The organism is Flavobacterium sp., from assembly GCF_004295795.1.
Classification (GTDB): domain Bacteria; phylum Bacteroidota; class Bacteroidia; order Flavobacteriales; family Flavobacteriaceae; genus Flavobacterium.
The window spans coordinates 57,672-115,342 of the sequence record NZ_SEBR01000007.1 but is presented as its reverse complement, the minus strand read 5'-3'; the positions used below and the strand labels follow the sequence as shown (position 1 = coordinate 115,342).

Here is a 57,671-nt window from a genome sequence, read left to right as displayed (position 1 = left end):
AAGAAAATCCACAGTGACGCATCGAAAATCTTCTCTTTAGGCGTTTTTAGCGATTGAAGCGAAATGAGTCGCCTCAAGGCCAAAAGCACGAAAAAATTCGAGACCATGAGGTTGAAATTGTCGTAAGCCTGCGGAAAAAACAGCGTAAAAAGAAAGTAAAACAGGATCGCATAAGAATTGTCGCGGCTCATTCCGTTTTTCTTTACGATGAAATTCAGGATGAACAACGAGCTGAAAATCAGTCCGAAAAGAAAAACCTTTTCCAAAAGCCCGGCCACGTCGTTCGCTTTTTCGGAAGCCGAAAACTGGAACAACAAGTAGAAAACCGCCACGAGCACGATCAAAACCGTATAGTTAAATGGCGTAGATTTTCTAAAAAGGCTTGCTATCATGCGTAGTTTTTATACTTTTGTGGAAGTAAAATTAATACTTGTTCAGAGATGAAATCATTTTTCGAAGCAATCCAATGGCTTTTCGTTGACGTTTTGTACGTGCCGCTTGACTGGTTGAGAGCCTTGGAGCTTAAAACTTGGTTCGGCGCCAACCTATTGAACGCGGTTTTTATGGTAATCTGTGCTTACTACTTGATTTATTGGATCAAGCAAATCGGATTGACCAAGGAAGACGACGTTCAGGACACGACCGCTCACTCTTTCTTAAGCTAAGTCAAAACCGATATCTTTTCGATAATACATCGTATCAAAATGTAGCTTGTCTATGTTTTGATACGATTTTTTTATGGCTTCTTCGTAGTCGTTTCCGTAAGATGTGACCGCCAAAACGCGTCCGCCGTTCGAGACGACATTTCCCGCGGCATCCAATTTCGTTCCGGCGTGAAAGACGATCGAATCTGAGATTTCATCGAAACCTGTGATCAGTTTTCCTTTTTCATACTCTTCCGGATATCCGCCAGAAACGATCATTACAGTTGTAGCCGCGCGGTGATCGATCTCCAAAGCGACTTCGTCCAGTCTTTCGTTTGCCACGGCAAAGAACAATTGCACCAAATCTGATTTCAATCTCGGCATCACGACCTCGGTTTCCGGATCGCCCATTCTCACGTTGTATTCAATCACGAAAGGATCGTTTCCGACTTTGATCAACCCGATGAAAATGAAGCCTTTGTACTCGATTCCGTCCTTGCGCAGCCCTTCGACGGTCGGCATGACGATTCGCGTCTCGATTTTCTCCATGAACACGTGATCGGCAAACGGAACCGGTGAAACCGCGCCCATTCCGCCTGTATTCAAACCAGTGTCGCCTTCTCCGATTCGCTTGTAATCTTTGGCTGTCGGAAGGATTTTGTAGCTGATTCCATCGGTCAGGACGAAGCACGAAAGCTCGATTCCGTCGAGGAATTCCTCGATGACGACTTTGGCAGATGCGGCTCCGAACTTTTGTCCGACGAGCATATTGCGCAATTCCGTTTTTGCTTCCTCGAGATCGTTCAGGATCAAAACGCCTTTTCCGGCGGCCAATCCATCGGCTTTCAGAACGTATGGCGCGTTTAAGGTTTCGAGGAATTTGCAGCCTTTTTCTACGGTTTCGGCCGTGAAACTGTCGTATGCCGCGGTCGGAATTTGGTGTTTTATCAGAAATTCCTTCGCGAATTCCTTGCTGCCTTCGAGTTTGGCGCCAAGTTTCGACGGTCCGATCAGCGGAATTTCAGCAAGTTGCTCATCGGCTTTGAAAAAATCGTAAATGCCTTCCACGAGCGGATCTTCTGGCCCGACGACGACCATTTCAATATTTTCTTCAAGCACCAATGCTTTTACTGCGGCAAAATCTGTTGGAGAAATGTCCACGTTTGTGGCAATTTGAGCCGTTCCCGCGTTTCCGGGCGCGACCAAAAGTTTTGTGCAAAGTGGTGATTTTAGGAGTTTCCAGGCCAACGCATGTTCGCGTCCGCCTGATCCGAGAAGAAGAATCGTCATGGTAGTCGTGTGTTTAGAGTGCCAAAAATACTCGGTTTTGGCGGGAAAGACAATATTTGTGAGCGTTTAAATTATTGGTCGGATTCGCGTATTTTTACGAAAATTTGACGCCGTGCCAGGAATTTTCGACTTATCGCTCCAACTCAACGGATATCCGTTAAAATGGGCGAAGCTTGAACTCAGGAAAATCCTCGCCGTTCCCGATTCGCATTACGCCGATTTTCTCGAACAGCGCAAAAAAGACATCGTCGATTATCACTTCAAACACAACGCTTTTTACCGCGAAATTTCTCAAAATTCGAGTTTCGAAAAATGGGAAGATTTGCCCGTAATGCAAAAACGCGATTTTCAGCGTCCGCTTGGTGAACGTTTGTCGAAGGCTTTTCGCGAGTCGATGGTTTTCGTCAACAAGACTTCGGGATCGAGCGGAAATCCCATGACTTTTGCCAAGGACAAAGCTTGTCACGCGATGGTTTGGGCGAATATCCAGAGGCGTTTCGGTTGGTTCGGAATTGATTTCAACAACTCGTGGCAAGCCAGGTTTTATGGGCGTTCGCTTGATGTCGCCGCCTCGAGGAAACTTCAGGTGAAAGACTTTTTGAGCAAACGGCATCGCTTCGATATTTTCGATTTATCGGATGATGCGCTCGAGAAAATCACATCCAAATTCAGTAAGACCAAGTTCGGGTACATAAACGGTTACACGAGCAATATCGTGTTGTTGGCCAAATATCTGAAGAAGAAAAATATCGTTCTCAAGGACATTTGCCCGACTTTGAAGGTTTGCATCACGACTTCGGAAATGCTTTTTCCCGATGACCGAAAGTTGCTCGAAACCCAACTCGGAATCCCGATTGCCAATGAATACGGCGCATCGGAACTCGAAGTGATCGCGTTTGAAAATCCAGAAGGCGAATGGCTCGTGAATTCCGAAACGATTTTCGTGGAGATTTTGGACGATGAAGGAAAAGTGCTTCCTCACGGACAAGAAGGCCGAATCGTGGTGACGAGTCTTGACAACAAAGCGCATCCGTTTATTCGATACGACGTGGGCGACCGCGGCATTCTCGACGAAAAAAGCACTCCCAAAAAGCCTATTCTCAAGAAACTTGTTGGCCGAACCAGCGATTTTGCGCTACTTCCGAGTGGCAAAAAACCCGCGGGAATGACGTTTTACTCACTGACCAAAAAGATTTTCGAAGACGACGGAAACGTTGGCGAATTCGTGATCCGTCAGACGGAAATCGACAAATTCGAGATCGATTACACGTCAAGAAGGCAATTGACGGAAGGCGAAGAAAACCGAATTTCCAAAATCATGACCGATTATCTCGAGCCCGGACTGACTTTCGCCTACAACCGAAAACCGACTTTGGAACGTACATCGGCCGGAAAACTGAAGCAATTCACGAATTTGGTAAAATCCGGAAACCGATGAAAAAGTTTCTCGCCATTTTGTTGCTTCTGACAATTTACGCAAATGGACAATCTGCCAAAGTCGTGGCTTTTACAGCGACAAAAAGGACGATTCACGCACACATAGGAAGAATGCCCGTTGCGATTTTTCTCAAAGTTCACAAGCAATTTGCCGAGCACGACCAAACGTATTATTCGGTTCAGGGTTGGTACAGAAAAAAATCTTCCAGAACCAAAATCCCGATCGTTGGCGTTTACAATGGCAGTTTGACGCTTTTTCGTTTCGACGACAAAAATTCACGCAGTAAAATATTGGATTTCGAGTCGAAAAAACCCGATTTATTTTCGAAAGCGCAAGATTTGGAACACAGCGAAGGTTATGCCGAAAAGTTCTCGATTGCGAAATACGACCGTGAAATAAAGGCTTCATGGGAATCGGGAAACCAAAAAATGCCGTTGTATTTTGCGCCCGATGAGACGACAGAAATCCTCGAAAAACGCGAATTGTTGGTCATCACAGCTGCAAACGGCAAAACGCATCACGTAAATTTGCTTGGTTTGATTCCCGAGCGCAAGCGGTTTTCGTTCGTTGGAATTTGTGCGCTAAAATCCGGCTCGCGCGTGTTGCTGAATTACGAATACACGTATAACCAAAATTCCCAAGGACGTTGCGGCGCCGGGATAGAATCTGGATACGTAACTTTGCTGCTCGACAAAAATTACAAAGTGACATCGGCGAAAGATGTGCAAACCGAAAGTTGCAACGACGATTTGGAAGTGGAAAAAAATCCGAAAGATCCAAATTTACTGACAACCAACGACTTGCGAAACAACAAAGTCACGAAATGGCGAATAGACGCCAAAAAAGCCCAAATAATCAAAGTCAACTGACAGCCTAAATAACATCGAATGAAAATCACGATCGTCGCCGGCGCAAGGCCGAATTTCATCAAGATTGCCCCAATCATCAAAGCGATCGAAAGCCGTAAAAATGCTGGCGCTGACGTTTCTTTCCGACTCGTTCACACTGGCCAGCATTACGACAAAAATCTCTCTGATACGTTCTTCGAAGAATTGAAGATTCCGCATCCCGACGCGAATCTCGAGGTGAAAAGCGGTTCGCAAGCGGTTCAGACGGCGGCGATCATGGTGGCTTTCGAACAGGAATTGCTGCAAAATCCAACCGATTTGGTTTTGGTCGTGGGCGACGTGAATTCGACGATGGCTTGCGCGATCGTGGCCAAGAAACTCAACGTGAAAGTCACGCATGTCGAGGCTGGAATAAGATCTGGAGATTGGACGATGCCCGAGGAAATCAACCGGATCGTCACTGATTCGATTACCGATTATTTCTTTACGACCTCGACTTCGGCTTCGGAAAACCTGCTGAAATATGGCGCTAATCAAGACAATGTCCATTTTGTCGGAAACGTGATGATCGACACGCTTACACAGAATTTACCGCGCGTAAAGCAACCCGATTTCTGGCAGGAATTTGGGCTTGAAACCGGAAATTATATCGTGTTGACTTTGCACCGACCGAGCAATGTGGACGAGGAAAAATCGCTGCAAAATTTACTTCTCGGAATCGACAAATTGGCCGGCGACAAAAAAGTCGTTTTCCCCGTGCATCCGCGCACTAAAGCGATCTTGGGCGACGCGAAACTTGACTTCAAGAACATCTTGTACGCCGAACCTCAAGGCTATTTGGCATTTATGTATCTGATCAAGAACAGTTTTGCCGTGATCACCGATTCTGGTGGAATTTCGGAAGAAACGACCGTTCTGGGAATTCCGTGCTTTACGATGCGGGAGAATACTGAAAGACCTGAAACACAATCTATTGGAACAAATACTTTGGTGGGAATTTCAGTCGAAAATCTGACGAAACACTTTACGGAATTTCTCCAAAACGGATTGCGCGAACACGGAATTCCAGAACTTTGGGACGGAAAAGCATCCGAAAGAATCATCGACATTTTGCTCTCGGAATGGAAAAAATCCTGATCGTATCGAATTATTATCCGCCGGAAAAAGGCGCGGCGGCGAACCGGATCGAGCAAATGGCGCTCAAGTTGTCGCAACATTACCAAGTTGCCGTGATCTGTCCGCTTGGGAATTATCCCGAAGGCAAGCTCTTCCAGCAATATCGCGGCAAATTCTCGGTGTCGGAAAACCAGAAAAACGTGCTCGTGAAACGGCTTTGGATCTATCCGAGCAACAGCAAAAACATCGCCAAACGACTGCTTTCGATCTTGTCGTTCTCGTCGGTTTTGTTCCTGAAATTGCTGTTTGGGAAACTTCCGAAGAAAGTCATCGTGCAATCGCCGCCTTTGCTGCTCTCGTTTCTCGCGGTTTTGGCGCTGAGAATTCGCCGACGCAAGGTTATTTTGAACGTCTCCGATTTGTGGCCGATGGCGGCTTTGGAACTAAAAGTGATGCAACACGGATCGTTTTCGCACAAATTCGCGCTGTTTCTCGAGAAATTCATCTATAGGAACGCAAACGTGGTTTTGGGTCAATCGGAGGAAATCTTGGCGCACGTGCACAAAATCGTTCCGAGCAAGAACGCACATTTGTATCGCAATTTTCCTGATCATACCGAAGCGTTTTCCTTCCGCGAAAGCGACGAAAAAATCAAGTTGTTTTACGCCGGATTGCTTGGCGTGGCGCAAGGTGTACTCGAATCTTGCCAAAAGATGGACTTGGCCGGGACGAACGTCGAATTCCACATTTTTGGAGACGGAGCCGAAAAATCGGAAATCCAGAAATACATCGCGAATCATCCCGATAAAAACATCGTTTTCCACGGAATGGTCGACCGAAAAGTGTTGCACAAAAAACTCGAGGAATTCGATATCGCCTATGTTCCGCTGGCGACGCGAATTTACGGTTCGGTTCCATCAAAAATTTTCGAATACGGCGCTTTGGGAATGCCGATCCTGTATTTTGGCGGCGGCGAAGGCGAGGATATCGTGCGCGAAAATGACTTGGGTTGGGTTGCTTCGGTTGAGAATTTCGAAGCATTGAATGCTGTGCTGAAAGTGATTTCGGAAAATGGAAAACCAGCGTTAATCCCAATGAAAACAAGAATTCTTGAAACGGCGAAACGCAACTTCAACCTCGATTCCCAACTTCGGAACTTGATTTCGGAAGGCGTTTTCTAGTACGCTTTTTCTTCTCCCTTGAAAATATTGATCACCGTTTGCAGGATGATTTTGATGTCGAGCAGGAACGACCAATTCTCGATGTAAAACACGTCGAATTTGATTCGGTTGATCATGTCTTCGTCTGTCTCGATTTCACCTCTGAAGCCGCGAACTTGCGCCAATCCCGTTATTCCGGGTTTTACGTAATGGCGAACCATGTATTTTTTGATGCGCGTTCCGTAAGCTTTGTTTTGCGACCACAAGTGCGGACGCGGGCCAACGACAGACATATCGCCAACCAAGACATTGATGAACTGCGGCAGTTCGTCCATGGAAGTTTTTCTCAAAATGCGTCCGATTTTGGTTACGCGCGGATCGTTTTTGGACGCTTCTTTCTCTGTCGTCAGATTCATCCGCATCGATCTGAACTTGTAGCAAAAGAATTCGGTTTCGTCGATTCCGGGTCTTCCTTGCTTGAAAAAAACCGGGCCTTTCGACTCGATCTTGATGATGATGGCCAAAATCGGAATCATCCAGGAAAGCACGAAAACAATGATGAAAAGCGAGAAAAAAACGTCGAATCCGCGCTTGAAACCTTTTACGACAGGTTCGTGCAACATTGTTCTCTGGAGCGAAAGTACCGGGAAAAATCCGTAGTAATCGATCTTGAGGTTTTTGGAGAAAATGTCTTTCGTGTCGGGAATAAACTTGATCGAGCGCTTGTGTTCATCGGCGAATTCGACCAGATCCTTGAGCTGCTCGTTCGAAATCTCGTTGAGCGAGCAATAAATTTCGTCGATCTTGTTTGCAAGCACGAAATCCTTGAGTACGTCGAGCTTTCCCTTTATGTTCTCGTTCGATTTCTTGTCTGAGAAAAATCCGTAAAAGCGGTATCCGAAATCGTTTCTTTCCTCAAAAAGTTGCTTGAGGCGGATGGCTTCTGGCGTATAACCTATGATGACTGCATTCCGGAAATTGCTTCCTGTGATGATTCGGTACTTTTTCAGATAGTAAAATAGCGACCACTTAAAAACCGTGATGATCGCCATGGACGAACACATATACAACGCAATGGCTTTCCCGCTGAAGATCGTCTCTTTGGCGAACGGGAAAAACGCAATGACCAAAAGCAGGAACAACACGCCTTGCCTTACGAGTTTCGACAGAATATCTACCGGAGTCGTGAACCTGTAAACGCCGTAGAACTTGATCAGGAAAGCAATCCCGATCCAAACGATGTTTTGATATGGGATAAACCAGTGAAAATCAAGGTTGAGCTGCTTGAAAAAATAAAACGGCAAGATATTGATCACGGCCAAGTCGAGCAAAATGCTGATCGGTCTGATGTATTTGGAATACCTACCCGTTTTAGCTTCCGTCATATCAATGGATATATCCTGAAAAATCTTTGTGTTCTTCTTTCAAAAGTTCTTCGGATGAAAGCGACTTGAAATACTCGTAAGTGATTTTCATGCCTTCGGATCTCGAGACTTTCGGTTCCCAACCCAAAAGGGCTTTCGCTTTGGTGATATCCGGTTGACGCTGCAACGGATCGTTCACCGGCAGGTCTTTGTAGATGACTTTTTGTTGTGTTCCCGTGAGCTTGATGATTTCCTCGGCAAAATCGCTGATCGTGATCTCGTCCGGATTTCCGATGTTTACCGGAAGCACGTAATCGCTCAGCAACAAACGGTAAATGCCTTCGACCTGATCGTCTACGTAGCAAAACGAACGCGTTTGTGAACCGTTTCCGAAAACCGTCAAATCTTCGCCTCGAAGCGCTTGTCCGATGAAAGCTGGAATCACGCGGCCGTCGTTGAGTCGCATTCTCGGTCCGTAAGTGTTGAAAATCCTGACGATCCTGGTTTGCACTCCGTGAAAAGTGTGGTAAGCCATCGTGATCGATTCCTGGAAGCGTTTGGCTTCGTCATAAACGCCTCGCGGCCCGATCGTGTTCACGTTTCCGTAGTATTCTTCGGTTTGCGGATGCACAAGCGGATCGCCGTAAACTTCAGAAGTCGAAGCAATGAGAATCCTCGCTTTCTTGACGCGTGCCAATCCCAGCAGATTGTGCGTTCCCAACGATCCTACTTTCAAGGTCTGGATCGGGATTTTGAGATAATCTATCGGACTGGCCGGAGATGCAAAATGCAATATGTAGTCAAGTCGTCCCGGAATGTGCACGAACTTGGTAATGTCGTGATGGTAAAACTCGAAATTTTTATGGCTGAATAAGTGTTCGATATTTTTGAGGTCGCCGGTGATCAGGTTGTCCATTCCAATAACGTAATAACCCTCGGCAATGAACCGGTCGCAAAGGTGCGAACCCAAAAAGCCCGCCGCTCCGGTAATCAAAATTCTTTTCATAGACTTACGCTTTTTTTGCGGACAGGGAAATTTTGTTCCCCGCGTTGTACAGACAGTAGACAAGCACAAAAAATGTGACGCCTCTTTGCCTCCACAAAAATGACTCCGTCAAAAATAAACTTATCATAAGAACTGCAAAAGAAATATGGGTAAAATCTTTGGCGTTTACGGCATTTTTGAGGTTGATGAAAAGCATGGCCAAAATGAGCAAAAGCCCAAAAATTCCAAGTTCGGCGAAGTTTTGCACATATTGGTTGTGGAAGTTCTTGCCTTGGTAGCCTTTAACGGTTTCGTTTCCTTTGAAAAGTCCGTGCTCTTCTGTTTTTTGTCCGACTTTGGAATAGGATGCATTGAGCCCGTAGCCTTGCCAGAAAATGTTGTCCTCGCCAAGCATTTCGGTAAAAATGCGTACTTGATAGACTCGGAAAGCCGTTCCTGCGAAATAATCGTTCTGCGTGAATTTTTCCTGGTTCCAGGCTTGGGAAATACTGACGCTGTTGACGTTCTGCCCTGAAATCACGATGTCTTTCGGATCGACTTTTGCCGTATTGAATTCCGATTGGAAACGCTGCACGATTTTCGGGAAAAGGAAAAGACTCAAAATTCCGATGCAAATCAGCGCGAAGGCAGAAATCACGATCTGCTTTCTGTTGAATCTGGAGAATCCGACGAAATACACGATCGTCAAAAGCGCCCAAACCAAGGCGACGTTCTTGGACGAAAGCAGAATGATCAGCAAAGCCAGAAGCGCGCAACAAAGTTTGTCGAGGATCGATTTGGAGTATTTGGTCAGCAAGGCGAAAAATCCAACCGAAAAAAACACCGAGACGTAAATCGCGTTGGTTTCCTCGGTGACCAATTCGTGATAAAAAAACACGGCTTTGTTTCCGGTAAGGAAAAATCGGATGCAGGCTTTGAGTAAGTAAAACAGCGCGATTACACTCATTCCGTATCCGAAAAATTCCATTATTCTGATGCGCTGGTTTTTCGAGAACGCCGGAAACATCAAAAACAAAAGCGGAATCAGGAACAGATAGATCATCCGCGGAAGCGCTTTTACAGAACGCGGCAAATCAATTGACCAAAGCAACGAAAGCGCCATTAGTACGAAAAGCGCCATCGGAAGGTATAAAATCCAGTCTTTGCTGAAATGCCTGTGAAGTCGGAATTGCCAAATCACGGCCAATCCGAACAAGATCAACGCGATGTTTCCGATGCCCAATTTGACCGGAGCACAAACCAATAAAACGATTACAAAAAACGAAAGCGGATGGCCGTTACTGAGGTTTTCCCATAACCTGCTCAAAAAGTTCGAGGTATTTTCCGTTGATGGTTTCCCAGTTGAATTCATTGACGATAGCGGCGTAATTGTTTTCTATGAGCTGCAAGTTATCGCTTTTTCGAGCCGAAAGCAGAATATTTTTGACCTCGTCAGGATTCGAGAAATACACGGCATTCGTGCCCAAAATCCCTTTGTTGAACGCGTTGTTGTGAGATGCGATGAAAGCTTTTGATGCCATGGCCTCGAGAAGCGAAGGATTCGTCCCGCCGACCGTGTGCCCGTGAAAGTAAATGTTCGAGAAATAACGCAGGTTGTTCAGGTGCTCGAGGTTGTAAATTCCGCCGGTGAACCTGATATTCGGATATTTCGCGAACTTGTTCTTGAGATATTCCCCGTATTTGGTCTGATGTTTTCCGACGACCAAAATCGTTTTGTTTTCACCCGATTTCACAACGCCTTGCAACACCATATCGAGATTGTTCTCGGGTTCGAAACGCGCCATGATCATGTTGTAATTCGCGGCCTCGACGTTATATTGTTCAAGAATCGACGCGTCCGGTTTGTCAAACGGATGCGCTCCGTAAGCGATGTAAGTCGACTCTTTCTTGTATTGTTTTTTGAGGAAATCCTGAATTCCAATGGAATCCGAAACCAGATAATCGCTGCTCATCGCGGCCAATCTTTCGGCAAACTTGAGAAATTGTCGCACCGGACGGTTGTATTTGGTGCGTTTCCATTCGAGTCCGTCCATGTTCGTGATGATGATCGGCTTTTTCGGAAGCAGGAAAAACCAAACCGAATTACTCGTATAACCCAATTGCAGGATGATGTCGAAATTGCGTTTTCTGGCGTCCATGATACAATTGTAGTCGTAGATGAACTGGCCAAAAGTGCCCATTTTGTGTTCCGGATCGTTGATGTGCAAAAGCTGCACGCCATGGAAAGTTTTCTCCTGATACGGATGATTGTGCGAATTGTAGACGTAAACCTCGTGGCCCTTTTCGACGAGATAGACCGAGAAAAATTCGGCAAACTGTTCAAAACCTCCGTAATGATTGGGAATTCCTCGGGTTCCTAGGATTGCGATTTTCATATTCTGGCCTTGGTTCGGGCGCAAAAATAGCCTTTTTGCACAAGTAACAAAACCGCGAAAGATTATTTGCGTGAGAAACGCGAGAAAATTTCAAGAAAGGCGTCAGTGTAACTCTTTTGCGAAAAGTGTTCCGTAGCGATTTCGAAGCCTTTGTTTCCGAAGGTTTTGCGCAATTCCAAAGAGTCGGAAAGCGCGTCGAGACATTCGGCCAGTTCGCTTGCATTTCCCGGTGTGAACAGGTTTCCGGTTTCGCTTTCGCGGATGATTTCCACAAGACCGCCATGATTGGCGCCGACGACCGGCTTTTTGGCAAGCATCGCTTCGATGGCGACCAATCCGAAAGGTTCGGGCTCGGTCGACGGCACGACGGCAATGTCGATCGCGTCCCAAATGGACCAGATGTCATCTGTAAAAGCGACCATTTTTGTTTTGTCGGTCAAGCCGAAATGCGAAACGGTTTGTTGCAATTCGCGTTCAAAATGATCTTGTCCTGGCGGAGCCGATCCTACAAAAACCAATTTCGTAGCCGCCGACGATTTCATTTTCGAGAACGCTTCGGCCAGCAATTTCTGGCCTTTCCAACGACTGATTCTTCCTACGAGTGCGATCACGACCGAATCTTTATCGGCATCAAAAAACCTCGAACGCACTTCGTCGCGATTGTCTTTCGGCTCTGGACGATCGATCCCGTTGTGCACGACTTGCGAGATTTTGGACAAGGCCGGCAACTGCGAAAGCATGAAATCCTGGGTCGCGAAAGAGTTGAAAACGGCAACATTTGAAAAGCGTCTCACCAATTTCGGATACGATCTGGCGATGATTTTGGGATGCTCGATGATTTCGTGAACGTGCCACAAATGCGGCAACCGGAAACGTTTTGCATACAAAGCTCCGAACATCACGGCCAACGTATTGGAGTAAACCAGGTCGATCTTCGTTTTGCCCAATTGTTTTTTTACCGCCGCGAAGCCACGCCAAACCTGGGTTGGAAGCGAGAAGACGTTTCCGGGCGTAAACATTTTTCGGGAAATCTTGATTACGGGCGCGATGATGACTTTGGCTCCGCATTTCTCGAGTTCCGGCCTGAGCGGCCCGTCGAACGGAAGCACGATAATGAACGAGATTTCGGAACCTTGTAAGGCCGATACCAAATGCAGCAAAGTCTTGTCTGAGCCGTAAAGTTCTGCCGATTGATGGATTACGAGTATGGTCATTCTTCGACAGGTTTTGGGTTTCGCATCGCCATTTCGCGATAGCAGATAAGCGCACCGATCAGGATCGATTTGTTGTCGAGCAAATTGTAGACGCCCATGAAAACCCAGTTCGAGAAAATGAGGAAAACTCCGGTTCCGAAGAGCAAAAGGTTTAGCGATTTTACGATTGGAATGTCGGACTTCGGACGTCTGAACAACATAAAAATCGTGGTCAGGTAAAGGAAAACGCCAACGAGTCCGGCTTTGAGGAAAACTGTGAGATATCCGTTGTGCAGAATCGAAATATAGCGCAATCGCATGTCGCCAAGCCAAACTTCTTCCTTGAGATCGACTTTCGAGCCGATGCCTTTCCCGAAAATGATTGTCGCCCAACCGTCTTCTGTCATTTGGCGGATTCCGAGAATGTTTTCCCACGATCTGTAATTGTCGTTGAAATCTTTCCAGTCGTTTCGGTCGATTTTGGTTTTGAAAGGTTCGGTGGGCGCAATTTTGATCTTGTACAGCAATGCCTCGATCCCGTCGCCTTCTCGTTTGGGGTTGATCCAGAGAATGGCCGAATAAGAAACGACGGTAAAAACAAAAAGTGTCGTAAGCACGGTGACCGAAGTTTTGGTAAGCCTGAAATAACCTTTCATGGCCATGAACAAAATCACGAATTGGATCATGTTCGTCCTGGCGAAATAACTCAAGGCCGAAAGCCCGACGATCCAGGTAAAGATGATTCTTCGTCTTTTGCCCATTTCAAGACCGAACTTGTCGTGAAAAAGCAAAATCACGAATGCGTAGACCTCGAAATCACTGAAATATCCGCCGTAAAGACGCACGTCGTTCAGGTTGTAAGCGCTGTGCATCGGAACGGAAATCAGCAAAACCGTAAGGTGAATTGCGGCGATTACAAAACCTGTGTAAGCGATGGTTTTGATGAGATCAGGGAAATCGCGCTTGGCGAGTTGGTATCCGATCATAAGTCCTAACAAAGGCTTCAAAATATAGGTAATGTCGCGGATGATGTAATAAAGCAGGTAATCCTTAAACAAAAAGACTACGAACGCAATCAGGATTATCGATGCGAAACAGGCCATCTGCTTAAGGATTCCCAAAGAATATCGCCTGTGGATCGTGACCAATGCGGCAATTGTCCAAACGGCGAAAGTAAGTTCGTAAATGTTGAGCATGGGAATGCCGACGCAAAGTGCGAACAGAATCTGGCAGAATCTTTTGGTTAACCGAAATTCCATCAGCTGATCGTTTTGAGCACTTTGGCAGGAATGCCGCCAATTACCGAATTCGCCGGATAAATTCCGGTTACGACCGCTCCGGCCGCCACTACGGAATTGTCTCCGACCTCGCATCCGTCAAGGAAAGTGACTTTCGCGCCAACCCAGATGTTGTTTCCGAGCTTGATGCCTTTCGAGGTCACGCCTTGTTCGCGAATGGGCTTGGAAGTATCTTCGAAATTGTGGTTCTCAGAATGGAAACTGATGTAAGAACCCATGATGACGTCGTTGCCGATCTCGATTCCGCCTGCTGCGCCGAACTCAGTGAATTGCCCCACGGCGGAATTGTTTCCTATTTTCAGACCTTTTCCGTACTTTGAAAAATGGCTTGTGCAACTTACCCAGGAATAGGATCCTATCTTGACGCCATTGCCCAACTGTACGCCTTCTTTGGCATATCCGTCGATTTTTACGTGACTTTCTATCGTGACGCTTTTACCGAACTTTATCTTGCTTTTGTTCTGGAATGAGCAATCGCATCCGACGAAAACCTTTCTGCGCAAAAACAGCAGTCCGCGAAGTAACATGATGGTGCGTTTGGTCAATGTTCGGAAGATGAGACTGTCGGGCAAATCCGGGTCGATCTGGTAATCCTTTCCGGATTTTACGAGTAAGCGTTGAAACAGTCCTTTTAGCATTGAAATCAGGGAATGGCCCAACGCCAAAAATACGATTGTTTTTCTAACCCCGAAGAAAGAAGTTGCTTTTTACCGATGCGAAGAAAAGTGCCGAGGACAAAATCTCTGTGGCGATAAGCACGCAAAGCAATCCTTGAACGTGGAAAAAAGGTATCGCAAGCACGATCGCCAAAAGACTGACTATCGTGATTATCATGGTGTAACGCACATACTCTTTTTGTTTGTCCCAACCCAGCATAAGTTGCTTGAGCGGAACCGTGACGGCCTGAAGCAAAGGAATCGCGACTGCAATCCGCAAAAGGAAAACGATTTCCCCGATACCTTTCGGGTTGAAATAGGAAACGATCGGCGTGGCGAAAATGAAAATGGCTACCATGCTCAAGGCGATGAAAGCGAAGTTGGCGCCGTTGTAGCGTTTCCAGAACAAAAGGCCTTGATGTTTGTCTATTTCCAGCAAATAACAGATGCGCGGAAAGACGAAATTGAAGAACAACAAAATATAGGTCTTGAAAATCACGACGATCTGGTCGACGATCTTGAATTGTCCCGTCAACGCGTTTCCACCAAAGAAACTTATGAGCATCGTAGGCGCGTACATTTGCAGCGAGACGAAAATCTGGGAGGAAAAAATCGAGAAGTTCGAACGCAGCAAGGTTTTGACATCGTGCCGATTCGCGTCGGAAAAACGTATCGGATATTGGGTAAAAAGGTATCCGACCACAATCAAATGCGCCACGATCATCCCGATTCCCCAAACGAGGTTGTTGTAGATATAATCTTCCGGGTTCGAGATCATCAAAAATACTCCAACCACGTAAATCGTTTTGGAAATAATGGTCAGGATCGTGATCCATTTGAAGTTCTCGACACCTTGCAAAAACCAAGTCGGATTGACGCATTGTCCTAACAAAACCGGAAGTCCGAGAAAAAAAAGCCGCTTTTCGACGCTGAAAAACGGAATGAAGAGAAACATCAGGCTTGCCGCGATCAGCACGAGCGACAACGTGAAGAATTTGGCCAGGTAAGTCGTGGCGAAAATTTGGCTCAATTTCTTTGGGTCGTCTCTTGAAACCGAGACGCTTTTTACTCCGACAATGTCCGATCCGTAGTCTATGAAAACCATCAGGAAGAACGAAAGCGCCATTCCTACGGCGGTTTTCCCGTATCCGTCTTCTCCGCAAATCCCAACGATGTAAGGAATCACGAGCAATGGCGTAATCAGGTTGAAGGCTTGGCCTATTCCGTAGACGCCGAGGTTTAGGGTTTGTTTGTTGAGAAGCCTTTTGAGCATGGAACAATTTAAAAAAAAAGCTACAAACATGTTGACGTTTGTAGCTTTTGTATTCGTTAAGAAGAAATTATTCAGGCGCTTCTCCCGCAGTGATCTCGTTAATTTTGTCTGTTTGCGGTGAAAGTGGATAAAGAATAGGGCCTGTGGTCTGGTCTTTCTTTAGACGCTTAAGAACTGTAGTTCCAGGCGCAACGACAGTATAGCTTTCAAAGGGTTGAAAATATGTGAAGATATTTTGTCCTGCGGCAGTTACTTCTTTTCCTTTGTAGCTCATCGTAAACGTTTTAAGATCTACATCAGATTGCGCCTCGTTCTTTCCGAACCCGAAATCCACACGCATCAACGAAGGAATGACATCTTCTGGAAGGGTAAATGTGACTTGCTGAACTTTGTCGCTGCCTTTTACCGGCATCCAAACGGACATATCCTCTGTAAAGTTGGATGATCCGTCGAGCGAATAGTAAAGATGGAAATTGTCATCTTTCTGTACGATTAGATCGAAAGTCACACGAAAAAAATCATCTTTCTTTTCTTGCGTTTCAGGCGCGGCTGCTGGATCGGTAGTCGTCTTATCGTTCTTACAAGAAAACAACGTTATGGCGAGTACTAGTACCGCTGCGAGTCTTAATTTCATGATGGTGTACTTTTTTTTAAATTTTGGTCAAAATTAGCAATTTTTTATAGACTCCAATTTTTTTTTTATTTTTTGTCGAATGTTCTATTCGTAATGATAAGTCCCTCTTTTTTAGCGACTTTATTTACCAAATGGACTGCAATTTTGTAATTGCCCGGCGCAAGCCCCGAGACATCGAACGTAGAGGAGAATCCCGAGTTGTCTAGGTTGTGTTCACTTTTGAAATAGGACGTCACGTCTGGTCGGTTTACTTTTTGGGTATTGAATCTTTCGGCTTTGTCATCTTTCACAAACAAAATAGCTACAGTGGAGTTCGTCGCGTCTTGGTTTTCAAAATACGCCCAACCGTTTACTTTCACTATGTTGCCTGTTCGCTCCAGTGTTTCTATGCTGTTGGGGAAACCATCGCCGTTGTATTCCTGTAACTTTCCGAATTTTGAAATGTCGACTACTTTAGGCGCATCCTTTGCCAGAACAAAATGTTTCCCCCATGAGTCATAACCCTCAAAGTTGTTCTCAACATAAAAGTGAGTGCTTACGAATTGTTGCGCCGACTCTGAAAGTACGAAAGGACGGCCATGCGCATCTATATACCAAAATGCCTTTACCTTTGTCGAATCTTGCATCATTTGGCCTACCAATGCTTCCAAAGATTCTACTTCAAGCGTTGGTGACCGTTTTATTTTTTGTGCAGTCATGAAGTAGTCGAACCAATATTTGAGACTTGTGTATACCGGCTCACCTTTTTTGTCGTTGGTGATCACAAAGTCTGCGGCTTCGCGCCATTGTGTCTTACTTGGCACTTTATAGTATTTTTTTACCGCGACCAGATTTGCCAACATAAAAAACAGCACTACAGCCAAAGTGGAATATCGAACTATTGAATTCCTGACAAGCCCGAAAGCGGCTGCAAACACCAAAAAGAACACTGGAAGTATGCTGGTAAAGTATCTCGTTATAGTAACCGGAGTATCCGTATAAGACTTTATATAAATGATTGCAACGATAAAAGATACCCAGGGAAGAAAAAGCGTGAAGGCGAAAATCTTTTTATCGGATAGCAGCCCTTGACGAGTAAAGGAAATGTCCTTCGCCTTAAAAAGATCGAAAAGGAAGTAAAGAAACAGCGGCGTAAAAATGAACAACGTTATTTCTGATGTTCCCAAAAATTCCTTGAAAATAAGCGAAAATGTCTCTGGAGTGGGCATCGGAATCCACGCAGATTTAAATGCGAGCATCCTAGACATAATTTTATAATTAGGGATAAAAAGCAGTATAGCTATCAATCCGGCAAATACTGATTTTTTCAAAAAGTCGAGCCTGGATTCTTTCGGGCTCATCACTAAAAAGAAAAGAATTACGACCGCCTGCGCCAGTAGATTTATGAAACTGAAAAAGTTTGTGTTCAAAACCAATGCACAAGCCAATCCATATAAAATCGCATTTCGCAACGAACTTTCCCTTAAGAATCTGACCAAGTAGTGGAACGAGACCAAAACAGCGAAAAAGTAAAAAGTATACGGCCTGGCGTCTTGGGATATATAAATGAAGTACTCACTGAACGCGGTCAGTACAGCGGCTATAAGTCCTACTTGTTTGGAAAAAAGAATCTTACCGAATTTGTAGATCATATAGACAGATGCTACTCCAAGGACGACAGAGAACAACCTTGCAACGATTGGGTCGTATCCGAAAACGGCGAACAAAATCTTTAAAATAAAGAAGTATAAATATGGAAACCCTTCCCGGACATTGATTTCTGTAATCGTGGTGCTAAAAGAGACATTCGGATTGGAAATGTTCATCGTATAGATCTCGTCCATCCAAATACTTTGGAAGTCGAGTTTCCACAGTCTAAATATTGCCGCGACCACCATGATCATTATAATCCAACGATTTTCAAAAAAAATTCTCTTGATTTTTTCCATACCTTCAAATTGACAATAAAGCGTTAATCACTTGCTGCGGATCGAGTTCAAAATACAAAGGCAATCGAAGCAAGCAATCTGTGTAGCGATCTGTCTCGGGCAAATTCCTACCGTCGTGTTTATCGATGTAAAACGGACTCGAATGTAGACTTATGTAGTGGAAGACAGGGTGAATATCCTTTTGCTTAAGTTCCGATATGATAGCCGTTCTTTGTTCAATAGATTCGCATACTAAATAAAACATATGTCCATTGTTGGTGGCGAAATCGTGTATTTTTGGGAGCGTGATGCTATTTTTTTTGGCCCAATCGGATAAACCCTTATTGTACTCGCTCCAGTGATCGCTACGTTTGGCCTGTATCATTTGAAGATTCTCGAGTTGTGCCCACAAAAAAGCAGCGATCACTTCTGAAGGTAGAAAAGAACTGCCTAAGTCCACCCAGCCATATTTGTCGACTTCTCCTCGGAAAAATGCCGATCTATTGGTTCCCTTTTCCCATATTATTTCTGCTCTCGCCGCAAATCTCAAATCATTTACGGCAAGCATCCCGCCTTCGCCCGAAATGATGTTTTTCGTTTCATGGAAGGAAAATGCAGCCATGTGTCCGATTGAGCCTAAAGCTCGTTTTACCCCGTCTTTTCCCGTGAAAAAACTATCAATTGCCTGGGCTGCGTCCTCAATCACAAAAAGGCCGTGTTTTTCGGCCACATCCATGATGATATCCATATCGCAAGAAACGCCCGCATAATGAACTGGAACGATTGCCTTGGTGCGTTCAGTGACTAGCTCTTCGATTTTGCTCTCGTCCATATTAGGATGGTCTTTTCGACTGTCTGCAAAAACGATTTTGGCGCCTCTTAATACAAATGCATTCGCCGTAGAAACGAAAGTGTAGGACGGCATGATGACCTCATCGCCGGGTTGAATGTCGATAAGAATCGCTGCCATTTCCAATGCGTCAGTACAAGAAGTCGTCAGCAGGCATTTTCCGAAACCATAGTTGTCCTCGAAAAACTTTTGGCATTTGATTGTATATTTCCCGTTTCCGGAAATTTTGCCCGACAATACGGCATTTTCTATATAATTGGTTTCTTTTCCTGTAAGGAAGGGTTTGTTGAATGGAATCATTTAGAAATAGGAATCTGTTTTGATGATTTTGATAAAATAAACTAGCGTTGCCAATACATGGAGACTAAGTGCGAGCAACTCTATAATGAACGCTTTGAAACCACGTTCGTCGGCGATGACCGATTTTACGATCTGGTAAATACAGGTCATAAAAAGCAAGAAAGAGCACATGATATTTTGCCATAGGAAATTTCCGTCAGATGCACGTGTGCCTACTTCTGTAAACAAATTACCTATGAGTAACGCAATCGCGATTCCCAACAGCGCAAACTGTACCATTTTCTCCTTGAGCATTTTCGGGTTTTTTGCCAACGTTACGATAGGGAAAAGGAAACTGCAAATGAAAGTGCAAACAAAGACGAGCGCAAGATTATTGCCCGCCGACCAAACCTTCATGAATGAGAAGGGCTCGATCACCACGGAATTCTTTTCCGTTTGGGCGACCGATACGTATATAAAGTAATATTCCACCAAAATCAATATTCCGGCCAAAAAAAGTGGCAAAAGATTTACCCAAAACGTTTTCGAAAAACGGTAGGTCTTGAGCAATAACAGCGGATAGACCAAAAGATAAACAAAAAGAAAACTGGGCTTTACTACAACGTTTGCCACGATAAGCAAGCCGATCCACAACATGCGCTTATTCGTCGGATTTTCCAATTGACGCACGCTGATCCAAAACAGTCCCATAACGAAAGGCATGGCGAATATGGTCGTTGAATTGTGCCACACGTTAGGCGGAAAACTCAAAAGGTAAAAATAGCCACTTGCGGCCATGATAGTCGGAAGGCTGAAACAAAACAACAAAGCCGCCGACAGCAGATTGGCTTTTTTAGCAGATAATTCGACAGCTCCAGAACTCCCCGAACTGAGAAAATTTCGACCAAGTACGAATTTCACGTAGGTCGCAGCGGTAAGTACATATGCCGATATTGTAAGCAATGACGACGTTTTGGACGAGAAAAAGCTCAGTAAATAAACCACTCCATAGTAAAGAAAATTCGTTTGGAACGGCTTATTTCCATATGCGTAATCCTTAATGAATTGGGCATGAAGCGGAATATCAGTACCAATCCTGAATGTCATGAAATAAAATATCCCCAACAACAGGCACAGCAACACAATATCGAAAATTCCGAATTTCTTATCAAAAAATTTCATTTTTGCCATTTGTTTTAGTTTAGTCTGACTCTTAATTTGTTGAACATGTATTTTTGACCATTTTCATCTGTCGCATGTAAAATTTTCAGCAATCCAGAGCCACAAACCACTATCGGATGTGAATCCTCGATCATCAAAATCTTTCCGGGCGCGCGATTCACGATGGTAATATCCTGAACGATTTCAGATTCGTGGATCGTTATTTTCTCGCCGCCGATGTACGTCACTGCTCCATTATATGGATAGCCGACCGCATCGATAGTCCGGCTGATACGCTCGGAAGATTCATTCCAGTTTACACGATAGTCCTGTTCATCTCTCCACAAACTGTAAGTAGCCAGATTCTCGTCTTGTGGTTTCGCCTCGATACCTTGTGCTGTCAATCGGGACAAAATGTCGGAAATCAAATCGGCATAAAGCAGACTAACGGCGTCTATCGCACGCTCAATTTTAATCGGATAGGTGACAGTCACTTTCCTACTGTCGATAACGTCACCTTTGTCGAATTCACGATCGGCCTTGATTGCCGTCACTCCAATTTCTGCGTCGCCTTCAATCAGCGCCGTCACCAGCGGATTGAATCCTCTGTATTTTGGCAGTAATGAATCGTGAAATACGATAAGTTTGTCCATTTGTGTCTTGATGAGCCAACGCCAACCGATTGCAAAATAAACTTCGGCCGAAGGAATTTCCGTTGCCTCCGTTCTTTCAATAAAAGTGATATCGGATGCATTGGCGAGTGTACGCAAATCTTCGAAATAATCGTTTGCAATTGCCTTATCACGACCCGCAACTACAAAAAAACGCTGACCGCTTTGTTGTTTCCAGCGAACGATCGACTCAAGGCATTCCAACCCTTTTTTTCCCATTAAGAAAAGTCCCGCTTTATACATCTGTTCGCTTCTCCACAATATAAATTGGACGTCCTTTTACTCCTTCGAAAATTTTTCCCACGTAAAGTCCAAGTGTTCCCAATGTGATAAGAATACATCCGCTTAAAAACCAAATGCTGATGATCAGGCTCGCATATCCGATTACGGAAATGTCGCCTTCCAAGTAGCGATAGATCATCAAAAGTGCGACCGCAAATGAGCAAAGCGCGATCACAACTCCGAATTTTATAATAAGCCGAAGCGGTTTATCGCTGAAAGCCAAGATGATATCCAAGGCCAACTTTATCATGCGCTTGAAGTTGTAATTTGATTTTCCGTCTTGCCGTGAAGCGTGTTTCACATTGAGATGAGCCGTTCGAAAACCTACCCACTTCACCATCGTCGGAAAATATCTGATGCTTTCACGCATGCGCACAACCTGTGCTATAACTTTTGCCGAATAGATGCCAAAATTCGCGACTGCTTCGTCCTGATGCGAACCAGTCAAATAAGCGAGCGTACGGTAAAATGTCTTGGAGAAAAAGCGCTTGGCCCAATTATCTTTTCTGCTGTGACGCCGGGCCAGGACTATATCGTAACCTTCAAGCGTTTTTTGATAAAGTTTGGGTATTTCTTCGGGTTGATCCTGAAGATCGCAGTCCATTACCGAAATCCAGTCGCCGGTGACCACATCAAGTCCTGCTGTGATGGCATAATGCTGGCCAAAATTCCTACTGAGTTTTATTCCGATTATTTCGGGATGGATTTTACTGAGTTGCTCGATTTTGTTCCAAGAATCATCCGGACTGAAATCATCTACCAAAATAATCTCGAGTTCGTCAAAACCATCTGGAACCGATGCTTTTATCCGTGTTACAAGCTCTTCCAAATCGTTATAGGCGCGATAAACAGGCGAAACTACAGATAACTTCACAATCGTTGTTGTTTAACTTGTGTAAAACTATTCCATTTTTTCTTTTTATCCATAACTACGTTGCAAATTAGCAGTTGTTTGGCTCCATTTCAGAAAGCAACGTGACGAAAATGAGCTTGCATAGTATTTACCTCTTTGAGATATCCCGCGTGGCCGCAGTATTTGAATCGGCTGTAAAGCTATCGATTTTTTGGCATTGCCGATACGTTAATTTTAGGCGTGAAAGCGGTGAATCTTGCTTTTTTGAAGGTCAAATTTCGGCGAACGCCACATTTCTGCATTTGAAAGGGAATTTGTGCTTTACATCGACAAAAATTCTAATGCAGGTTTAATGTATCTAATTTCACGCCCTTAAAAATCAATCTGTTAAAAACGTCATGAAAAAAATTACTCCGTTTTTGATTGTCTTGTTCCTTGTTTTTGGCGGCAAATCTTTCGCCCAAAACTTGGTAATCAACGAGATACTGACATCAAATACTTTCACCAATGCCGACGAGGATGGTGATTTCCAGGATTGGGTGGAACTTTACAACGGCACTTCGGCTGCTGTCAACCTTAACGGATACGGCCTTTCGGACGATCCGACGCTTCCCTTCAAATGGGTTTTCCCGGCCCAGACGATCGCTCCGGGCGCATATCTGCTAATTTATTGTTCCGATAAAAACCGAACTGTCGTTGGCCAGCCTTTGCACACGAATTTCAAGATCAGCTCGAACGGCGAAGTCATTACGCTCACAAGCGCGGCCAATGCGACAATCAGTCAAGTTCCGGCGACGGCGATTCCATCGGACGTGTCTTACGGAAGACTTCCAAACGGAACCGGACCGTTCGTGTTCTTTACCACGGCGACTCCGGGCGCGCAAAACGGCACTGTCGGATTCAATGAAATCCTGAATCCGCCAACTTTTTCACAAGCCGGCGGATTTTTCACTGCAGCTTTCGACTTGAGTTTGGCAACGGCGACTTCTGGCGCGTCTATCATTTATACGCTTGACGGAAGCGAGCCGGACCCGAATAACTTGTCTGGGACGACTTATCAGTACAAGAACGTTTATCCGCATCATCCGGGCGACGCTACTGGTGCGCTTTTGACAAAAAACTTCAACAGTATTTCCTACACAGGTCCCATCAACATCGTGAACCGCACGTCACAGGCGAACGACATTTCGATGATCTCGACGACGTATTTCGACGCTTTCTATCTTCCGGACAACAACATCTTCAAAGGAACTGTCGTTCGTGCGAAAGTCGTCAAACCGGGCGCGCTTCCAAGCAAAACCGTTTCGAACACTTACTTTGTGACGCCACAAGGCAGTGGCCGTTTTTCTTTGCCGGTCGTTTCCCTTAGCATCAGCGAGAACAAACTTTTCGATTACAACGACGGGATTTACGTTCCCGGAGTCGATTTCGATCAATGGCGCATCGACAACCCAACGCTTGAGCCGGAAGGACAAGAAGATCTGGGCAATTATTACCGCCGCGGAATGGCTTGGGAACGCGAAGCCAACATGACCTATTTCGTCAACGGATCGCAAGTCATCAACCAAAACATCGGGCTTCGTTTGCACGGCGGATCGTCACGCGACTGGCAGAACAAATCGTTTAACGTTTACGCTCGTGCGGAATACGGGGACGAAACCATGGATTACGCGTTTTTCCCGAACCAACCAATCGACTTTGAGCGTTTGATCCTTCGCAACTCGGGTGCAGATTTCTATGAAACGCACTTCCGCGATGCCTTGAACATGAGACTTTTGAAGCAATCGCACGTTTTGGCAAAAGGTTACCAACCGACTGTTACGTTCGTGAACGGCGAATATTGGGGAATCTTGAGTTTCAGCGACAAATTCGACAACAATTACTTCAAGCGCGTTTTCGACATAAACGACATCGACATCTTGGAGAGTGAGGCACAAGTCGAAGAAGGCGATGCGGACGACTATATTGCGATGACGGACTATATCGCGACGCATCCACTTTCTGTGCAGGCGAACTACGATTATATCTTGACGCAACTCGATTATGAGAATTTCGCCGATTATTTCATCCACAACATTTATTTCGACAACCTTGACTGGCCGGGAAACAATATCGTTTACTGGAGAGAAAAGGTCGATGCCCCGAACGCGGCTTATCCGCATGACGGACGCTGGAGATGGCTTGGTCACGACATGGACGCGACTTTCGCCACCACGTCAGAAGATATCAACCGCAACTCTTTGGCAATTGCGACAGCTACGAACGGTCCGGAATGGCCAAACCCGGAATGGTCGACTTTCCTTTTGAGAAAAATGCTTGAGAACACGGGTTTCAAGAACTATTTCATCAACCGTTTTGCCGATAAGATCAACACGACTTACTCATCGGCTTTCGTCAACACGACAATGGAAGAGATGAAAAATGTGATCCTTCCGGAACTCGCCGAGCAAATCGACCGTTGGACCGCGCCGGTTGACATGGCAGATTTCAATTTCTTCTACGGATTCGAGCAAAGTTTCGCGACGCAACGTCCGGCGATCCAACGCAATCATATCCGTGGGAAATTCGCGATTCCGGCCAACATCAACGCAACTGTAGATGTATCGGCTCTGGCTCACGGATACGTAAAAATGAACACGATCGACATCAAGCAAGGCACTGACAACATCGCCGCGAATCCTTATCCTTGGACAGGCGTTTACTTCTCCGGAATTCCGGTGACGTTGAAAGCCATTCCGAACACAGGTTACACTTTCAGTCATTGGGAAGGCGCGTCGACTGCGACAACCGACCAAATTACGCTTACGATGTCGGCGGCATTTTCAGTGAAAGCTGTTTTTGTTCCGACGAATACCAACGCAAGCGAGCCGATCTATTTCTGGTACATGGGAACGGCAATCGCCAACGACACGCCACTTTCGACTTTGGCTTCATCGTTTGAAGTTCCGGCCACTGACGCGATCATCAACTACACTTCGTGCTTGCCAGGCTATCCTTATGCAGCCGGAAACCCTTTGTTCCAACACGCATCGATGGAAAGAAGAAACAGCCCGACGCCAATCAACTACATCGCTGCTGCAAACGGCGGCGCGGCTTATACTGCAAGTGCAATGCGTGGCATCCAGATAAAAGAGCCTTTGGCGACAGCGACTGCCGAAAACACAATGGTGTTCGCTTTCACGACTGCTAATTTCGAAGACATCAAGTTCTCTTTCGCAGCCAAAAACGAATTGACGAATGCACAAAATATCGTGATCGATTATTCCACCGTTGCCGGATCGACTCCAACCTGGACAACTGCCGGATTGGCTTCGTCCACTTTGCCGTTGACCGCAGATTACGCTTTGTTCAATGTCGACTTCTCGTCAATCACGGCGGCCGACAACAATTCGAACTTGAAGATTCGCGTGCGTTTCTCAGGAACGGGCGACATGACAGTCGATGCCGGAAACCGCATCACTTTCAACAACATCGCAGTTCACGGAACCTCTTTGCTTTCGGCTCCGAGCCACAACGAGGTCAAATTCCTTGTTTATCCGAACCCGACCAACGGGATTGTCAATGTGGCAAATGTATCGGCTCAAGCGAAATACAACTTGTTTACGATCGACGGCAAAATGGTGCAATCGGGCAACGTCGGAACATCGGCTCAAATCAGCCTCGACGGACTGACTTCCGGCATGTACATGTTACAGATTACCAGCGACGGAAAAACCGAAACTAAAAAGATCATTAAGCGATAAACACATATTATATTGATTCAAAGGGAGATAACTTCGGTTTTTCTCCCTTTTTTTATTGACAGAAATTTCTGAGAACGTGCAGTTCGTCGAAAATTTTGGTTTTTTAAAACGAGAAAAACCTGACAAGCCTACCAAACCCTATATATTTGCCGCCTAAACAGGTAGCACATGAGAAAAATTACCCTTCCGCTGATTTTATTGGCGTTTTTTGCTTTTTGTACCACATCGAAAGCGCAAGTTGTCATCAACGAAATCGTGAGTTCGAATGCTTCGCTTAACGTGGACGAAGACGGCGATTTCCAGGATTGGGTCGAGCTTTACAACGCCGGATCTTCGGCTGTCAATCTCGGTGGTTTTGGCCTTACGGACGATCCGCTGACGCCCGAAAAATGGACGTTTCCGGCTGTGACGCTAAATCCGGGGCAATATCTTTTGGTGTATTGTTCGGACAAAAACCGAACCGTTGCCGGACAACCGCTTCACACCAATTGGAAGATCAGTTCAGGAGGCGAAACTGTACTTTTGACGAACGCTTCGGGTGTGACCGTAGATCAGGTTCCGCCAACTGCGATAGAAGAAGATTTCTCTTACGGACGCTTTCCCAACGGAACAGGTCCGTTTGTGTTTTTTGACGACGTCACGCCCGCGGCACTGAACGCTACAACCGGTTACAACGAAGTTTTGGACGAACCGACGTTCTCGCAAGCCGGCGGATTTTTCACATCGGCATTCAACCTGACGATTTCCTCGGCCGAAACCGGAGTGACTATTTTGTACACTCTTGACGGATCTGAGCCTGACGCCGCGAACATCGGCGGACACACTTACCAATACCGCAATTCTTACAACGAGACAGGTTCTCAAACTCCGGGCCCGCTACTTACCCAGAGTTTTGAAACGCTGACTTTTTCGGCGCCGATCAACGTTTATGACAGATCGAACGAGCCCAACAAGATCTCGATGATTTCCTCGACTTATAGCCACGATCCATCTTTTTATTTGCCTGACGGAACGATTTTCAAAGGCATGGTCGTGCGAGCAAAAGTCATCAAACCGGGCGCGATGCCGAGCCAAACGGTTTCACAAACCTACTTCGTGACTCCGCAAGGCGCTTCGAGATTCAATCTTCCGGTGGTTTCGCTTTCGCTGACAGAATCTGATTTTTACGATTACAACGACGGGATTTACGTGGCCGGGAAAGATTTTGACGACTGGCGCGCAGCCAATCCGACGGAAAATCCTTCTGGGCTTCGCATCGGAAATTACCACAGACGAGGCGAGGAATTCGAAAAACGCGCCAACATGACGTATTTCGTAAATGGAACACAAGTCATCAACCAAGATATCGGACTTCGCATCCGCGGTGCTTCAACGCGTCGTTATGAGAGCAAATCGCTTACGGTTTACGCTCGTGCCGATTTTGGCGATGCCGATTTGGACTATCCGTTTTTTTCTGATTTGCCTTACCAAAGTTACGAGCGCCTCACGCTTTCGAACTCCGGAAGCGATTTCAGGAATACGATGTTCCGCGATGCGCTTTGCCACGATATTTGCCAGGAACAAAAAGTCGAAAACGAGAATTATCAACCTGCGATCGTGTTCGTGAACGGCGAATATTGGGGAATCTTGAACCTGCGCGAGCGTTTCGACAACAATTATTTCGCCCAGAATTATGGCTTTGACAACGTCGACTTGCTCGAAAACAACGGAGATGTCGAGGAAGGCGACGACGATCACTACGACGCTTTGTCGGCTTATTTGCAGGGCGCGGACCTCAGCGACCAAAGTCAGTACAATTATGTTACGACGCAACTCGATCCGGAAAGCATGGCCGACTATTACATCGCCAATATCTTTTTCGACAATTCGGATTGGCCTGGAAACAATACGCAATATTGGCGAAAAAAGGTCGATTACGATCCGACGGCCGCTTACGGAGCCGATGGCCGTTGGCGTTGGGTTTTCCACGACATGGACGATACTTTCGGAGTCGGGACTGACCAATACGACCGCAACAGCCTCGAAATCGCGACAACTTTCTCGAATTCGTGGATGAATCCGGAATGGTCGACGCTCTGGCTTCGGAAAATGCTTCAGAACGAGGGCTTCAAGAACTATTTCATCAACCGTTTTGCCGACATGATGAACAGTTATTACCTACCGAATGTCGTCACATCCAAAATGAATGCGAAAGCTGCGGTAATCGAACCGTCGCTTCCGGAACACACGAACCGTTGGAGCGCATTTGAAGTGAACGACTTCGAATGGTACACGAATTACCAAACCGGTTTTGCCCAGCAACGTCCGGCGTTTCAGCGCGATCACATCCGTGCGAAATTCGGGATTGCCAACACTATCGCGGCGACTCTCGATGTATCGGATGCAGATCACGGCCACATCAAGATCAATACCTTGGAAATCACTCCGACGCTTGCTGGCGTGAACGCAAATCCGTTTCCTTGGAACGGCGTTTATTTCGCGAACATTCCGGTGACTTTGACCGCGATTGCCGAACCTGGCTACGTTTTCAGTCATTGGGAAGGCATTTCATCGGCTACGACCGCAGAAATTACGGTGAATTCGGCTACAAATTTCAGTGCGAAAGCGGTTTTCATTCCATCGGTTTTTGCTGCCGAAGAAAGCGAGCCCGTTTATTTCTGGTGGATGAGCAACTCGATCGCGAACAACCAACCGCTTACTACTCTCGATTCTTCTTATGAGGTTTTGGGCAACACTTCAATCACTTATTCTTCGTCGCTTGCGGGTTATCCTTTCACGAACTCGAATCCGCTTTGGAGAAAAGGCTCGATGGAAAGACGCAATTCGCCAACGCCTATCAACTATCGTCCGGAAGCCAACAACGACGCGGCTTATATTCCGGGTCAGATGAGAGGCATCCAAATTACACAACCGTTCCAAAACAACGGATTGGAGAACACGATGGTTTTCAATTTGCCGACAACCGGATTCAAAAACATCAAATTCTCGTTTGCTGCCATGGATGAAGGCGCGGCTTCGGGCATGATTCTCGACTATTCGACCTCGGAAACTCCAACCTGGATTTCGACCAACATCACATCGGCTTTGGCCTTGACAACCGGAACATACCAACTGTTCGAAACCGACTTTTCAACGATCACTTCGGCGAACGACAACGCGAATTTCAAGATCAGGATTCGCTTCACGGGCGCCGACATGACACTCGACAACGGAAACCGCGTCACGTTCAACAACATCGCGCTCGACGGCACGCAAATGTCATTGACTTACCCGAATCCGAACGTGTTCACGGTTGGAACGGCGATCGCGACTTTGGTTCCGACGACAACTGCCGCAGCGACGAGTTTCAGCATTTCGGGAACGCTTCCTGCCGGACTTTCTTTCGATACGACAAACGGGCAAATTTCGGGCACACCGACGGCAATTTCCGCAACGACGACTTACACGATCACAGCGACAAATGCTGGCGGAAGCACGACTTACGACCTCATCATTACGGTGAATTCGGCGGCTCCGACGGCTTTGAGTTACACGACACCAAACATTTTCACGGTTGATTCCGCGATTGCAGATTTGGTTCCGACCGTTACCGGAAACGTGACTTCGTACAGCATTTCGCCAGTTTTGCCAAACGGACTTTCTCTCAATACGACAACCGGAATCATTTCGGGAACTCCAACCGACGTTTCGGCAAACGCGACTTACACGATCACAGCGACAAATGCCGGCGGAAGCACGACTTTTGATCTGGAAATCGCGGTGAACGACATCGCTCCGACGACCTTGACTTATCCGACTCCGAATGTTTTCGTAATTGGAACGCCAATCGCGAATCTCGAACCGACCGTTGCCGGAAACGTGGTTTCCTACAGCGTTTCATCGGCTTTGCCTTCCGGACTTTCTCTCAATGCAACCACAGGCGTGATTTCTGGAACTCCTACGGCTGTTTCGGCAGCGACCGCTTATACGATCATTGCCACGAATTCTGGCGGAAGCGCGACTTTCAATGTTTCGATTGCCGTGGATTCGGGCGTTCCGACGAACTTGAGTTATCCTACTCCGAATGTTTTCAACGTCGGGACAACGATTACAGATTTGACGCCGACCGTCACCGGAAACGTCACATCTTACAGCATTTCACCAGCACTTTCTGCCGGACTTTCTTTCAATACGACAACGGGCGTGATTTCCGGAATGCCGACTGTGGTTTCCGCGAACACGACTTATACGGTTACGGCCGCGAATGCCAACGGAAATACGACTTTCGACCTTTCGATTGCGGTCAATCCGGCGGCTCCGAGCGCTTTGAGTTACAACAGTCCAAACACTTACATCGTGGGTCAGGCGATCGTTTCTCTTGCTCCGACCGTTACCGGAACCGTGACTTCTTACTCGATTTCTCCAGCGCTTCCGGCCGGACTTTCTTTCAATGCGACGACGGGCGTAATTTCCGGAACGCCGTTCACATCGGCTGCGACCGCGACTTATACCGTTACGGCCACAAACGCCGGCGGAAGCACGACTTTTGGAGTTGTCATCACCGTGAATTACAACGCTCCGGGAAGTTTGAGTTATCCTTCGCCACAAATTTTCACGGTCAATACGCCCATTACGCCTGTTTTTGCGGGAATTATCGGTTTTGTGACCAACTTTTCGGTTTCGCCCGCACTTCCTGCCGGACTTACGCTTGATCCAACTTTCGGATACATCTCCGGAACGCCGACTGCTGTTACGGCAACCGCGACTTACACGATCACGGCATCCAACTTTTCAGGAAGTTCGACTTTCGGATTGGTAATAACCGTGAAAGATGTCGCGCCGACGAACTTGAGTTATTCGACTCCGAACGTTTATACTGTTGGGAACGCGATTTCGAATTTGACGCCGACCGTTACCGGAAACGTGGTTTCATACAGCGTTTTCCCGCCGCTTCCCGCCGGACTTTCCCTTGATGCGACAACCGGAGTCATTTCCGGAACGCCATCAGCCGTTTCCGCGACAGCGACTTATACCGTGACGGCGACAAATTCCGGCGGAAACGCAACTTTCGGAATTTCGATTACCGTGAACGACCAAGCTCCGACAGCGTTGAGTTACAACACGCCTAACGTTTTCACGGTTGGAAACGCGATCACGGCCTTGACGCCAACCGTTACCGGAAACGTTGTCGCTTACAGCGTTTCTCCGAGTTTGCCTGCCGGACTTTCGATCAATGCGACAACCGGCGCGATTTCTGGAACTCCTACCGCGATTACGGCGACTTCGGCTTATACCGTGACGGCGACAAATTCTGGCGGAAGTACGACTTTCAATGTCGTGATTACAGTTCAGGAAGCCGCTCCGACCGCCTTGAGTTACACTACTCCGAACAACTTTACAGTCAACGTGGCCATCGCGCCGCTTTCGCCGACAGTTGCCGGAAACATAACTTCCTACTCGATTTCACCAAACTTGCCAGCCGGATTGATTTTCAGTACAACGACAGGCGTGATTTCGGGAACTCCAACGAGTCCATCGGCGACGAATACTTATACCGTAACGGCGTCGAATGCCAGCGGCGATGTGACTTTTGGAGTCGTGATCACCGTGAGCATGCCGGCTCCGGGAAGTTTGAGCTACACTTCACCGAACACGTTCACCGTCGGAACTGCGATTTCGCCTTTGTTCGCGGCAATCATCGGATCGGTTGATTCGTTCACGGTTTCACCGGCTTTGCCTGCCGGATTGACTTTGGATGCGACTTTCGGATTCATTTCTGGAACTCCGACAACTGCGACGCCAACGGCAACTTATACCGTGACCGCATCAAACGGATCAGGAAGTTCGAGCTTTGGAGTTGTGATTACGGTCAACGTGGCCGCGCCTTCGAACTTGAGCTATACGACTCCGAACAATTATACTGTCGGAAGCGCGATTTCGCCTTTGACACCTACCGTTACCGGAACCGTGACTTCTTACTCGATCTCGGCGAGTTTGCCTGCCGGACTTTCGTTCAATGCGACGACGGGAATCATTTCAGGAACTCCTGCGGCGACATCCGCGGCGGCGATCTACACGATCACGGCGACAAATGGAGGCGGAAGCACGAGTTTCAACGTTTCGATCGCGGTCAATGCGGTCGCTCCGTCGGCTTTGAGTTACACTTCGCCAAACACGTTTACCGTTGGAAGCGCGATTACGGCTTTGAGTCCTAGCGTGACCGGAACCGTGACTTCTTACAGCGTTTCACCAAGCTTGCCAGCCGGACTTTCTCTGAATTTCGCAACTGGCGTGATTTCGGGAACTCCGACATCCGCGACAGCGACGGCAACTTACACCGTAACGGCGACGAATTCTGGCGGAAGCACGACTTTTGGTGTTGTGATCACCGTGAATCCATCCGCTCCGACGGCTTTGAGTTATACGACTCCGAACGTTTTCACTGTCGGAAGCGCGATTTCTGCTTTGAATCCGACTGTGGCCGGAACCGTGACTTCGTACTCGATTTCACCAAACTTGCCAGCCGGATTGAATTTCAATACGACGACTGGCGTAATTTCGGGAACTCCGACGGCGATTTCCGCTACAGCGACTTATACCGTAACGGCGACAAATGTGAGCGGCAGCGCTACTTTCGGGATTTCGATTACCGTGAATGCCGATGCTCCGAACAATCTGTCTTATCCGACGCCACTTGTTTTCACAGTCGGAACAGCGATTTCCAATGTGAGCCCGACCGTTACCGGAACTGTCGTTTCGTACTCGATCTCGCCAAACTTGCCAGCCGGACTTTCTTTCAATACGACAACCGGCGTGATTTCGGGAACTCCGACGGCGATTTCCGCAACGACGACTTATTTCGTTATCGCGACCAATTCTGGAGGAAATACTCTGGCGCAAGTTTCGATTACCGTGAATGCGGCCGCTCCGAGCGCTTTGAGCTACACGACTCCGAACGTATTCACACTAGGAACTGCGATTGCGACCTTGACACCAACGGTGACCGGAACCGTGACTTCTTATTCGATTTCGCCAAACTTGCCTGCCGGACTGACTTTCAACACGACGACGGGAGCGATTTCGGGAACTCCGACGGCGATTTCCGCAACAGCGATTTACACCGTGACGGCGACGAATTCTGGCGGAAGCGCGACATTTGGCGTTTCGATTACCGTGAATGCGGTCGCTCCGAGTAATCTTTCTTATCCGACGCCACTTGTTTTCAATGTGAACGCCGCGATTTCGAACGTAAACCCGACGGTTAGCGGAAACGTGACTTCGTACTCGATTTCACCGAATTTGCCCGCCGGACTTTCTTTCAATGCAACGACGGGCGTGATCTCGGGAACTCCAACAGCAGTTTCCGCGACGACGGTTTATACTATCACGGCCACGAATTCTGGCGGAAGCACGACTTTCCAGCTTACCATTACGGTCGATCCGGAACTTGGAATGATTGGACACGAGGCAATTTCGTTCGCCGTTTATCCGAACCCGTTCGTGGATCACGTGATCGTGAAAGGCATCGAGAATCATTCGAAATTCAGACTTTACGACAGCAACGGACGTTTGGTCGACAATGGAAACATTGAAGGCGACACGATCAGGTTCCGCGATTTGCCTCAAGGCACTTTCCTTTTGGAAGTGGTAAGCGACGGCAGAAGCGGTTTCTTGAAAGTTGTCAGGAAGTAAAACTGAACTGTATAAAAACAAAAAAGAGGTCGAAATTGGCCTCTTTTTTTGTTTGTGTCAGATGAAGATCAGGCGTTGTTTTTGGCCAAGGCTTCGGACAAAGCGATTTTCCAGTCGCGAATCTCAAGCGAGAATACCGATTTGATTTTCGATTTGTCAAGAACGCTGTAAGCCGGACGTTTCGCCGGAGTCGGGAAAGCCGACGTTGGAATTGGGTTGAGTTTTATGTCAAGTTTAGATTGGGAGAAGATTTCCGAGGCGAAATCGTGCCAACTGCAAATTCCCTCGTTGCTGAAGTTGTAAATGCCGTAAAAAGGCTTATTTGACGTGATAACCGCAATAATGGCGCGCGCAAGATCAACGGCGTAAGTTGGCGTTCCGACTTGATCGTCGACCACGTTCACCTCATCGCGTTCTTTGGCCAGACGCAACATCGTTTTCATGAAGTTGTGTCCGAATTCGGAATAAACCCAGGAAGTCCTGATGATGAAATAACGCGTCAGGATGTTTTGGATCTCGAGCTCGCCGTCGCGTTTGGTGCGTCCGTAAACGCCTTGCGGATTAGTTTTTTGTTCTTCGGAATACGGCTTGTCAGCATTTCCGTCGAAAACGAAATCGGTGGAAACATGAACCAAAGTGCAATTTTTGGCCAGACAGACAGCCGCCAGATTTGCCGCCGCGGCAACGTTTACCAATTGTGCTTTTTCGGGTTCGGATTCCGCTTTATCGACGGCAGTGTAAGCCGCCGCATTAATGCAGAATTCGGGTTTCACCTGGTCGAAAATCGCCTCGAGGCTTGCGAGATTTGTGATGTCGGCTTGCGAGGAATCGGCGAAATGGAAATCGAGATTTTCGTAGTTCTGATGGATCGATTTCAGGGCCTGACCCAATTGTCCCGATGCGCCCGTTACCAAAATTACCATACTTTTCTGGCGTTTTCGAGATTCGGGAGAATTTGGTCTTTTTCGGAAATCGTCATTTCGGATTCCGGAAAATTCCAGTCGATATTCACCGTCGCGTCGTTGAAAATTAGTCCGCCTTCCGATTCCTTATTGTAGAAATTGTCGCATTTGTAGAAGAAAGTCGCTGTTTGGCTCAGGACGAGAAATCCATGGGCGAAACCTCTCGGAACAAAGAATTGCCGGTTGTTTTCGGCCGAAAGTATAACGGCTTCATAGTGTCCGAAAGTAGCCGAATCCGGACGCAAATCTACCGCGACGTCGAGTACTTCTCCGTGGAGCACGCGAACGAGTTTGGCCTGCGCGTGAATTCCCGTCTGATAATGCAAGCCGCGCAAGACGCCTTTGGTCGAAACCGATTGGTTGTCCTGGACGAAATGCACGTCCTGACCGATTCCGTCGGCGAAAGTGCGTTCGTTGAAACTTTCCATGAAAGAGCCGCGTTCGTCACCGATGACTTTGGGTTCGACGATAAAACAGCCCTCGAGTTTGGTAGCGATGAAATTCATTCCGAAATAAGTCCTAAAAGGTGTTTTCCGTAACCGCTTTTGAGCAACGGCTGGGCCAGAACGCGAAGTTCATCTGCCGAAATAAAGCCCATTTCGAAAGCGGCTTCCTCGATCGATCCGATTTTTAGTCCTTGTCTTTCCTCGATGACCTGCACGAATTGGGAAGCTTGCATCAAGGAATTGAAAGTTCCCGTGTCAAGCCAGGCCGTTCCGCGATCGAGAATGCTCACTTTGAGTTTTCCGCGGTTGAGATATTCGCGGTTCACGTCAGTGATTTCGAGTTCGCCTCTGTGGCTTGGTTTTATGTTGGATGCGATCTCGACCACATCGTTGTCGTAGAAGTAAATTCCGGGAACGGCGTAATTCGACTTTGGTTTTTCGGGTTTTTCCTCGATCGACAAAACGTTTCCGTCCGCATCAAAATCGACGACGCCGTAACGCTCCGGATCGTGTACGTGGTAAGCGTAGATCACACCACCGTTAGGATCGTTGTTCGATTTGAGTAAAGCCGAAAGTCCGGTTCCGTAGAAAATATTGTCGCCCAGAACGAGTGCGACCTTGTCGTTTCCGATGAATTCTTTCCCGATGATGAACGCTTCGGCAAGTCCGTTGGGATTTTCCTGCACGGCATATTCGAAACGGCAGCCGAGTTTGGATCCGTCGCCCAAAAGCTGTCGGAACAAAGGCAAATCGTGAGGTGTGGAAATGATGAGGATTTCACGGATTCCAGACCAGATCAACGTCGACAGCGGATAGTAAATCATCGGCTTGTCATAAATTGGCATGAGTTGCTTACTCACAGCCAGTGTTAGCGGGTGCAGGCGCGTGCCCGAACCTCCGGCGAGAATGATTCCTTTCATTATGCTTGGAGTTTGCTTTTTGCCGATTGTTTTTTGTAAAAAGCCATGAACAATCTTACGATCACGAAAATTCCGATAAGGAAAATTGGAAGGATGATTTTCATTTTACCGTTGGTGACTTCGGTATTCTCGATGTTGATGTCGAGTCCGTGATCTTTTATGATCTTGTCATAACTCACTTCGCCAATACGCAGATCGCCTTGCTCGCGAACGAGTTTGTCCTTTGTGTCGATCACGTCGTTGAGTTGCGTGTTTTGGTTGATGTAAACCTGTCCGCCGCCTTGACCTGATCCGATCTGGCCCAAAATACCGTCGATTTGTGCAATCATGCGGTCGTTGGCTTCCATTTTGATTTTGAGGTTCTTTTGAAATTCCACCTGCAACTTAGAATAGAAATCGCTGTCGTTCAGATACTTGAGTAACGGCTGGATCATATTCGCATCTGTTGCCGCATCTTTGGTATGCAGGTAAATCATGTGCGTGGGATAGTTCCTGGCAGTTGCCGGTTCTTCAATGATTTTTTTGATACTTCCGTCTTCTGACATCACTTTCAAAAGCTCGAAATTGTACTCGCTTCTGTTGGCAAAAGGATAAACGTCGACGATCGGCTTGATTTCGACCTTGAGCAATTTCTTCGGAAATTTCAATCCGACGACAGACTTGAGATAATTCGTGTCGCCTTTCTCGATTTTCGATTCGAGCAAATTGATTTTTCCGTACAGGTAATCAACACTTCCGAAATTGGGCTGAACCGTGATTTCGTGGTTGTACGTTTTTTGCGTGCGGTCGAGATAGATTCCGAGTCCGACGCCAATGACAAGCAAGACGATGATGACGATGATGTTCTTGATGAAAAACTGCAACATCAGGAAAAGTCGCGTATTCAAACCTTCCAATGCATTGTTCATCTTTTCTTTCAAAGCGTTCAGGTCAAGTTCCTGATCGTCGTTAAATTTGTTGTCTTTCATCGTTTATTTGACGTTTAGTAGCTGTTCCAAAATTTTGATCGTAATAAGGTAAGTCGGTTTTACGCCCGTTGTTCCGAGGCCGCCTGAGGCAAGCGTGCTTCCGGTTTCAAGCGGATTGTCTGACGCATAATAAGCATAACGAACCTTTACGTCCGGATTGATGCTCTTGCGGATTTTCGAAGCCGATTGGATCGCTTTCTGATAATAAGCGCCTTCCATCTCGAGTCCGATAACGCCCCAGGTCGACTTGTTGAAGAAAGTCAGAAGGTCGCGGTTTTGCAGCGACGTTCCCAAAACGGTAACCATCGGGCCGGCGTAAACCGGAATGCCGTTGTTTTCCAGCAATTCCTTGGTCAGTTCGTTCTCGAACGGATAATTGTCGCCCGTGCCTTCGTTGATGTGCGCCGACGGAATCATGATATCGCCTTTGTCGCCTTCCAGAATTCCGGCTTTTCCCATGATGGAAACCGAAACCACGTTCAAAAGCGTGCGGTTTTTCCCATCGGAATACGGCTTGAGAAGTTCGTCGATCGTCTCGTAAGCTTGTTCGCCGAAAGCGTAATCCATGACGATGATCACGGGTTTGTCATCGGCTTTGGCTTTTGGGAATGCCGATTTTGTCCAATCGATCTTATCGGTATCGAAAATTTGCACGTCGATGTTCGTGCCAGACGTATCCGGAAGCGAAATCATGCCGTGTTCCAAAGCGAATTTCTCGACGGGCTTTCGAAGCGCATCGGCACCAGACTTGGAAAGTTCCTCGTAGATCGCGTAATCGCCTTTTTCCTTGAACTTGGCCTTGTGCACGTGTTCGGCGAAAAGAGAATTCATGACCGAATGCATGTTGGCCGAAATAATATGGATCGGACGGTCGATCAAACCGTTTTCCTTCAATACAGATTTGATGTTGTTGGCCCAGATTTCCCCGTGGATGTGATGTCCGAGGCGTTCTCTCAAGATCGGGCTGAAGGAAATCGTGCGCTTATTGTTCTCGACCAATTCCTCGATAGCGAGTTTTCCGAGCCAGTACACGACGCTGATGAACCGATCTGGATTTTCGGGCGTTCCGAAGCTGTCATAAACGTCGAGGATTTCCGAAAAGGACCTTCCCAAAACATTTGCCGCGTGCGACATCGCCTGTTCTTTTTCGGCCAGTTCCAGACGTTCGCCATTTCCTACGACTTCGCCCAATTTTTGCCAATCGCGCGAAACTTCGCCCGTATTTTCATCGAGCAAAACTCTCGCTTTGATCTTGTGCGATTCGATGAACAGGAACGTGAGGTGCGTCAGGATGTCGTAAATGTCCGACCGGCCGCGCGTGATCTCGACGTTCATCTGCTCCTCGTCGATGCGATAGCAATTGCGTTTTCGCTTTGGCGGAACGATGGCCTGGAAATGTGATTTGGAATAGCCTTCGTCCGAAGTCAGGTTGATGAAACGGCATTGCTCGATCCCGACCGGAAGTCGTTCGATTACGTACAAAAGTCCGTTCAGTTCTACTTTTTCGGTGGCGATGCTTCCGTAAATTTCGGGGCGCAAGGCCAAAAGTGCTTCTCTTAGTGTTTCACCGGAAACGCCCATCGGCTTGTAGAAACCGCGGTTAAACAAGTGGCGCATGGTGATGTAAAGGCGTTCTACAGCTGCCGAAGATTCCTGGGCGCGCGTGCGAACGATATTCTTAAGTTCTTTCATTCAATAAATATCTCACTGTGCAAATGTAGGATTTTTGCCGTTTTGTTTGGTTTAAGGTTTCAAGTTTAAGGTTAACGTTTGGTTTATTGGATTTTGGTGTTTCTTTTTTGGGTTGTGTTTTTTGGATTTTGGGTTTGGATTTCTAATTGGATTTGGGTTGTTTTTTGAGTTTTTTTTTGAAGTAGCCGTTCCTGTTGTTAAGGTTTGTTTTTTTGGACTTTAGGGTGAAGTCTTACGGATTCGCGGCATTGTCGCAACGTTTTGTTTTTCGGGTTTGATTTAGCCGGACTTGGATTTTTGGGTCTTCTGATAGAATCCGATTGCGGCAATTTGTCTGAATTTCTGGTTTTCGAACTTAAACCAACACCTACATTTAAGAATTTTTACAGATTTTCTGTACTCGACCAATCGTGGATCGCCCTAAATTGTGGGTGGGTGGCGGTGGTAATTTTTTCGTGTCAGATTTTGTAATATCCCTAAAATCTCACCTTCCCAACTGATCCGCGACTTTTCGATCGTTGGACAAACGCGGCAATTTGCTCTGTCCGCCGAGTTTCTAGCCTGAATCAGAATTTGACAAATTCGCGGAATTGTCGCAACGTTTGGTTTTTCGGATTTGACTAAAATTAGCTAAACTTGGATTTTTGTATCGTCCGATAGAATCCGACTACGGAAATTTGTCGCAACGTTTTATTTTGGATAATATCCAAATTAGCCAATCTTGAATTTCCGTTAGAATCCGACCACGGGAATTTTATCGCATTGCCTGGTTTTCGAACTTAAACCAACACCTACATTTAAGAATTTTTACAGATTTTCTGTACTCGACCAATCGTGGATCGCCTTAAATTGTGGGTGGGTGGCGGTGGCAATTTTTTCGTGTCAGATTTTGTAATATCCCTAAAATCTCACTTTTCCAACTGATCCGCGATTTTTCGATCGTTGGACAAACGCGGCAATTTGTTCTGTCCGCCGAGTTTTCCAATCGATTTCATATACTTCTCGAATCCATGAGCCGGAACTTTCGTAACAACAAGTTTCCGAAGCACATTTCCAGAAATCAAATCGTCATAATACACATTTTGCTTGCGCATCGCATCGTCGATTTTCTCTGAAAAACCCAGAATATCAGATGGTTCATTCTCAAACTCGATAAACCATTCGTGATACGGAAGTCCGTCTTTCGGATTGATTTGCGGCGCAACAGTGAACTCGTTTACACGAATGTCGCTTCCCAGCATCGCTTCCTTCAAAGCTTCCTCGACTTCCTTGCCGATCACGTGTTCGCCAAAAGCGGAAATGTAATGTTTGATGCGACCCGAAACGATCACGCGATACGGTTTTGTCGAGGTAAATTGGATCGTATCGCCGATGTTGTAAGCCCAAAGTCCGGCGTTGGTCGACAAAATCAGTGCATAATTGATTCCGATTTCAACTTCTCCGATTGTGTAACGGCGCGGATTTTCGGTAAAAAATTCATCGGCTTTGACGAATTCATAGAAAATGCCTGAATTCAAAAGCAACAACATTCCTTTCTCAGATTGTGAATCCTGATAGGCGAAAAATCCTTCCGAGGCCGGAAAAAGCTCGATCGCATCCACTTTGCGTCCGATGAGATTCTCGAACTTGGCGCGATACGGTTCATAGTTCACGCCTCCGTAAATGAACAAATTGAAGTTCTTGAAAATTTCCCCGACGGGTTTTTGGCCTTTCAACCTCAGTTTCTCGAAATACATCTGAACCCAACTCGGAATGCCCGAAATCACTGACATATCTTCGTTGATCGTTTCCTCGACGATCGCATCGACTTTGGTTTCCCAATCTTCGATCGTGTTGGTTTCCCAACTTGGCATGCGGTTTTTTTGGAGGTATTTTGGCACGTAATGCGCCACGATTCCGGAAAGTCGGCCAAGTTTTACGCCGTTTTTTTCCTCAAGTTCCGGACTTCCTTGCAGGAAAATCATCTTTCCGTCGACAAAATCGGCGTTTTTGGCTTCATGTATATAATGTAGGATGGCGTCCCGTGCGGCTTCGATGTGAAACGGCATCGATTCTTTGGTAAGCGGAATATATTTGGCGCCCGAAGTCGTACCGGAAGTCTTGGCGAAATACAAAGGTTTTCCAGGCCAAAGCACGTTCTGCTCGCCTTTCACCACTTCGTCCACATACGATTTGAGTTGTTCGTAATCGCGGATCGGGACGTTTTTGGCGAAATCTTCGTAAGATTTTATGTCCGCGAAAGCGTGATCTTTTCCAAAATCTGTCGAAGCGGCTCTCTCAATCAATTCCCGGAAAACTTTTTGTTGGGTTTCGATTGGACGCTGCGCCCATTTCTGCGTTTTGGAATAGACGTAATTGGCGAAAAGTTTGGCGGCTATCGACTTGAATGACATAATTAAAGCGGGAATTTTTTCTTGATGGCAGATTCGGTTCGCACAAAAAGATAAATGCAACTTCCGATGATTAAAGGCAATCCGACGACGACACCGACGATTTCCGGCAAATCGGCATAATCCAAAATTACGGCAACCGCAAGCATGAAAACACCTACTTCCAACATGCGCCAAGCCGAAAATCTTTGGGCGAAATCCCATCTTTCCTGTGACTTTCTCGAGTTGTTGGAGCGATATCCGTAAAGATCGTTGATCTTTTTGGGTGGAAAAACCAACATGACAGTCGCGGCCAAAATAAAAATTATCCCACACAAAATACTTACAAAACCGTCGGCGACATTTCCCATTATTCGAAAGATATGAATTGTTCGGGATCGATCGGATAACCGTCTTTCCAAAGTTCAAAATGCAGATGGATTCCCGTCGATTCCTGTCCGGTCGAGCCTGCCAAGCCTACGACTTCGCCGGTTCTCACGACATCGCCTTCCTCGACTGTCAATTCCGCGGCGTGTTTGTAAACCGATATGAATCCGTTGTTGTGGCGCACGATCACACAGTTGCCGTTGCTTGGCGTCCATTCTGCAAAAATCACGTTTCCGTTCAAAACCGCTTTGATTGGCGTGTTCTTCGGAACGGCGACATCGACAGCATAATGTTTTTGGCGCGCGTTGAATTTGTCGGTCACGCTGCCTTTTATTGGCGCGAACAAAACCACGCTCGTCTTTGGCGTCGCTTTCTCGAACAGGTTGTATTTGTCCTCTTTGGCGACTTCCTCGCGAAGTTCTTTTTCTTCTTCGGATGCCGTGATCTGTCCATCGGGAATTTCCATGCCGGCGGCGATTATCGAATCTTTGGAGAGTTTGGCCAAATCGAGATCGCCCGTCAAAATGCGTTTTATCGACTTGATGTAAGCTTCGTTTTTGGTAAGAGCGACTTGCAGCGAATCTGACTTCAAGGCCAATTCGGTAGCATTTCTCTTGAGTTCCGACGAAGCATAACCCGGAATGTACTCGCGCAAAGGCGTAAAAGCGATGATATAAGTGGTCACGAAAATGATCACGACCGCGCCCAAGGTGGCGAACACGAAAACGTTCATCAGCGTGAGCCGCAATGAGAAAATCTCCTCGAACGTGTCTTCATTCAAAATGACCAGTCGGTTTTTTGTGAAGAGTTTCTTGGCGATTTTTTTCCGTTTGAGCCTTTTTTGAGCCATGTTGTCGCTTTGTACAAATATAGGAAATCCGAAGTCGAAGAAATTCCGTAAATTAGAGAAGTGGCAATCATAAATATTTGCCAAAACGTTCGGCACGGAGATGTTTTTTTGACCTATCTTTGTCGTTATATTTCAATTGCTTCGGCTTAAATACAGTACCATGGGAAAATTTGGAGTAACAGAATGGATCTTGATTATTGCGGTAATCCTTTTGCTTTTTGGAGGTAAAAAGATTCCGGAACTAATGAAAGGATTGGGTTCCGGAGTAAAGGAATTCAAAAATGCAGCTAAGGATGAAACTCCTGCCGACAAGAAAAAAGAAGAGCAGAAAGCTGCTGAATAATACATATCCCGGCCTAAACCGGGATTTTTTATGCTTTGAAATTACTTGAGATTTGGCTTTTGTCGTCTCAAATTACCATCGTCAAACCAATCCGCTTGCGATCTTCATCGACATCGACAACCTTCACCTGAACGTGTTGATGCAACTTTACAACCTCGTTCACATCACTCACGAAACCGTCTTTGAGCTGTGAAATGTGGACCAGTCCGCTTTCTTTGATTCCGACATCTACGAAACAGCCGAAATTGGTGATGTTGTTGACAATTCCGGGCAAAATCATTCCCGAGCGCAAATCCTTTATTGTCTTTACCGAAGAATCGAACTCAAACACTTTCGCCGATTTTCTCGGATCGAGTCCGGGCTTTTCAAGTTCCTTGATTACATCTTTCAATCCCAGAATCCCGACAGTTTGCGTGACGTAATTCTCCGGTTTGATCAAAGCCGTTTTTTCTCTATTTCCGACGAGTTCCGAAACCGACAACTTGAGATCTTTGGCCATTTTTTCGACGATCGGATAAGCTTCGGGATGCACCGCCGAATTGTCCAACGGATTTTTCGCGCCCACGATTCTCACGAAAGCCGCGCCTTGCTGGAAAGCTTTTTCACCCAGACGCGGTACTTTTTTCAACTCTTTCCTATCGGAAAAAGGTCCGTTTTCAGAGCGGTAATTCACGATGTTTTCGGCCAGCTTCTCGCCTATTCCACTCACGTACGAAAGCAGCGATTTACTTGCGGTATTGATGTTGATTCCGACCGAATTCACGCAGCGTACCACAACTGTATCGAGTTCATCCTTGAGTTTGGACTTGTCGACGTCGTGTTGGTATTGCCCGACGCCAATTGCTTTCGGATCTATTTTGACCAATTCGGCCAGCGGATCGGAAAGTCTTCGCCCAATCGAAACCGCGCCGCGAACCGTGACGTCATATTTTGGAAATTCGTCCCTTGCAATTTTGGACGCCGAATAAACCGACGCTCCGGCTTCGCTCACTACGAAAACCTGAAGCGGTTTATCGAACGCTATTTTCTTGATGAAGAATTCGGTCTCTCTTGAAGCTGTTCCGTTTCCAATCGAGATCGCGTCGATTTTGTAGGCATTGACCATTGAACGGATTTTTTTCATCGCAATCGCAGTGTCATTTTGTGGCGCGTGCGGAAAAATCGTCTCATTGTACAACAAATCGCCTTTTTCGTCCAGACAAACCACTTTACAACCACTTTTGAATCCCGGATCAATCGCAAGAATGCGTTTTTCGCCCAATGGCGGCGCGAGTAGAAGCTGGCTCAGGTTCGTTGCGAAAACACCAATGGAATTTGTATCGGCTTTGGCTTTCGCTTCTGACAAAGATTCGTTCGAGATTGCCGGTTCGAGCAAGCGTTTGTAACTTTCGGAGATTGCCTTTTGGAGTTGTATCGCCGTCTCGCGTTTGTTTTTGATGACCGAATTTTCTATCATTTCAAGCGCTTCTTCTTTTTCAATGTCGACCGAAAGCTTGATGAAACCTTCGTTCTCGGCACGCAGCATGGCCAAAAGTCTATGAGCCGGCGCTTTTGTGAGATTTTCTTTCCAGTCGAAATATTGACTGAACTTTTTGGCATTCTCGTCGTCTTTTTTGGCCTTGACGACTTTGGTCGAAATCTCGGCTTTTCGCTGGAAAATCCGTCTCAACGTTTTTCGGACGTAGACATTTTCCGAAACCCATTCGGCGATGATATCTCGCGCGCCTTGCAAAGCTTCGTCTTCGTTGGCGACGTTTTTGTTGATATATTTCGAGGCGATGAAATCTACGTCGTCGCTGTTTTGTGCCATGATGATTTTGGCCAGCGGTTCGAGTCCGTTTTCTCTTGCTGTATCGGCTTTGGTCTTTTTCTTCTTTTTGTACGGAAGGTAAAAATCCTCGAGTTCGGTCAAATCGTAAGTGGCTTCGATCTTTTTCGAAAGTTCGGGCGTCATCGCGTTTTGTTCCGTGATCGATTTTACTATCGCGTCTTTTCGTTTCGTGATCGCATCAAATGAAGCATTTGCTTTGGCTATATTCTCAATAAAAACCTCGTCGAGATTTCCCGTCATGTCTTTTCGATAGCGCGATATGAAAGGAATCGTACAATCTTCGCTCAAAAGTTGCACAACGTTTTGGATGGATTTTGGTGAAGCGGAAACGTGTTGGGAAATAAATTCGATATTGGTCATTTGGTTGTATGGATTGACAGAATTTTTCTGGATTTGGAGATTGGCCTTGCCGAAACAGATTTTCTGTCAGAACAAACGCCTACCCCGGATGGCAGCGGCAGCCTTTTGCAGGAAAAATACTGGTTTTACCAATTTGGGACAGCGACCAAAGGAAGCTCGTCCTCAAATTGTTTAAAACCGGATTTTTGCCAGAAAGCTACAGCGGACAGCCGGAATTGGGTACAAATTAAAAGAATTGGAAAACGAATCTGGCGTCTGTTCATAAATAAAAAATCCGCGCAGAATTGCTGGCGGATCCTGATTTCATGTCTCGCGGTTTTAAGAACAGATGATCTTGTTTACGCGTGTGGCGTGGCGTCCGCCTTCGAACTCCGTAGCCAGGAAGTGCTCGACCATTTCGACGGCTTGCGGGATCGAGGTGAAACGCGCAGGTATCGAAATTATGTTTGCGTTGTTGTGGCGGCGGCACAAATCGGCGATTTCTTTTGTCCAACAGATTGCGGCGCGCACATTTTGATGTTGGTTGGCCGCCATTGCGATCCCGTTTCCTGTTCCGCAGATCACGATTCCGAAATCGGCTTTGCCTTGACTTACATCTTGCGCGACCGGATGTCCGAAATCAGGATAATCGACGCTGGCCTCGGAATCTGTTCCATAATTGGTAATTTCGTGGCCCAAAGCCTTGAGTTTTTCTACGATCTCCTTTTTGTAGTCGGGTCCGGCGTGGTCGTTCCCTATCGAAATTTTCATGTCGTGAAGTTTGTTGGCCGCAAAGATACTTATAATGTTGATTTATTTCAGGAGCGCGGGCTTTGCTTCCCATTGAAAGCCTCGATTGGTTTTGGAAATTGACATCTGAAATACCTATTGTTAACTTAGATTCGTAAGTGGTTCAGTATCAGCTAACCTAAAGTTAACATTGATTGTTGATAAAGTCCCGGTAGAAAATGGGAAGATTTTGGTGTGTCGCATCATAATATTTCCAATCAAAAACGCAGACGAGAAATCAAAGCGAAGTTTCACAGATTTCTTGAAAAGTTTTCAAGGTTCGGTACTATGGATATCAACAATCTCGACAATGCCATTTTTTCGACAAAACAACCGCAATTCCGATTGTCAACAACTGTTAATCAAAACTTAAAAAAGTCTAAAAATGAGCTATTTGGATGCGAGATTGTGTGTTAACAAATCGTTATAACAAAGTAAAATTGATAATCCTAACCCGCCAAAATAAAATTATTGTACCAATTAACATCCCATAATAACCATCATTAATTTTAAATTTAAAAGAAGATTTTTTTGATGTTTTTAATGATTGTTGATAAGATTGGAAATTCGAGTTTTTTGATTTTGGATTCGCAGATTTTGGGAGTTTTGTTTTGTTTGGAAGACTTCTAATGTAATTTCCGTGGATGGAATTTGGAATTTGTGTCTTGGAATTTTTCAAACGATTCTAAGCGAATGTCCGCCTTTGAGTTCTTCGAGAATGAAAAGCACGATGTCTGTGTCGTTCGGGTGGATTTTGAGCTTGATTCCGCCCAAAGCGAGCGAATAGAACGGCATTACCGAAGCAGTTGCCTCGTTCTCGAAAAAATAGTGCAAGCCTTCCTGGTCGAGCCGATGTTTGAGTATCTCGATCTCGTGCGTGTAATGGAAAACGGCGATGGTGATGAAATTTTCCATATCGAGGGTTTTGGCGTCGTTTAAAGTTACGAATTCCCAGCTTTATTGCTTAAAAGTTATAATTTATTTAAAAGTTAAGACAGCCTCGACCAATGGCTGGCGTATTTCGTAATTTCACGCCTAATAGTTTAAACATCAATGGCAAAAAAGAACCATAAACCGGGAAACGGAAAACCCAAGGATTTTACTGATAAGATCTTGAAAATCCTTGCCCGAAATTCAAATAAGGCATTCAACCACAAACAGATAGCGGCGATTCTCGAAGTCGACGACACCAAGAGCAGGAACGAGATTATCAGAGATCTCAAAATACTGGCTTCGACCAAAAAAATCATAGAGAGCGAACCTGGGAAATATCTCGTGAAAGCGGTAAGCCAGGATTATTACGAAGGAACGATTGACATGACGAGCCGAAAGACGGCTTTTTTCATTTGTCCGGAGTTCGAGGAAGACGTTTTTATTCCGACCAACAATCTCAACAGAGCGCTCGACAAAGACAGAGTTCAGGTCTATGTCTACAATCGCAGAAAAGGAAAAAGACCTGAAGGTGAAGTAGTTGAAATTCTCGAACGCGCCAAGACGCAATTCGTCGGTGTGATCGATATCCAGAAGAACTTCGCTTTCGTTTCTACGGCGAATCCGAAAATGTATACCGATATTTTTATTCCGAAGGACAAAATCGGCGAAGCCCAACAAGGTGAAGTCGTGCTTGTCGAGATCGAAGATTGGCCGAAAAGAGCCGATTCTCCGTTCGGAAGCGTCGTAAAAGTGCTTGGAAAACCAGGCGAACACGACACTGAAATCCACGCGATTCTCGCAGAATACGGTTTGCCGTACGATTTTCCGATAGAAGTCGAAGTCTACGCCCAAAAACTCGATACGTCGATCCAACAATCGGAAATCGAGAAAAGACGCGACATGCGAAAAACGCTCACGTTCACGATCGATCCGAGAGATGCGAAAGATTTTGACGACGCGCTTTCGTTCAAAAAGTTAGATAACGGCAATTTCGAAATCGGAATCCACATCGCCGACGTTTCGCATTATGTCGAAGAAGGCACGATTCTCGACGACGAGGCTTACAACCGTGCGACTTCGGTTTATTTGGTCGACAGAGTTGTTCCGATGTTGCCTGAAGTGTTGTCGAACTTCGCTTGTTCACTTCGTCCGCATGAAGAAAAATACACGTTCTCGGCCGTTTTTGAGTTGGACGACAAAGCGACTTTGGTCAATCAGTGGTTCGGAAGAACTGTGACTTATTCTGACCAGAGATTCGCGTACGAAGAAGCGCAGCACATTATCGAAACCAAGCAATCAGCGATTCCGCAGGAAATTTCGTTGACCGGAGAAGCTTACGAGGCGCCAAAAGACGTTACCGAAGCCGTGCTGAAACTCGACGATCTGGCCAAGATCATGCGTAGAAAAAGACTGGCCGACGGAGCGATCTCGTTCGATAAAGTCGAGGTCAAATTCAAGTTGAACGAAGAAGACGAACCTGTTGGCGTTTATTTCAAGGAAGCCAAAGATTCGAATCACCTGATTGAGGAATTCATGCTTTTGGCCAACAAAAAGGTCGCGGAATTCATCGGAAAACAAAAGAAGACATTCGTATACAGAATTCACGACGAACCCAACGAAGACAAGCTTATCGGACTTCAGGGCGTGATTTCGAAATTCGGTTACAGCATCGACTTCAGAAGTAAAAAACATATTTCACAATCGATCAACAAATTGCTCAGTGACGTCCAAGGCAAAAAGGAGCAGAACATGGTCGACACTTTGGCGATCCGAAGCATGAGCAAGGCCAAATATTCGGTTCACAATGTCGGGCATTACGGATTGGCATTCGATTACTACTCGCACTTCACCTCGCCTATCAGACGTTATCCTGACGTGATGGCGCACCGACTTTTGCAGTATTACATCGACGGTGGAAAATCTGTATCCGAAGAAGTTTACGAGGAAAAATGCGAGCATTCGTCCAAAATGGAATATCTGGCGACAAGTGCCGAACGCGATTCCGTGAAATACATGCAGGTCAAGTACATGGCCGATCATCAGGATCAGGATTTCCTTGGCGTGATTTCCGGCGTTACCGAATGGGGAATCTACGTCGAGATCGTCGACAACAAATGCGAAGGAATGTGCCGAATCCGTGAGATCAAGGACGATTATTACACGTTCGACGAAAAGCAATACGCACTCGTTGGTGCAGTTTCACACAACACGATCCAGTTAGGAGACGAAGTTTACGTGAAAGTCAAAAATGCCGATCTGGTCAAGAAACAGCTCGATTTCCATTTCCTTGGAAAGAAAGACGATTACGAAGCCCAGAAAGCAAAAGCCGACCAGGAATCGGCAGCAAAATCAAAGAAAAAATCCCCGAAGCCAAAGGTTGACGGAGACAATTAAAGTTCAATCGAAATGAGAAAGTTATTTTTTACGATAGCCGTTTTAGGAAGTTCATTCGGATTTTCCCAAGTGACGAAAGATCCGGGCGATTTCACGAAAGTCAAGGTTTACGACAGGATTTCTGCCGAGCTCATACCAAGTGATGCAAACAAAGTAGAGATCACCGGAAACCGTTCCAAAGAAGTTATAATCGTCAATAAAAACGGCGAGTTGAAACTCGGAATGCCAGCCACGAAATTGCTGCAAGGCGAGGAAATCGAGGCCAAAATCTACTACAAGGAAATCAAGAGCGTCGACGCCAGCGAAGGTGCGTTCATTTCAAGCGGAAAGCCGTTAAGTGCCGCCAGACTTGAGGTCACGGCCAAAGAAGGCGCTGAGATCAAGCTGGAATTGGACTCCGAAATCCTTAAAGTGAAATCAGTTACCGGAGCCACTGTGCGTCTTGAGGGAAAAGCTTCCGATTCTGAGATTTCCATCGGAACTGGTGGAATCGTCGAGGCGAAAAATCTGATAACAGAAAGAACTGACGTCAGCATAAACGCCGGCGGAGAAGCCGATGTCAACGCGACCAAATACGTGAAAGCGCGCACCAAAGCCGGAGGCGAGATCACGATTTTCGGGAAACCGCAAACAACCGACAAAAAGTCAATTTTAGGCGGAACAATTACCGAACAGTGAGCAAAAGGCGGGAAAAATTAACAGATTTGAAATTTCCCGCTATATTTGCCATATCACTTACTAGCCTATGATCGAAGATATTCTTGCCGCGATTCCTTTCGGATTTATTTTGAGCATAATGGTCGGACCGGTTTTCTTCGTCCTGTTGGAAACCAGTGTGGTCAAAGGTTTCAGGGCTGCGATTTGCTTCGATTTAGGTGTTATGTTGGCCGATGTGATCTTCATTCTCATCGCCTATTTTTCGAGTTACAGATTGCTCGAAGCCATCAAGGACGATCCGGCTTTGTTCCTTTTCGGAGGTTTGGTAATGCTGACTTACGGACTGATCACGCTGTTGCGGCACAAGAAAGCCAAGAAAAAAATGATCGATCCGGAAGATCCGGTGGAGCTCGCCAAAAAGAACTATTTCAGTCTTTTCTTCAAGGGATTTTTCCTGAATTTCATCAATATTGGTGTATTGGGAATTTGGTTGGCGCTCATAATTGGCGTAGGACCGCGTCTGGAATTGCAGACTTCGAGAATCATCACGTTTTTCGCTTCGGTGATCATCAGTTATTTCATCATCGACATCTTCAAGATTTTGGCGGCCAAGCAATTGCGTCGTTATCTGAATCCGGCGAACATCCTTATGATCAAAAAAGGAATTAGTATCGTTTTGATCATTTCTGGATTGTTCCTTTTGTCCCAAACCTGGTTTCCGAAAGAACATCAAATGATGGACGAAGCCATTCACAAACTCGAGAACTCGGGGAAAAAATAACATGAAAAAGTCTTTGTTTTCAATTGGTTTCGCTGTTTTGGCGATGCTGGCTTCTTGTTCCGACAAAAAGGAAAAAACAGGAAATGGTTCCAAAACTTATCTAGCAGATGCGGCCAAACTGCACGAGTTGCTTACATCGGGAGACGAACCGTTGCAGACTTTCGAAGTTCCATCGAACAAGACTTCGGAAATCACCGCCAAAAAAGGAACTTTCCTCAGGATCGATCCGTCGGTTTTCGAAACAGAGGATGGACAACCGCTTGCAGACAAGATTTCAATCGGTTTCAGGGAAATTACCCAAGCTCCGGAATTTGTTTTTGCCGACATAAGAACTTCATCCGTCAACCACAAAAATACATTGGCCGCCGGCGTTTATTTTCTTGAAGCAAAGTCTGACGGAAAAACTTTGAGAATAAAGTCCGGAAAAGCTTTAAATATCGATTTCAGGCGTTTTTCGACCAAGAGGATGGAACTTTTTGTTTCCAACCGGGACAGTCTTCAAAACATGAACTGGATGCCTTCCAACAAATCTTTCAAAAGAGTTGGAAACGCAAAAGTGGTGGACGACGGAGAACAATATTATATGCCGATGCAGATCAATCGGTTAGGTTGGATCGGCTGCAATGTTTTCAACCGCACTTCTTACGAGTTTTCGGGTCCGATTTCATTCGATTTCGTGTCGGGAATTCCTGATTTTGCGTTCGGAAAAGCATATTTATTGGTCGAAGGACGCGATACGACAATGGCACTCGAAACCGATTTGTTTTTTAAAGGAAAAGACGACATGATGTTCACCGAAGTGCCAACCGAAGGCAACGCACTTTTTGTCTGCACGGCTATAAAACAGGGAAAATTATTCGCATTCGCCTCAAAAGTTGATCTTTCGGACAGCAAATTGCCAAAAGTGAAGTTCGAGCAAACGACAGCAAAAGAACTATTTGCCAAAATCAAAGCACTTAAATAAGGCATTTTTCGACCGAAACTTTCAAACTTTAAAAGATTTGGTTACATTTGCCGACCTGATTACAAATTGGCGTCGTGGCCGAGTGGCTAGGCCGGGCTCTGCAAAAGCTCTTACAGCGGTTCGAATCCGCTCGATGCCTCAAAAAACCTTCGAAGGAAACTTTGGAGGTTTTTTATTTTTAGGCGTTTCGTACTTTTATTACAAAATGATTTTATGGATTTGGAGCTTGCGGGAAAAGCTGTGTGATCCAATCGAATTCGGGAAAAATGAACTTCCAAACGGTTTGCAATGGAGCGAAAAAATGGCGTTTACGAAAGCTTAGGTTCGCGTTTTAGATCGCTCCTCGCCTGCTTTGCACTTTGTCCAAACGGTTTATTTTTTAGGATCAACTCCTATATTCTTCCATCACGATCGTGACCATTTCGACATCGCCACCAATCGGCGGATTGATTTTCGACACGCCCAAAGTGATGCACGAAACTTCGGGGATTTCTCCAAAAACACGAACGATGATTCGGTGCGCGACATGTTCCAAAAGTTTCGACGGAATTCGCATTTCCTCAACAACGATGCGGTTCAGCAGCACATAATCTACGGTGTCGGCAAGTGCGTCGCTTTCGGCAGATTTTCTCAAATCGGTCTTTATTTCAAGATCTACCGTGTATTCCGAACCGATTTTGGTCTCTTCGGGCAAACAGCCGTGGTACGAAAAAGTGCGTATATTTTTGAGTCTGATGATTCCCATGTGATGAATTTTCCCCAAAATTACGACAAATCCCAACGCGAATACTGCTGTTTGAAAACGAACAAAATCAACGAATAAACACTAAATTTGCAGCTTTCCATACACAATTATGCCAGAAGAAAAATCCCTTAATTTCATTGAGCAGATCATAGAAGAAGATTTGAAGAACGGCCTGCCGCACAGTGGCTTGCGCTTCCGTTTTCCGCCAGAGCCGAATGGTTATCTGCATATCGGTCACGCCAGTGCGATCGCTTTGAACTTCGGTTTGGGCGAATCTTACAGCGCTCCCGTGAACTTGCGTTTCGACGATACCAATCCCGAAAAGGAAGAACAGGAATACGTCGACGCAATTAAACGCGATGTGGAATGGCTTGGTTATCAATGGGCTGAGGAACGTTACGCATCTGATTATTTCCAACAACTATACGATTGGACAGTCGCGCTTATCGAAAAAGGAAAGGCTTATGTCGACAGTCAGTCTTCAGAAGAAATCGCTGAGCAAAAAGGTACGCCAACGCAACCCGGGGTCGATTCTCCTTACAGAAATCGATCGGTCGAAGAAAATCTCGACTTGTTCGATCGCATGAAAAAAGGCGAATTTGCTGACGGAACCCACATCGTTCGCGCCAAAATCGACATGGCTTCGACCAATATGTTGATGCGCGATCCATTGATGTACAGAATCATGCACAAACACCACCACAGAACCGGCGATGATTGGTGCATTTACCCAATGTACGATTGGGCGCACGGCGAATCTGATTATCTTGAACAAATTTCGCACTCGCTTTGTACGCTTGAATTTTTGCCGCACCGCGAATTGTACGATTGGTTTTTGGATCAGATCCACGACGAGAAGAAATTGCGTCCGAAACAGCGCGAATTCGCTCGTAGAAACTTGAGCCACACCGTTGTAAGCAAGCGAAAATTGTTACAATTGGTGAACCAGAATTTCGTTTCGGGTTGGGACGATCCGCGTATGTCGACCATTTCCGGTCTTCGCCGACGTGGCTTCACTCCTGCTTCACTGCGCAATTTTGCAAACACTATCGGAATTGCCAAACGCGACAATTTGATCGATGTTTCGCTTTTGGAATTTTGCATCCGCGAGGATCTCAACAAAATCGCACCTCGCGTTATGGGCGTGATCGATCCGATAAAATTGATCATTACGAATTATCCGCAAGGAAAAGAAGAACGATTGGAAGCCGAAAATAGCCAGGAAGATGAAAACGCAGGTTTCCGTCAAGTGCCATTCTCAAAGGAATTGTGGATTGAGCGCGAGGATTTTATGGAAGATGCGCCGCCGAAGTTCTTCAGGCTTTCGATAGACAGAGAAGTCCGTTTGAAGAATGCCTACATCATCAAAGGTGAAAAAGTCGTCAAGGATTCTGACGGAAATATCACTGAAATCCATGCGACTTACGACGTTGATTCGTTGTCGGGAAGCGGAACTGAAGCCAGTCAGAGAAAGGTTTCGGGAACGCTTCACTGGGTTTCTGCGAATCACGCTTTGGAAGCCGAAGTACGTCTCTACGACAGGCTTTTCACCGACGAATCGCCAGACACTCACAAAGGGAAAGACTTCCTGGAATTCATAAATCCGAATTCCTTGAAAACCGTTACGGCTTATGTTGAACCGAGTTTGAAAGATGCGAAAATCGAGGACAAATTCCAGTTCCAAAGACTTGGTTATTTTACTGTGGATAAGGAATCTACGTCAGAGAAATTGGTTTTCAACAGAACCGTCGGACTCAAAGATGCATGGGAAGAAAAGGGAAAAAAAGAGGAAAATGCGGTCAACAATTCGCTGAAGGAAATCAACCGTTTTTTCAAGGCAAATTCTGATGAAGAACGCGATGCGATCGAGAAATCCATTTCTGAAAACATCAAGTCGCTAGAAAATTTTAGTTTGATCCAGAATTCGTTCCGAAAGAATATCGCCAACAATAAGAGCGCACTCCTATTCGCGAATTGGCTCGTGAAATATTCCGACAAAATTCAACTTTCCGCAATCGAAGAAGAGATTGTCGAGAAATTTTATGGAATGTCACTCAAAAGCGAATCGCCATTTGTGCGAGAGGAAATTTTGCATCAGCTGAAAAACAAAACGGAGGTCGCTTCGATTTTTTCCGAAGAAATCGCCAAACTGAAATCGGTTGAAAAGAACGAAAGAGTTTTACAATTGCTTTCTGAGTTCTGATAGATTTCGAATATTATAGATTTTAGAAATGGAAGCCGACGAGTTACAGTCGGCTTTTTCTATTATCTGTAAATTCTATTGAAATTTATTTTTGATCGATATTTACTTTAAAAATCGGCTTCCATATTTTATTTCTATCGGATAAATAAAATCATCTAACGTACTTGGACATTTTTTGATATATCGTCGCGCAAATCGCCTTATTTCAATTTTTGACTTCAAAATCCCGTTTTAACGAGGTGTTAACCGTCAAATGTTAAAAAATGGCTACCTTTAAGAAAATCGATAAATCAAACTTATGTCAGATACTTCCAAAACGGCGGTCGCACTTTTACTTGGTGTCGCTGTCGGTGCAACACTCGGAATTTTGTTCGCCCCCGACGAAGGTTCAAAAACCAGAAAAAAACTCAAAGACGGTTTTGATGAGAAAAAGGACGAACTCAAGAAAAAATTCGACGAGCTTACTTCTAGCCTGAAATCCAAACTCGAAACTTCCGAAACGGAATTGCAATCCGCGTTTGAAGATGTGGCCGAAAACGTCGACGAGAAATCGAACGAAATCATCGACAGTCTCGAGAAAAAACTCGCTGACCTAAAATCGGCGGCAGCCAAAATGCGGGACTAATGGCGCTTGAAGATCTAAAAGAAAATGCCGAAGACCTAAAAGAGAACGTCAAAGGTTTCATTGACAGCAATGTAGCCTATTACAAACTTTGGTTTTTCAAGGTGGCGATGAAGTCGACGACAATGTTGTTGAAGCTGTTGCTGATTGCGATTTTCCTGACTTTGGTTTTGGTTTTCGTGTCAGTTGCCGCTGCGATCGCCATTGGTTATGCGCTCAACAATTTTGCCTACGGATTTTTGATCATCGGCGGAATTTACATAATCCTGAGTTTGATCGTTTACAACATCAAGGACAAAATCGTCGAAGGCCCGATTCTCGAGAAATTCTCCCAATTCTTTTTCAACGAATAATCATGGAAAACAAGCGCTATTCGTCTTATGCTCAAATTGAGCAAGACCTTGAAATACTCAAGATTGAGAAAGAATTGTACTACCAGAAAGTACTTCAGACGTTCGACAACACAAAAGAAAGTCTCGACCCGAAAAGAATGTTTGGAGGCGTGCCCGATCTTGCGCTCGATATGGTTTCGGGATTCGCCGGACCGCTGAAAGGAATGCTTATAAACTTCGTACTCAAGAAGATATTCAAATAAAAAAGAGGCTTGTCGGCCTCTTTCTTTTTACACGGTAATGTCTGGATTTTCAGGAGTTTCGGGATTGTCCTTTCGATAAATCTTTGTTTTTTCCTTTGGCGGAAGTTCGCGGTTGTGCTTCTTCATCGCCTCGCCAACCTGGTTTGAGGCGGCAAAAGAAACGACCATATTGTTCAACATGTCGTTCGCGGCTTGTGGTGTATTTGGAAGTAAGATCAGGTTCGAATTCGTATCGGCGCCAATCGCTTGCAAAGTATCGTAATGTTGTGTCACGACAATCAATGCCGAAGCTTCCTGAGAGTTGATCCCGACCTTGTTCAAAACTTCTACCGATTCTACCAAACCTCTTGCAATTTCGCGTCTTTGGTCTGCAATTCCCTGACCTTGAAGGCGTTTCGATTCGGCTTCGGCTTTCGCTTTCGCGACAATTCTTATTCTGGCCGATTCCGCTTCGAATTCGGTTGCTGTTTTTTCACGATCGGCGGCGTTGATTCGGTTCATGGCATTCTTGACTTGGATGTCAGGATCGATATCGGTTACCAAAGTGTTGATGATGTCGTATCCGTAAGTTGTCATGGCTTCGTTCAACTCGCGTTTTACGGCGATTGCGATATCGTCTTTTCTCTCGAAAACATCGTCGAGAATCAACTTCGGAACTTCGGCACGAACCACGTCGAAAACATACGCAGTAATCTGATCGTGAGGATATTCCAATTTATAGAACGCCTCGTAAACCTTTTCCTGGATCACTTTGAACTGAACCGAAACCTTGAGTTTCACGAACACGTTGTCTTTGGTTTTGGTCTCGATGATGACGTCCAATTGCTGGATTCTCAGGTTGATTTTTCCCGAAATTCTGTCAATGATTGGAATCTTGAGTTGTAAACCGGAATTTCTTACGCTGTGAAATCTCCCGAAACGCTCGATCACCACGGCACTTTGTTGCTTGACAGTGAAAAAACACGAAAGGAAAATAAAAAGCCCAAGGACTAGAAAAACGATAGTTGGTATATCCATACTGTTTATTTGTTTAGTTATTCCCGTCAAATTACGAAAATTACTTTAGGTTTGCCTAACCAATATTACGTTATGAAAAAGTACATTTTTGGCGCTATTTTGCTGGCGTCATCGGCCGTTTCTGCTCAGTACGGCTATCGCGATTCGAATATGATCGGGCTTTTTGGCGGAATCAACCAGACTTCGGTGAACACGGATAATTTCGACACGAAAGCCGAAACCGGCTGGAACGTCGGGCTTTCCATAAGAGGGAATTTCTACAATGATTTCGATATGGTTTATGCCATCCAGTTCAGCGAGAACAAGTTTTCGGTTCCGACCGTAAATCCGTTATCGCTTCAGGCCGAAGATGTCGACTATACGATCCAAGGCGTGAAAATCTCGTTAATGCCGAGTTACAACATTGTTTACAACCATTTGTCGATCGAGGCCGGACCGGTTTTGGGAATCAACGGCAAATTGAAATACAAGGAAGATTATGAGAATAACGTAATCGACGGAACGCTCGCAACCGTGCCAAGTATAGAAGAAGGCAGTACTTTCAACATTTTGGGAGCTGTCGGAATCACGGCGGGAATTAGGCATTTACGTCTGAATGTACAATATCAGTACGGCTTCAACAATTTCTTTTCAGGTGTGGATGAAGAACCATTCGGAAAGAAAGTCAAAGGAAATCTTGGAATCGTTACCGGAAATCTAATCGTTTACTTCTGATGAAAAGCCTCGTAATCACTGCCTTTTTTATCTGCGGGTGCGCTTTCAGTCAAACGACAGTGTTTCTGAAAGGCGGGGAAAAATTGGTCGCTTCGGATTTTCTCGTGAAACCGGCGAGCAAGAAAGTGGAATTCCGTGCCAACGGACGCGATCACCTCGTGAAATTCGCCGATTTCGATTCGGCCACGACTGATAAAAAAGTGCTCAAGAAGTTCGCGATAGGGAAGAAGGCAAGACTTTTTTACGTTTTGGCACAATCGAAAAATAGAACACTTGGCGTTTCAAGCACGAAAAGAGTTCAGGAAAGAGGCGGATTTTCAGGTGTCGTCACGCGATATGAAGTCGCAGTGATCGAAGACGGAAAAATCCTTAAGGAACTGAGTTTCACTGAAAGCAAGACCAAATCTGAAATCGAGAAACGCGGACAGTTTTTCGAGA

47 protein-coding genes and 1 tRNA gene (2 of these 48 cut by a window edge) are annotated in these 57,671 nt (G+C 45.9%); 19 read left to right on the top strand and 29 right to left on the bottom strand.

Annotation, left to right across the window (positions count from 1 at the left end):
• Positions 1 to 392, bottom strand: the start of a protein-coding gene (locus EOO49_RS08090) for a hypothetical protein (protein ID WP_290844485.1). It extends 538 nt beyond the left edge of the window; only the first 392 of its 930 coding nucleotides appear in the window; the start codon lies at positions 390 to 392; its stop codon lies beyond the left edge, outside the window.
• A 48-nt stretch (positions 393 to 440) separates the two neighbouring features.
• Between EOO49_RS08090 and EOO49_RS08085 the strand changes: the two genes are divergently transcribed.
• Positions 441 to 665: a uracil phosphoribosyltransferase gene (locus EOO49_RS08085; RefSeq protein ID WP_290844483.1), complete on the top strand. Its 225-nt coding sequence runs from the start codon at positions 441 to 443 to the stop codon at positions 663 to 665.
• On the opposite strand, the gene purD is transcribed toward EOO49_RS08085, so the two are convergent.
• Positions 657 to 1,934 carry a phosphoribosylamine--glycine ligase gene (gene purD / locus EOO49_RS08080; protein ID WP_290844481.1) on the bottom strand — a complete coding sequence of 426 codons (1,278 nt, stop codon included), beginning with the start codon at positions 1,932 to 1,934 and terminating at the stop codon, positions 657 to 659. The two genes, EOO49_RS08085 and purD, sit on opposite strands and share 9 nt — an antisense overlap.
• A 112-nt stretch (positions 1,935 to 2,046) precedes the next feature.
• Here purD and EOO49_RS08075 point away from each other — a divergent pair, with 112 nt between their 5' ends.
• From EOO49_RS08075 to EOO49_RS08060, 4 genes are read left to right on the top strand one after another with little or no spacing between them, the layout of a single operon-like run.
• A complete protein-coding gene (locus EOO49_RS08075; protein ID WP_290844479.1) occupies positions 2,047 to 3,372 on the top strand; it encodes a phenylacetate--CoA ligase family protein in 1,326 nt (441 codons plus the stop codon).
• A complete protein-coding gene (locus EOO49_RS08070) occupies positions 3,369 to 4,241 on the top strand; it encodes a hypothetical protein (RefSeq protein ID WP_290844477.1) in 873 nt (290 codons plus the stop codon). The genes EOO49_RS08075 and EOO49_RS08070 overlap by 4 nt, the downstream gene beginning before the upstream one ends.
• An 18-nt stretch (positions 4,242 to 4,259) precedes the next feature.
• The gene (wecB, locus tag EOO49_RS08065) at positions 4,260 to 5,357 is read left to right on the top strand and encodes a non-hydrolyzing UDP-N-acetylglucosamine 2-epimerase (protein ID WP_290844475.1); all 1,098 of its coding nucleotides are present in this window, start codon (positions 4,260 to 4,262) and stop codon (positions 5,355 to 5,357) included.
• A complete protein-coding gene (locus EOO49_RS08060) occupies positions 5,342 to 6,517 on the top strand; it encodes a glycosyltransferase family 4 protein (protein WP_290844473.1) in 1,176 nt (391 codons plus the stop codon). The genes wecB and EOO49_RS08060 overlap by 16 nt, the downstream gene beginning before the upstream one ends.
• Here the strand turns inward: EOO49_RS08060 and EOO49_RS08055 are convergent.
• The 14 genes from EOO49_RS08055 to EOO49_RS07990 all read right to left on the bottom strand — a co-directional run bounded on the left by EOO49_RS08055 (position 6,514) and on the right by EOO49_RS07990 (position 22,319).
• Complete coding sequence (locus EOO49_RS08055; protein ID WP_290844471.1) at positions 6,514 to 7,881, bottom strand: exopolysaccharide biosynthesis polyprenyl glycosylphosphotransferase; 1,368 nt, start codon at positions 7,879 to 7,881, stop codon at positions 6,514 to 6,516. The genes EOO49_RS08060 and EOO49_RS08055 overlap by 4 nt on opposite strands.
• Position 7,882: 1 nt before the next feature.
• On the bottom strand, positions 7,883 to 8,866 hold the full coding sequence (locus EOO49_RS08050) for a UDP-glucuronic acid decarboxylase family protein (protein ID WP_290844468.1): 984 nt from the start codon (positions 8,864 to 8,866) through the stop codon (positions 7,883 to 7,885).
• 4 nt (positions 8,867 to 8,870) lie between these two features.
• Complete coding sequence (locus tag EOO49_RS08045; RefSeq protein ID WP_290844466.1) at positions 8,871 to 10,172, bottom strand: O-antigen ligase family protein; 1,302 nt, start codon at positions 10,170 to 10,172, stop codon at positions 8,871 to 8,873.
• Positions 10,144 to 11,241 carry a DUF1972 domain-containing protein gene (locus tag EOO49_RS08040; RefSeq protein WP_290844464.1) on the bottom strand — a complete coding sequence of 366 codons (1,098 nt, stop codon included), beginning with the start codon at positions 11,239 to 11,241 and terminating at the stop codon, positions 10,144 to 10,146. Before EOO49_RS08040 ends, EOO49_RS08045 begins: the two co-directional genes overlap by 29 nt.
• A gap of 62 nt (positions 11,242 to 11,303) precedes the next feature.
• Positions 11,304 to 12,455, bottom strand: coding sequence for a glycosyltransferase family 4 protein (locus EOO49_RS08035; RefSeq protein ID WP_290844462.1), 1,152 nt, complete (start codon positions 12,453 to 12,455; stop codon positions 11,304 to 11,306).
• Complete coding sequence (locus EOO49_RS08030; protein ID WP_290844460.1) at positions 12,452 to 13,693, bottom strand: hypothetical protein; 1,242 nt, start codon at positions 13,691 to 13,693, stop codon at positions 12,452 to 12,454. The genes EOO49_RS08035 and EOO49_RS08030 overlap by 4 nt, the downstream gene beginning before the upstream one ends.
• A complete protein-coding gene (locus EOO49_RS08025; protein WP_290844458.1) occupies positions 13,693 to 14,370 on the bottom strand; it encodes an acyltransferase in 678 nt (225 codons plus the stop codon). The genes EOO49_RS08030 and EOO49_RS08025 overlap by 1 nt, the downstream gene beginning before the upstream one ends.
• Positions 14,371 to 14,413: 43 nt before the next feature.
• Complete coding sequence (locus EOO49_RS08020) at positions 14,414 to 15,661, bottom strand: oligosaccharide flippase family protein (RefSeq protein ID WP_290844456.1); 1,248 nt, start codon at positions 15,659 to 15,661, stop codon at positions 14,414 to 14,416.
• Between the two features lie 67 nt (positions 15,662 to 15,728).
• Entirely contained in the window at positions 15,729 to 16,295 is a 567-nt protein-coding gene (locus EOO49_RS08015) for a hypothetical protein (RefSeq protein WP_290844454.1), read from the bottom strand.
• A 65-nt stretch (positions 16,296 to 16,360) separates the two neighbouring features.
• The gene (locus EOO49_RS08010; RefSeq protein ID WP_290844452.1) at positions 16,361 to 18,223 is read right to left on the bottom strand and encodes a glycosyltransferase family 39 protein; all 1,863 of its coding nucleotides are present in this window, start codon (positions 18,221 to 18,223) and stop codon (positions 16,361 to 16,363) included.
• A gap of 4 nt (positions 18,224 to 18,227) precedes the next feature.
• On the bottom strand, positions 18,228 to 19,352 hold the full coding sequence (gene rffA / locus EOO49_RS08005) for a dTDP-4-amino-4,6-dideoxygalactose transaminase (protein ID WP_290844450.1): 1,125 nt from the start codon (positions 19,350 to 19,352) through the stop codon (positions 18,228 to 18,230).
• Complete coding sequence (locus EOO49_RS08000; RefSeq protein WP_290844448.1) at positions 19,353 to 20,513, bottom strand: hypothetical protein; 1,161 nt, start codon at positions 20,511 to 20,513, stop codon at positions 19,353 to 19,355.
• 14 nt (positions 20,514 to 20,527) lie between these two features.
• Positions 20,528 to 21,382 (bottom strand): formyltransferase family protein, encoded by an 855-nt coding sequence (locus EOO49_RS07995; protein ID WP_290844446.1) that lies wholly within the window; start codon positions 21,380 to 21,382, stop codon positions 20,528 to 20,530.
• A gap of 16 nt (positions 21,383 to 21,398) precedes the next feature.
• A complete protein-coding gene (locus EOO49_RS07990) occupies positions 21,399 to 22,319 on the bottom strand; it encodes a glycosyltransferase family 2 protein (protein ID WP_290844445.1) in 921 nt (306 codons plus the stop codon).
• A gap of 377 nt (positions 22,320 to 22,696) precedes the next feature.
• On the opposite strand from EOO49_RS07990, the gene EOO49_RS07985 reads away from it, so the two are divergent.
• A complete protein-coding gene (locus EOO49_RS07985) occupies positions 22,697 to 26,041 on the top strand; it encodes a CotH kinase family protein (RefSeq protein ID WP_290844443.1) in 3,345 nt (1,114 codons plus the stop codon).
• 168 nt (positions 26,042 to 26,209) lie between these two features.
• Positions 26,210 to 33,712, top strand: coding sequence for a putative Ig domain-containing protein (locus EOO49_RS07980; protein ID WP_290844440.1), 7,503 nt, complete (start codon positions 26,210 to 26,212; stop codon positions 33,710 to 33,712).
• A gap of 68 nt (positions 33,713 to 33,780) precedes the next feature.
• On the opposite strand, the gene rfbD is transcribed toward EOO49_RS07980, so the two are convergent.
• From rfbD to EOO49_RS07940, 8 genes are all read right to left on the bottom strand, one after another.
• Entirely contained in the window at positions 33,781 to 34,635 is an 855-nt protein-coding gene (gene rfbD / locus EOO49_RS07975) for a dTDP-4-dehydrorhamnose reductase (RefSeq protein WP_290844439.1), read from the bottom strand.
• Positions 34,629 to 35,180 (bottom strand): dTDP-4-dehydrorhamnose 3,5-epimerase, encoded by a 552-nt coding sequence (gene rfbC / locus EOO49_RS07970; RefSeq protein ID WP_290844437.1) that lies wholly within the window; start codon positions 35,178 to 35,180, stop codon positions 34,629 to 34,631. The genes rfbD and rfbC overlap by 7 nt, the downstream gene beginning before the upstream one ends.
• Positions 35,177 to 36,040 (bottom strand): glucose-1-phosphate thymidylyltransferase RfbA, encoded by an 864-nt coding sequence (gene rfbA / locus EOO49_RS07965; protein ID WP_290844435.1) that lies wholly within the window; start codon positions 36,038 to 36,040, stop codon positions 35,177 to 35,179. Before rfbA ends, rfbC begins: the two co-directional genes overlap by 4 nt.
• Positions 36,040 to 37,008 (bottom strand): hypothetical protein, encoded by a 969-nt coding sequence (locus tag EOO49_RS07960; RefSeq protein ID WP_290844433.1) that lies wholly within the window; start codon positions 37,006 to 37,008, stop codon positions 36,040 to 36,042. The genes rfbA and EOO49_RS07960 overlap by 1 nt, the downstream gene beginning before the upstream one ends.
• Positions 37,009 to 37,011: 3 nt before the next feature.
• Positions 37,012 to 38,700, bottom strand: a complete 1,689-nt coding sequence (locus EOO49_RS07955) for a hypothetical protein (RefSeq protein ID WP_290844432.1) — start codon at positions 38,698 to 38,700, stop codon at positions 37,012 to 37,014.
• A gap of 908 nt (positions 38,701 to 39,608) precedes the next feature.
• Positions 39,609 to 41,093 (bottom strand): GH3 auxin-responsive promoter family protein, encoded by a 1,485-nt coding sequence (locus EOO49_RS07950; RefSeq protein WP_290844431.1) that lies wholly within the window; start codon positions 41,091 to 41,093, stop codon positions 39,609 to 39,611.
• Between the two features lie 2 nt (positions 41,094 to 41,095).
• Complete coding sequence (locus EOO49_RS07945) at positions 41,096 to 41,440, bottom strand: SdpI family protein (RefSeq protein WP_290844429.1); 345 nt, start codon at positions 41,438 to 41,440, stop codon at positions 41,096 to 41,098.
• Entirely contained in the window at positions 41,440 to 42,306 is an 867-nt protein-coding gene (locus EOO49_RS07940) for a M23 family metallopeptidase (protein ID WP_290844427.1), read from the bottom strand. Before EOO49_RS07940 ends, EOO49_RS07945 begins: the two co-directional genes overlap by 1 nt.
• Before the next feature lie 160 nt (positions 42,307 to 42,466).
• On the opposite strand from EOO49_RS07940, the gene tatA reads away from it, so the two are divergent.
• Entirely contained in the window at positions 42,467 to 42,649 is a 183-nt protein-coding gene (tatA, locus tag EOO49_RS07935) for a twin-arginine translocase TatA/TatE family subunit (RefSeq protein WP_290844425.1), read from the top strand.
• A gap of 67 nt (positions 42,650 to 42,716) precedes the next feature.
• Here the strand turns inward: tatA and EOO49_RS07930 are convergent, their stop codons facing one another.
• From EOO49_RS07930 to EOO49_RS07920, 3 genes are all read right to left on the bottom strand, one after another.
• On the bottom strand, positions 42,717 to 44,840 hold the full coding sequence (locus tag EOO49_RS07930; RefSeq protein WP_290844423.1) for a Tex family protein: 2,124 nt from the start codon (positions 44,838 to 44,840) through the stop codon (positions 42,717 to 42,719).
• 318 nt (positions 44,841 to 45,158) lie between these two features.
• Positions 45,159 to 45,590, bottom strand: a complete 432-nt coding sequence (gene rpiB, locus EOO49_RS07925; RefSeq protein WP_290844421.1) for a ribose 5-phosphate isomerase B — start codon at positions 45,588 to 45,590, stop codon at positions 45,159 to 45,161.
• Positions 45,591 to 46,283: 693 nt separating this feature from the next.
• Positions 46,284 to 46,523 carry a DUF2007 domain-containing protein gene (locus EOO49_RS07920; protein ID WP_290844419.1) on the bottom strand — a complete coding sequence of 80 codons (240 nt, stop codon included), beginning with the start codon at positions 46,521 to 46,523 and terminating at the stop codon, positions 46,284 to 46,286.
• 138 nt (positions 46,524 to 46,661) lie between these two features.
• Here EOO49_RS07920 and rnr point away from each other — a divergent pair, with 138 nt between their 5' ends.
• The 5 genes from rnr (at position 46,662) to EOO49_RS07895 (ending at position 51,476) form a co-directional block, all read left to right on the top strand.
• A complete protein-coding gene (gene rnr / locus EOO49_RS07915; protein WP_290844417.1) occupies positions 46,662 to 48,935 on the top strand; it encodes a ribonuclease R in 2,274 nt (757 codons plus the stop codon).
• Positions 48,936 to 48,947: 12 nt separating this feature from the next.
• A complete protein-coding gene (locus EOO49_RS07910; protein WP_290844416.1) occupies positions 48,948 to 49,613 on the top strand; it encodes a head GIN domain-containing protein in 666 nt (221 codons plus the stop codon).
• Between the two features lie 67 nt (positions 49,614 to 49,680).
• Entirely contained in the window at positions 49,681 to 50,373 is a 693-nt protein-coding gene (locus EOO49_RS07905) for a LysE family transporter (protein ID WP_290844414.1), read from the top strand.
• A 1-nt stretch (position 50,374) separates the two neighbouring features.
• The gene (locus EOO49_RS07900; RefSeq protein WP_290844412.1) at positions 50,375 to 51,337 is read left to right on the top strand and encodes a hypothetical protein; all 963 of its coding nucleotides are present in this window, start codon (positions 50,375 to 50,377) and stop codon (positions 51,335 to 51,337) included.
• Positions 51,338 to 51,405: 68 nt separating this feature from the next.
• Positions 51,406 to 51,476, top strand: a tRNA-Cys gene (locus EOO49_RS07895).
• Between the two features lie 246 nt (positions 51,477 to 51,722).
• Here the strand turns inward: EOO49_RS07895 and folB are convergent.
• Positions 51,723 to 52,082: a dihydroneopterin aldolase gene (gene folB, locus EOO49_RS07890; protein ID WP_290844411.1), complete on the bottom strand. Its 360-nt coding sequence runs from the start codon at positions 52,080 to 52,082 to the stop codon at positions 51,723 to 51,725.
• A 106-nt stretch (positions 52,083 to 52,188) separates the two neighbouring features.
• Between folB and EOO49_RS07885 the strand changes: the two genes are divergently transcribed.
• The 4 genes from EOO49_RS07885 to EOO49_RS07870 all read left to right on the top strand — a co-directional run bounded on the left by EOO49_RS07885 (position 52,189) and on the right by EOO49_RS07870 (position 55,502).
• Entirely contained in the window at positions 52,189 to 54,285 is a 2,097-nt protein-coding gene (locus tag EOO49_RS07885; RefSeq protein WP_290844612.1) for a glutamine--tRNA ligase/YqeY domain fusion protein, read from the top strand.
• A gap of 298 nt (positions 54,286 to 54,583) precedes the next feature.
• The gene (locus tag EOO49_RS07880; protein ID WP_290844410.1) at positions 54,584 to 54,910 is read left to right on the top strand and encodes a YtxH domain-containing protein; all 327 of its coding nucleotides are present in this window, start codon (positions 54,584 to 54,586) and stop codon (positions 54,908 to 54,910) included.
• On the top strand, positions 54,910 to 55,260 hold the full coding sequence (locus EOO49_RS07875; RefSeq protein WP_290844408.1) for a competence protein: 351 nt from the start codon (positions 54,910 to 54,912) through the stop codon (positions 55,258 to 55,260). The genes EOO49_RS07880 and EOO49_RS07875 overlap by 1 nt, the downstream gene beginning before the upstream one ends.
• Positions 55,261 to 55,262: 2 nt before the next feature.
• Positions 55,263 to 55,502 carry a DUF6327 family protein gene (locus tag EOO49_RS07870; protein WP_290844406.1) on the top strand — a complete coding sequence of 80 codons (240 nt, stop codon included), beginning with the start codon at positions 55,263 to 55,265 and terminating at the stop codon, positions 55,500 to 55,502.
• A 27-nt stretch (positions 55,503 to 55,529) separates the two neighbouring features.
• Here the strand turns inward: EOO49_RS07870 and EOO49_RS07865 are convergent, their stop codons facing one another.
• Complete coding sequence (locus tag EOO49_RS07865) at positions 55,530 to 56,519, bottom strand: SPFH domain-containing protein (RefSeq protein WP_290844404.1); 990 nt, start codon at positions 56,517 to 56,519, stop codon at positions 55,530 to 55,532.
• 72 nt (positions 56,520 to 56,591) lie between these two features.
• Here EOO49_RS07865 and EOO49_RS07860 point away from each other — a divergent pair, with 72 nt between their 5' ends.
• Both EOO49_RS07860 and EOO49_RS07855 read left to right on the top strand, forming a co-directional pair.
• Positions 56,592 to 57,233, top strand: a complete 642-nt coding sequence (locus EOO49_RS07860) for an outer membrane beta-barrel protein (protein ID WP_290844402.1) — start codon at positions 56,592 to 56,594, stop codon at positions 57,231 to 57,233.
• Positions 57,233 to 57,671, top strand: the 5' portion of a protein-coding gene (locus EOO49_RS07855) for a hypothetical protein (protein ID WP_290844400.1). The gene runs 131 nt beyond the window's last position; 439 of the gene's 570 nt are visible here — the first part of the coding sequence; its start codon is at positions 57,233 to 57,235; the stop codon falls past the right edge of the window. Before EOO49_RS07860 ends, EOO49_RS07855 begins: the two co-directional genes overlap by 1 nt.

What these genes read in the sequence shown, in the direction of transcription:
- EOO49_RS08010 (WP_290844452.1), bottom strand. Translation starts at nt 18,223, where the DNA reads ATGGAAAAAATCAAGAGAATTTTTTTTGAAAATCGTTGGATTATAATG.
- EOO49_RS07950 (WP_290844431.1), bottom strand. Translation starts at nt 41,093, where the DNA reads ATGTCATTCAAGTCGATAGCCGCCAAACTTTTCGCCAATTACGTCTAT.
- EOO49_RS08020 (WP_290844456.1), bottom strand. Translation starts at nt 15,661, where the DNA reads ATGCTCAAAAGGCTTCTCAACAAACAAACCCTAAACCTCGGCGTCTAC.
- EOO49_RS07900 (WP_290844412.1), top strand. Translation starts at nt 50,375, where the DNA reads ATGAAAAAGTCTTTGTTTTCAATTGGTTTCGCTGTTTTGGCGATGCTG.
- EOO49_RS08040 (WP_290844464.1), bottom strand. Translation starts at nt 11,241, where the DNA reads ATGAAAATCGCAATCCTAGGAACCCGAGGAATTCCCAATCATTACGGA.
- EOO49_RS07995 (WP_290844446.1), bottom strand. Translation starts at nt 21,382, where the DNA reads ATGGGAAAAAAAGGGTTGGAATGCCTTGAGTCGATCGTTCGCTGGAAA.
- EOO49_RS08035 (WP_290844462.1), bottom strand. Translation starts at nt 12,455, where the DNA reads ATGACCATACTCGTAATCCATCAATCGGCAGAACTTTACGGCTCAGAC.
- EOO49_RS08060 (WP_290844473.1), top strand. Translation starts at nt 5,342, where the DNA reads ATGGAAAAAATCCTGATCGTATCGAATTATTATCCGCCGGAAAAAGGC.
- EOO49_RS07980 (WP_290844440.1), top strand. Translation starts at nt 26,210, where the DNA reads ATGAGAAAAATTACCCTTCCGCTGATTTTATTGGCGTTTTTTGCTTTT.
- purD (WP_290844481.1), bottom strand. Translation starts at nt 1,934, where the DNA reads ATGACGATTCTTCTTCTCGGATCAGGCGGACGCGAACATGCGTTGGCC.
- rfbC (WP_290844437.1), bottom strand. Translation starts at nt 35,180, where the DNA reads ATGAATTTCATCGCTACCAAACTCGAGGGCTGTTTTATCGTCGAACCC.
- EOO49_RS08000 (WP_290844448.1), bottom strand. Translation starts at nt 20,513, where the DNA reads ATGAAATTTTTTGATAAGAAATTCGGAATTTTCGATATTGTGTTGCTG.
- EOO49_RS08055 (WP_290844471.1), bottom strand. Translation starts at nt 7,881, where the DNA reads ATGACGGAAGCTAAAACGGGTAGGTATTCCAAATACATCAGACCGATC.
- EOO49_RS07940 (WP_290844427.1), bottom strand. Translation starts at nt 42,306, where the DNA reads ATGGCTCAAAAAAGGCTCAAACGGAAAAAAATCGCCAAGAAACTCTTC.
- EOO49_RS07905 (WP_290844414.1), top strand. Translation starts at nt 49,681, where the DNA reads ATGATCGAAGATATTCTTGCCGCGATTCCTTTCGGATTTATTTTGAGC.
- EOO49_RS07960 (WP_290844433.1), bottom strand. Translation starts at nt 37,008, where the DNA reads ATGAAAGACAACAAATTTAACGACGATCAGGAACTTGACCTGAACGCT.
- rpiB (WP_290844421.1), bottom strand. Translation starts at nt 45,590, where the DNA reads ATGAAAATTTCGATAGGGAACGACCACGCCGGACCCGACTACAAAAAG.
- folB (WP_290844411.1), bottom strand. Translation starts at nt 52,082, where the DNA reads ATGGGAATCATCAGACTCAAAAATATACGCACTTTTTCGTACCACGGC.
- rfbD (WP_290844439.1), bottom strand. Translation starts at nt 34,635, where the DNA reads ATGGTAATTTTGGTAACGGGCGCATCGGGACAATTGGGTCAGGCCCTG.
- EOO49_RS07985 (WP_290844443.1), top strand. Translation starts at nt 22,697, where the DNA reads ATGAAAAAAATTACTCCGTTTTTGATTGTCTTGTTCCTTGTTTTTGGC.
- EOO49_RS08025 (WP_290844458.1), bottom strand. Translation starts at nt 14,370, where the DNA reads ATGCTAAAAGGACTGTTTCAACGCTTACTCGTAAAATCCGGAAAGGAT.
- EOO49_RS07945 (WP_290844429.1), bottom strand. Translation starts at nt 41,440, where the DNA reads ATGGGAAATGTCGCCGACGGTTTTGTAAGTATTTTGTGTGGGATAATT.
- EOO49_RS07955 (WP_290844432.1), bottom strand. Translation starts at nt 38,700, where the DNA reads ATGAAAGAACTTAAGAATATCGTTCGCACGCGCGCCCAGGAATCTTCG.
- EOO49_RS07930 (WP_290844423.1), bottom strand. Translation starts at nt 44,840, where the DNA reads ATGACCAATATCGAATTTATTTCCCAACACGTTTCCGCTTCACCAAAA.
- EOO49_RS07880 (WP_290844410.1), top strand. Translation starts at nt 54,584, where the DNA reads ATGTCAGATACTTCCAAAACGGCGGTCGCACTTTTACTTGGTGTCGCT.
- EOO49_RS07860 (WP_290844402.1), top strand. Translation starts at nt 56,592, where the DNA reads ATGAAAAAGTACATTTTTGGCGCTATTTTGCTGGCGTCATCGGCCGTT.
- EOO49_RS08030 (WP_290844460.1), bottom strand. Translation starts at nt 13,693, where the DNA reads ATGGAATTTCGGTTAACCAAAAGATTCTGCCAGATTCTGTTCGCACTT.
- EOO49_RS08015 (WP_290844454.1), bottom strand. Translation starts at nt 16,295, where the DNA reads ATGAAATTAAGACTCGCAGCGGTACTAGTACTCGCCATAACGTTGTTT.
- EOO49_RS07870 (WP_290844406.1), top strand. Translation starts at nt 55,263, where the DNA reads ATGGAAAACAAGCGCTATTCGTCTTATGCTCAAATTGAGCAAGACCTT.
- EOO49_RS07865 (WP_290844404.1), bottom strand. Translation starts at nt 56,519, where the DNA reads ATGGATATACCAACTATCGTTTTTCTAGTCCTTGGGCTTTTTATTTTC.
- rfbA (WP_290844435.1), bottom strand. Translation starts at nt 36,040, where the DNA reads ATGAAAGGAATCATTCTCGCCGGAGGTTCGGGCACGCGCCTGCACCCG.
- rnr (WP_290844417.1), top strand. Translation starts at nt 46,662, where the DNA reads ATGGCAAAAAAGAACCATAAACCGGGAAACGGAAAACCCAAGGATTTT.
- EOO49_RS07920 (WP_290844419.1), bottom strand. Translation starts at nt 46,523, where the DNA reads ATGGAAAATTTCATCACCATCGCCGTTTTCCATTACACGCACGAGATC.
- EOO49_RS08070 (WP_290844477.1), top strand. Translation starts at nt 3,369, where the DNA reads ATGAAAAAGTTTCTCGCCATTTTGTTGCTTCTGACAATTTACGCAAAT.
- EOO49_RS07910 (WP_290844416.1), top strand. Translation starts at nt 48,948, where the DNA reads ATGAGAAAGTTATTTTTTACGATAGCCGTTTTAGGAAGTTCATTCGGA.
- EOO49_RS07875 (WP_290844408.1), top strand. Translation starts at nt 54,910, where the DNA reads ATGGCGCTTGAAGATCTAAAAGAAAATGCCGAAGACCTAAAAGAGAAC.
- EOO49_RS08085 (WP_290844483.1), top strand. Translation starts at nt 441, where the DNA reads ATGAAATCATTTTTCGAAGCAATCCAATGGCTTTTCGTTGACGTTTTG.
- wecB (WP_290844475.1), top strand. Translation starts at nt 4,260, where the DNA reads ATGAAAATCACGATCGTCGCCGGCGCAAGGCCGAATTTCATCAAGATT.
- EOO49_RS08050 (WP_290844468.1), bottom strand. Translation starts at nt 8,866, where the DNA reads ATGAAAAGAATTTTGATTACCGGAGCGGCGGGCTTTTTGGGTTCGCAC.
- tatA (WP_290844425.1), top strand. Translation starts at nt 42,467, where the DNA reads ATGGGAAAATTTGGAGTAACAGAATGGATCTTGATTATTGCGGTAATC.
- rffA (WP_290844450.1), bottom strand. Translation starts at nt 19,352, where the DNA reads ATGATTCCATTCAACAAACCCTTCCTTACAGGAAAAGAAACCAATTAT.